Consider the following 57,671-nt stretch of genomic DNA (forward strand, 5'->3'; position numbering starts at 1 on the left):
CTACATCGATTTCACGCTCGACGCCAACGGCAAGTCGGTCCTCGTTACCGACCCGGCCAAAACACGCAAGATGACCGATGTCGCATCCTGCAATGGCTGCCACGAAAAACTGGCGCTGCACGGCGGCGGCCGCGTCGATACCCAGTTCTGTGTCATGTGCCACAACCCCGGCACCACCGACGCCAACAGCGGCAATGTGCTCAACCTCGCCACCATGGTGCACAAGATTCACGCAGGCAAGCTGCTTTACAGCAAGCTCGCGGCCGGCGGTGAGGACTACACGATCTGGGGCTATCAAAACAGCAAGCACAGCTACGCCGACGTCGGCTTCCCGCAAGACCTGCGCAACTGCACCAAGTGCCACTCGGGCGCCAACCCGAATACGCCACAGGGCGATAACTGGAAGACCAAGCCGTCCAAGGAGGCTTGCCTGACCTGCCACGCCAGCAACACCGGGTCCGCCTGGGAGATCCTGCACAAAGTCGTGGCCGGTGAATTTGTCGCGGCCGGAGCACCCGCCTCGGCCTTGTCGAACCAGGAATGCGCCCGCTGCCATGGCGCCGGCTCCGTCCTGTCGGCCGAGTCGGTGCACTGGAATCAGGTCGAGGCCAACGCCGCCAAGTACAAGATGAACATCGAGAGCGTCGCCTTCAACGACACCGCCGACCACAAGGGCCGCAGCGTGTCGGTCAAGTACTTCCTGTCCGATCCGACCAATGGCAATGCGGCCTACAACCTGGTCACGCCCGACTGCACCTATACAGGAACCGCAGGGGCCTGCGTACCACCCACCACCACACCCGCCACGCCCAATAACACCAAGTTTGGCAACCTGCGCTTCTACCTTGCCTATCAGAATGTGGTTGGCCAGTTCGATGCAGTGACCGAATTCTCGGCTTACAACAACGGTGGCAACGGCGCCAACGCCTACGCCCACACCGGCACCAACGACGGCAGCAACCACTACACGGTGAATATTCCAGTGCCCGATGACAGCACCACGGCCGTTGCCAAGGGCACTGCCCGTGTCGTCAGCATCGGCCAGATCAAGGAGCCCAAACTGGCGGTCGCGTCCGGGAGCAATCCGCGGCCCCAGGTTGTGCCCACGGTCTATGTGAATACCGGCGTGCAGCACGCCTACACGGAGCTTGCACTCAGCGGCACCTTGCAGGCGCGCCGCAGCATCGTCGCCAACGAGAAATGCAACGTCTGCCACAGCGCCTTGGGTGCCGCTTCCGGCTCCAATACGCTGGCCAACGCCTTCCACGGCGGCGCCCGCACCACGGTCGAGGCCTGTGTCGTTTGCCACGATGCCAACCGGGTATCCACCACCGTCATGACCAATGGATTGGCACTCAACGAGTCCTACCAGTTCAAGCGCATGATTCACGGCATCCACGGCAACTCCAAACGCACCTATCCGTTCACCAACGGCAACAAGGTGGTCGGCGCTTTCTGCAACCCCGCCAACACCAGCGACATAGCCAAAGCCGCCTGCAATGGCACCCTGGTCTTTGCTGCGGGTGTCGAAAACTTTGCCGCCGAAGTGGCCTGGCCAGGCGTCGGTATCAACTGCAATGTCTGCCACGTCAACAACTCGTACAAGGTGGACCAGAGTCCGCTCGGCGCTGTCGTCAAGAAGGACAGCGGTGTCACCGACCCGAACCTCTGGAAAGTGATCTCGCCCAAGGCCGCCAGTTGCACGGCGTGCCATGACTCAAGCAAAGCGGTCGATCACGTGGCCAGTTTTGGCGGGGCCTCTTTTGGCGACAAGACCCAGGCGCAAATCGCCGGCCTGCCGCGCGAGACCTGCGACGATTGCCACGCCAGCGGCGGCTCCAAGAGCGTGGACATCGTCCACGGTCAGAAGTGACCGCGACAATTTTGAAGGGATCTGGGATGCGAATCAATCGTTTAATCGCCGTCGTCGGCCTCTGCCTGTTCGGCCTGCTGGGTCCCGCTTGGGGCGCCGGTGAAACCGGGGCGAAACTCTGCGTGACCTGCCATGACGAAGAAGACCTGCCGGACATGAGCCGGTCGGCGCACGGGTTTTCAGCCGACAAGCGGGTGCCGGACTGCATCACCTGCCACGGCCCCAGTCCGACCCATGCGAAGAAGCCGGCCAACGTCAAGGAACGGCCTCACCCCGACCGCTTGTTCATCCGCCAATTCGCGCTGCCCGCCAACGAACGCAGCGCGGTTTGCCTGAGCTGCCACAACAAGGACCCGAAGCGCGCGCTGTGGAGCGGCAGCCAGCATGAAGGTGCCGATGTGGCCTGCAATACATGCCACAAGATCCACGGCAATCGTGACAAGGTGCTGAGCAAATCGACCCAGACCGAAGTCTGCTACAGCTGCCATAAGGAGCAGCGCTCGCAAATGAACCGGGCCTCGCACCACCCGGTTCCGGAAGGCAAGATGAGTTGCTCCGATTGCCACAACGTGCACGGCTCGGCCGGCCCCAAGCTGGTCAAGCGCGACAGCACCAATGCCACCTGTTACACCTGCCACGCCGAAAAACGCGGCCCCTTTGTGCATCAGCATGAACCGGTGGCCGAGGACTGCGCCAACTGCCACAACGTGCACGGCAGCACTGTGGCCGCCATGCTCAAGGCGCGCCCACCGCTGCTCTGCCAGCAATGTCATACGCCGCACGTGGCAGGCGGCGTCGGTGCCGTCGGTGGCCAAGCCGGTGTTTACGGCGCTGCCGCACCCGGTCAAACCGCGCCGCTGATCAGCGCCACTTCCAGCGGCAAGAACGTCGTCAACCTGTGGCAGGGCCGTAGCTGCCTGAACTGCCATACGCAGGTTCATGGTTCCAATAATCCGTCGACCAGCAACCCGACACCCCAGCTCATGCTGCGCTGAAGTACCGAGAGCAATCATGATCAAGTCCGATTCTTCTTTTCGCTTTCACCACAGCCTGCTCGCCCTGGCGCTGTCTGCCGCCTTCGTTTCCCTGTCGGCGCAAGCCGAAGGCGACGAGGCCAGCGCGCTAACCAGCATCAGCTTCGGTCTCGGCGCCCTCAGCGGCGACAGTGCCGATCACGCCTTGTTCGGCCAGTACAACGGTTTGCGTCCGGACCGCAGTGTCTTTGGCACGCTGGGCATCGACTACAGCCGACGCGACCTCGAGAACGGCCGGTGGGTCGAGTTCCAGGCTTCCAACCTACTGGGTGACACACGTGAACTGGGTCTGGTCTGGAAAAACCCGGGCAACTGGAAGTTCAGCGCCAATTACGGTGAGTTGGTCCGCTACGACCCGAGCACCGTCAACACAGGCCTGCTGGGCGCCGGTTCGACGACGCCGCAAGTAGTCGCGCTAAGCGCCGGCCCTGGCACCGGAGCAGACCTCGAATTGAAAACCAAGCGGACCGGCCTGGGTATCGGCTTCGCCAAAACAATCAGCCCGGCCTTGCAGTTCGAGCTTGACCTGAAGAGCGAGAACAAGGAGGGCTCGCGCCTGTTTGGCGTTGGCATCAACTGCCCCTCCGTGATTGCACCGGGTTGCCTGGGTACCACCGCCAGCAACACCGGTTGGGCCACACTGCTGCTGCCGGAACCGATCAATGCCAACCACAGCCAGATTGAAGCCCGACTCAGCTACGCAGCGGAAAAGTTGCGCTTCAACCTCGGTTACTACGGCTCGTTCTATCGCAACAACAACAGCACCCTGAACCCGGTCGTCCCGGGCAGCTTGTACAACCCGCTGGGCACCCTGCTGCCCCTCAATACCGGCTTGCAGGGCATCCTGAGCCAACCGCTGGCCCTGGCGCCAGACAATCAGGCGCACCAGTTCGACCTGAGCGGGAGTTACGACTTCACCGGCACAACGCGAGGCACCTTCAAGCTCGGGCGTACCATGGCCACGCAGACCTCCGACTTTGCCGGCGCCGGATTGACTGGCGCACCCACCGGTGTCACCAATCTCGGCGGCGAAGTGAAAACAACACTGGGCAAGCTCAGTCTGAGCTCGCGCCCGGTTCGACAACTGTCCTTGCTGGCCGATCTGCGCTACGAGAAGAGAGACGACCAGACCCCGATTGCCCTCTACAACACCGAGGGCACGGCAACCTTCACCAACCGCGATCTTTCCAACCGCAAAATCAATAGCAAGCTGCAGGCCAGTTGGCAGTTCAATAGCGACTACCGCGGCACATTGGGTGCCGACCGTGAAAGCATTGACCGCGGCGTCTTCACCGCCAGCAGCGCCATCTCCGGTATCAGTGCCCTGCGCCAGAAAACCGACGAAACCAGCGTCCGCGCCGAATTGCGCCGCCGCATGTCGGAGAACTTCAGTGGTGCCGTCAGCGTCGCCAGCAGTCGGCGCGACGGATCGAACTGGCTGAAGGACAACAGTGGGCTGGGCGTTACCGAGGTCAGCAACCCGGCCGACCCGGTTACCGGCTTTTCGCCAACCGCCGTCTTCATGCCGACGCTGGCCGATCGCAAGCGCAACAAGGTCAAACTGTTTGCCGACTGGCAACCGAGCGAGAGCGTGACCTTGCAGGCCAGCGCCGAGCGCGGTACGGATCGCTTCGACACGCCCAGCAGCTATGGCCTGCGCGATACCGGCATGAACCAATTCAGTCTCGATTGGGGCTATACCTTGTCCGACAACTGGGGTTTGAACGGCACTTTGTCGCGCAGCCTGCAAAGCCTGAACCAGGCACGTGCGGCCGGCTACCTGATGGCGTTTGACAACACCAATGTGGGTGCCAGTGTAGGCGTCAATGGCAAGGCCAGCGGCAAACTCAACGTTGGTGGCAGCCTGTCCTACGTTGGCGACAAGAGCGTCTACGCCCAGACCCTGGACAGTTTTGCCGGTAGCGACTCGGTCGCCCTGCTGGCCGCCACCGGCGGCTTGCCCGATATCGTGTACAGCCAGACCGCATTGAAACTGTTTGGTAAATACGCGCTTGAAAAAGGCTCCTCGGTACGCGTCGATTTTGTGCACCAGCGCAACATCGTCAACGATTGGTCATGGAGCCTCAACGGCGTTCCGTTCACCTATTCCGACGGCAGCACCGTGTCGCAAAAGCAGACGCAAAGGGTCAGCCTGATCGGCGTCACTTACGTCTACCAGTTGCCCTAATTCAGCGCTGCAAAGGGTCCCTCTTCTCTAGAGGGGCAAGCGCTTTTTCAGACTGCCCTGCCCGCGCTGCCCCGGGTACTAACTATCGGGTGGTGTCCTCAGGCTTCGGCCTGAGCCTTTCGGTTCTTCCCGACCCGGCACGCGACTCCGTGCCTGGCGTCACCGTCATGAGTGAAAACCGACGGTCCAGGAAGTCCAACCCAACGATCTCAAGCTGGCCACGGCCCTTCCGAAATGGAGGCTGGCGCATTCCATTTCCTCATCCTTGTACCTTGCTGGGAATTGGCCGCCCAATGCACGCCGAGGTTGATCTAGAACAAACCCTTAGGACTTCCTTACGAACAGAATCCGACTCTGTCAAGCGTCTGTAAAGTGAAATTGGTGTATTTAACTTAAGTGTTAAGGAGTCTGCAGTGAAGTATTTTGATCAGTCAACGAATAGGCGGCCATCGCCGCATTGGACCAAGTTGGCGGCAGCGAGCTTGCTCGCCGTCGCCGCTCTGGCCGGTTGCGGTGGTGGCAGTGACGGCGCCACCGGTGCCACCGGTGCCACCGGCCCCGCTGGCCCCACCGGCTCCAGTGGCCCCGCCGGTAGCAATGCTGTCGCCACGGTCAATGCCGGCAGCAATGCCACGCCTGCCACTGCCGCCGCCGCCGCTGCCTGGAAAACACTGGCACCGCAAGTCACCGTGCAAAGCGTCACCATCAACAGCGCTCCGGTCGTCAAATTCACGGTCAAGGACGCCGCCGGTAACCCGGTGGTGGGCCTCGCCAATTATTCCCAGAGCTCAACCGCCACTGTCAAGGGCCTGACCAACATCGGCTTCACGCTGGCCAAACTGGTGCCCGGATCGACTTACACAGTGACCTCCAACGGCGTCACCACCACTTACAACTCCAGTCCCAGCAAGTGGGTTAGCTATAACGTGATGAAGCCGGTCACCGTGGCACAAGCCGCCGGCACCATTGGCGCCGCCGACTCGTGCAACAAGACCGCCGCCGCCGCTGCCACCTGGTGCGGCACCTTCCCCACCACCGACGCCCAGGGTACCCTGGTCGATAACGGCGATGGCAGTTACCAGTACACCTTCTACCGCGATCCGAAACAGGCCGCCGCCATTGTGGCCAGCCTGACCGACTCGGCCGATGGTCTGGCCAAGAAAGCCGATCTGGGCGACTTGACCTATGACGCCTCCCTAACCCACCGTCTGGGCATCCAACTTGGTGGTGCCGCTCCTGGTACCGGCTCCAATACGCCCAATGCCGTGACCAACGCGGCCTATCCTGGTGTCAACATGGTCAACACCGCCAACGTGGTGTATGACTTCAGGCCCGATGGCGCCGCTGTCACCAGCACGCGTGACATCGTCAAGATCGATTCCTGCGCTGGTTGTCATGATGGGAAAGTGCTGGCTCACGGTAGCCGCAAGGATCCCAAGTACTGCATGACCTGCCACACCGATCAAGTCAAATACTCCTTTAGCATGGAGGCACCAAGCACCAATGGTGGCCTGATCTTGACCGGTGGAGTTTCTGGAACCACGACCCAAAAACGGGCTGAAACAGCCATCGTGGATGGTCGAGCCATCGGCAACTTCCCCAACTTCATGCACAAGCTGCACATGGGCAATGGCTTGGTCAAGCAAGGCTATAACTACAATGCCAATGGCGGTGCAATGCTGTTCAATGATGTTGCCTTCCCGCAGAACCCGGCCAATTGCGCCAAGTGCCACGATGGTTCCGCCAGTGCAGTCAACAAGACCGCCAATGGTGATAACTGGAAGAACAATCCCAGCGTGCTGGCTTGCGGTTCTTGCCATGACGGTATCAACTTCACGACCGGCACTGGCGTCACCCTGGCTGACAAGGCCAAGGACGTGGCAGCCAAAGTTGCCATCGGCACCACCAAGAGCGGCCACGCTGCCGGACAGGACGCGACCAACCCGCAGTGCGCCTTGTGCCACACCGCGGACAAGATCGCTGTCTATCACGCGGCACAAAACGCATCGCCGAACAACCCGACCGTGCAAGCTGGGCTGAAGAATTTCAAATATGAAATCAAGTCCGCTGCCGCAACTGCTACCAGCGTCACGGTTGTTTTCAAAATCACCGTGGATGGAGTTGCCGCGTCCTTCGTGGCCCCGGCCGCTGGTGTGACCAATCCTTTGGCGGGCTTCACCGGCGCACCAGGCTTCCTGCTGGCCTACGCCAAGTCCCAGGATGGCGTCACAACGCCGGTTGACTACAACAACCTCGGCAATGGCGTGGCGAATGCGCAACCGGTCAGCGTGTCGATCGCCAACTTGCTCGACACCAACAAGGCCCTCACCTCCGGTACCTTGGCCGGTCCCGATGCCAGCGGTTATTACACTGCAACCATCGTAGGCTCCAATGTCTTCCCGGCCGGAGCGGCCCTGCGCACAGTGGCACTGCAAGGCTACTTTACCCAGATATCACCCGCGGCTGCGCGCCATGCCCTGTCGGTCGTCAAGACCGTCACGGGTGACGCAGTACGCCGTTCCGTGGTTGACCCGGCCAAGTGCGGCAACTGCCACGAATGGTTTGAAGGGCATGGCGGCAACCGCAATATCGGCTTGGGATCTGACGGCATCGTCGTCTGCGTGGTCTGCCACAACCCGGGCCTGGTCACCAGCGGACGCGGGATCTCGGATGCCGCCATCTCGGCTTATCCGTTCACCGCCGCGGACAACGCGATCCTGGCGCTGTGGAACTTCAATAAGACCTTGACCAACGCCGCCTTGGCGCTGCCGCAGACTTCCAACAACTTCAAGGACATGATTCACGGGATTCACGCCGGTAAAGACCGTACCAATCCGATCCAGATTGCACGCGACCGGACTCCCAGTGCGATCAATCTGATCGACGGCAGCGAGATTGGCTTCCCGGGCAACCTGAACAACTGTGACACCTGCCACAAAGCGGGCGCTTACAGCGGCGTGCCGGCCAACACCCTGGTTTCGAGCCATGAAGCAGACAACGGGGTGTTCCTGAACGGCGTGAGCCGGACCCCGGCGGATGCCAAGGCCGCTCTCAAGCAGCCTAATGCGCTGGACAAGGTGACGACTCCGTTCACCGCAGCCTGCGTCAGCTGCCATGACAAAGCCACGGCCAAGGCCCACATGGGCACCAATGGTGGTCAGATCCTGGTAGCACGCAGCGCACAAAACACGGCTGGCGAGTCGTGCGGTGTCTGCCATGGCCTGGGCAAGGAATTTGACCCGGCCGTGGTTCACAAGTAAAGCAGCCAGGTGGGGAGGTCTTTCTCCCCACCTGTTCATCCCAGTTAACCTGGATACGGCAACGTGTCCGGGTTAACTTTTGGGCAAAACAAATCGCGATAACTTTGTCGAGTTTGCTCCAGATCAAACTGGCCTCCCCCGTGCGCAAGCAGAATCTGGCCCTGTAAAGCGTATGTAAAGTGAAACTGGTGTCTTTAACGTTAACGCCCAAGGAGGCAATAGTGAAGTGTTTTGATCAGTCAAACAAGAATCGACCATCCCCCCGCTGGACCAAGTTGGCGGCAGCGAGCTTGCTCGCCGTCGCCGCTCTGGCCGGTTGCGGTGGCGGCAGTGACGGCGCCCCTGGCGCTACCGGTGCCACCGGCCCCGCTGGCCCCACCGGCCCCAGTGGCCCCGCCGGCAGCAATGCTGTCGCCACGGTCAATGCTGGCAGCAATGCCACGCCTGCAACTCCTGCCGCCGCCGCCGCTTGGCAAGCATTGGCACCCCAGGTCACGGTACAAAGCGTCACCATCAACAGCGCTCCGGTCGTCAAATTCACGGTCAAGGACGCAGCCGGTAACCCGGTCGTCGGTCTGGCCAATTATTCCCAAGGTTCAACCGCCACCGTCAAGGGCTTGACCAACGTCGCCTTCACCCTGGCCAAACTGGTGCCTGCCTCCACCTACACGGTGACCTCTGGCGGCGTCACCACCACCTACAACTCCGAGCCCAGCAAGTGGGTCAGTTACAACGTCTACAAAACGCCCACTGTGGCACAAAAGGCTGCTGCACCAACGGTACCTTGGTATGGCACATGGCCATCCACCGATGCGCAAGGCACACTGGTTGACAACGGTGACGGTAGCTACCAGTACACTTTCATGCGTGATCCGAAACAAGCCGCTGCGATTGTTGCGGCTTTACCGGACACGCTGCCCCTCTCCGACAAGAAAGATCTGGGTGACGTCAGCTATGACCCAACCCTGACCCATCGTTTAGGGATTCAAATCGGCGGCGCAGCCCCAGGTACCGGCTCCAACACGCCCAATGCCGTCACCTCAACTCCCGGCGTCAACATGGTTAACACCGCCAACATCGTGTATGACTTCAGGCCCGATGGCGCGCCGGTCACCAACACGCGCGATGTCGTCAGTATCGATACCTGCGGTTCGTGCCATGACAAAAAAGTGCTGGCCCACGGCAGTCGCAAGGATCCACGGTATTGCGTGACCTGCCACACGGATCAAGTCAAATACAGCATCAATGCGGAAGCAACACCGGTTGGCTCTTATTACTTGACCGGAACCAAGACCACCAACACCTCGGTCGTGAATGGCAAATCATTGGCCGACTTCCCCAACATGATCCACAAGGTTCACATGGGCAATCGACTGGTCAAGCAAGGTTATAACTTCATCCCCAATTCCACCAGCGGAATCGGCGTCCAGTTCAACACCTTGGCGATACCGCAAGACATTCGCAATTGCACCACTTGCCACGATGGCGCGGCCGCTGTTGCAGCCAAGAAAACCACCAATGGCGACAATTGGAAAAACAACCCCAGCGTGCTGGCTTGCGGCTCTTGCCATGACGGCATTAACTTTGCCACCGGCGCCGGTTCCACCATCGCGGACAAACTGAAGGATGTTGCAGCCAAAGTTGCAGTTGGCACCACACAAACCGGCCACGCTGCCGGACAGGATGCGACCAATCCGCAGTGCGCCCTGTGCCATACCGCGGAAAAAATTGCGGTCTATCACACTGGCAAGTTGCCAACCAACTCTGATGCGACCAAGCGCACCATGAGTGCGGCCATCAGCAAGGCCACTGTGGCAGCCGACGGTAGCGTGACGGTTAACTTCACCCTCTCTGACAACGGCGTTGCAGTGACTGACCCGGCGGCCATCTCCGGCCTGGCATTCAGCCTTGCCAAGTTGAACCCGGCTGTCAACGGTGCTTCCACCCACTGGCAGAGCTACACCGGCAAAGCCCGGACCACGGTTGCGGCTAACCCGCCAGTCGTTCAGGGTTATAACGAAACTGCATTGGCCGCGAACCTGACTGTGGATGCCACCACCAAGGTCTGGACTTACAAGTTCCAACTGTTGAATGCAGCCACACCTGGCGACATCAGGACCATAGATCACGTTCATAATTTGTCAACGGCTACTGGCTCAAGCGCCATTACGGGACAATATTCAGCTGCAAGCATGCCGACACTGCCGTACGTAGTCAGCTACGATCCGACGTTGACCCATCGCATTGGCATCGAATTCAACAAGGCTGCAACCACGACACCGGTCGCTGCTGCTGTTGCGAACAAATTCAATGCCATCTATGACTGGGTGCCAGACGGCAACAAGACGGCCCAAACCCGCAATATTGTGTCGATGGATTCTTGCGCCACCTGCCATGCCGGTAGCAAGATTCACAAGGGCTTTACGACTGAGTACTGTGTGACCTGCCACAACCAGAACACCTACGACCCGTCCTCCGGTACCGGCAATGGCGTGGGCAGCAAACTGGTTGACCTGCAAGTGATCGTCCACAAGCTGCACATGGGTAATCAACTGCCAAGCGTTAAGGCAGGTGTGCCATACACCATCAATGGTGCCGCGCATGATTACAGCAACGTGGCTTACCCGGGTGTCATCAAGAACTGCGCGGTTTGCCACAAGGCCACGGCCACCAAAGCTGACGGCAAGACCTTGCTTGAGAATCGTGCTGCCTGGTACACAACCCCGACCAAGCGCGCTTGCTCCACCTGCCACGACAGCGTGATAGCGGTGGCCCATATCGACAGCAATGTCTCGGGGGGAGTTGAAACCTGCGTAACCTGCCACGCTCCAGGCAAGGTTTCCGACATACAAGCTGCCCATGGCAACTAAGTAAGTAGAGCGCAGGACAGGTGCAATGCCTGTTCTGTCCAACCAAGCCAACCCGGATGCGGTAACGCCTCCGGGTTTTTTTGTTTTCGCGCAACACTTGGCGCACCGACCGGTGCGCTTGCCTTCACCAAGCCGAATCAGAAGTGTCTTGGAGACCCAGCAGTGAATTCATCTGATTTGATCTGGAGCAAACTAGCGAGCACTGATTACACTGAGAATCTCTTCCTGTAAAGTGCGTGTAAAGTGAAATTGGTGTAGTTAACTTAAGACTTAAGGAGTCTGCTGTGAAGTATTTTGATCAGTCAACTAAAAGGCGGCCATCGCCGCATTGGACCAAGTTGGCGGCAGCGAGCTTGCTCGCCGTCGCCGCTCTGGCCGGTTGCGGTGGTGGCAGTGACGGCGCCACCGGCGCCACCGGTGCCACCGGTGCTACCGGTCCCACGGGCCCCACCGGCCCCGCCGGCAGCAATGCTGTCGCCACAGTCAATGCCGGCAGCAATGCCACGCCTGCAACTCCTGCCGCTGCTGCCGCTTGGCAAGCATTGGCACCCCAGGTCACGGTACAAAGCGTCACCATCAACAGCGCTCCGGTCGTCAAATTCACGGTCAAGGACGCCGCTGGTAACCCGGTCGTCGGCCTGGGCAACAAGTCCCAGAGCGCTAGCGCTACCGTCGCCGGCCTGACCAACATCGCCTTCACCCTGGCCAAACTAGTGCCGGCATCGACCTATACGGTAACCTCCAATGGCGTGACTTCCACCTACAACGCCGAGCCCAGCAAATGGGTCAGCTATCTGGTGACCAAACCGGTCACCGTGGCGCAAGCCGCCGGTACCATTGGCGCCGCCGACTCGTGCAACAAGACCGCCGCCGCCGCTGCCACCTGGTGCGGCACCTTCCCCACCACCGACGCCCAGGGTACCCTGGTCGATAACGGCGATGGCAGTTACCAGTACACCTTCTACCGCGATCCGAAACAGGCCGCCGCCATTGTGGCCAGCCTGACCGACTCGGCCGATGGTCTGGCCAAGAAAGCCGATCTGGGCGACTTGACCTATGACGCCTCCCTAACCCACCGTCTGGGCATCCAACTTGGTGGTGCCGCTCCTGGTACCGGCTCCAATACGCCCAATGCCGTGACCAACGCGGCCTATCCTGGTGTCAACATGGTCAACACCGCCAACGTGGTGTATGACTTCAGGCCCGATGGCGCCGCTGTCACCAGCACGCGTGACATCGTCAAGATCGACTCCTGCTCTGGTTGTCACGACGGCAAAGTGCTGGCTCACGGTAGCCGCAAGGATCCCAAGTACTGCATGACCTGCCACACCGACCAGATCAAGTACACCTTCAGCCAGGAAGCCTCCAGCACCAACGGTGGTCTGGTCCTGACCGGCACCACACGTCCGACGACTGCTATCGTTGACGGCCGTGCCTTGGGCAACTTCCCCAACATGATCCACAAGACCCACATGGGCAAGGAACTGGTCAAGCAAGGCTATTTCTTCAATGCCGCAGGTGAAGGGAAGTACAACGATGTGACCTATCCGCAACCGATCACCAACTGCGCCAAGTGCCACGATGGTTCAGCCACGGCCGTCAACAAGACCGCCAACGGCGACAACTGGAAGAGCAACCCCAGCGTGCTGGCTTGCGGTTCCTGCCATGACGGCATCAACTTCACCACCGGCGCCGGCGTCACCCTGGCCGACAAGGCCGCTGACCTGGCAGCCGGAAAAGCCATCGGCACCACCAAGACTGGCCACGCTGCCGGACAGGACGCAACCAACCCGCAGTGCGCTTTGTGCCACACCGCAGCCAAAATCGCCACCTACCACGTGACAGTGGATCCGGTTGGCGCGAATGGCCGTGGCGGTTACCCACTGAACACCGCGCTGAACGTGCCGACAGTAGGCTTCCCGTCCGGACAGGGTCCGTCGATCCCGTTGGCCTCGCAGTTGAGTCTGCCTGCCGGCGTTTACAAGATTGATTTCGAACTCAAGCAAGCCAGCGTTGCCGGTGCCGCGGGTGCCAAGAAAGCCACCGTGGTCTATCGGATTCTGAAAGACGGGCTGCCGGTTACCCTGAACGCCACCGGCAAACTGATCGACAACGTTGACGGTACACCTGACATCTATGTGGCTTACGCGATCCCACAGGATGGTTTGGCTGCGTCCAGCGACTGGAACGCTTCTGTCAGCGCCCACGTGATTGACATCCGTGACGGCAAGGCAGGAAGTTCTCAGACCGGCCCTGACGCCAGCGGCTATTACACCGCCACCTTGGGCACCACCATCCCGGATGCCGCCACCATGGCCACGGCCGGACTTGGCATCAACTACAACGGCTTCGTGCAGTTGAACCATGCCGCCTATCCGAAGGGCATCCGGCTGCGCGAGCCCCAGTTTGCTATCAAGACGGTTACCGGTTACACGGCGCGTCGCGCCATCGTCAGCAACGCCAAGTGCAATAGCTGCCACGGCCAATTGGGTGTCAGCCCATCGTTCCACAGCGGCGCCCGTAACAACGGCGAAGGCTGCGCGATGTGCCATCAACCCAACACCGCCACGGGTCACACCGGAGCAGCCAATAATTTTGGCGGTGGCTGGTCGGTCAGCATCAAGAACCTGGTGCACTCGATCCACTCGTCGGCCAAACGCGAACAAGCCTTCACCTATGAAGCTACCGCTGAGAATCCGAACGGCTTCCAGGAAGTGACTTATCCGGGTGTGCTGAAGGATTGCCAGCAATGCCACGTTGCCGGCGCCTACGACTTCAGTGCCACGGCCAACGCTGCCGCGATGCCGAATCTGCTCTGGACCACGGATGCCAAGTCCGACATGAGCAATCCCACCAGCGCTCCTTCCATCGGTCTTTCACCCTGGATCACGTCCTTGGGCAAGGGGCAGATCAACTACACGGCCGACAACCTGGTGACTTCACCGATCTCGTCGTCCTGCTTTGGTTGCCACGACACCAAGATCGCGGTCGCGCATATGCAGTTGAACGGCGGCACCATCTACGGGTTGGCTTCCACCGTCACCGCTGCCGGCACGCGCGCCAGCGGTTTCACCAAGGTCGAGGCCTGCATGGTTTGCCATGGTCCTGGCAAGGTCGCCAGCATCGCGTCGGTCCATCAGTGATCCACGCCTCCTGACCCCGGCCAGGCCGGGGCACCACAGAGTGTGCCCCGCTGGCCTGACCTAAAATTGACCCGGCTACGGCAACGTATCCGGGTTATCTTTTTGACAAAAGGAATTTATGAATTACCGATCCATTTCCGTGGCGCTGGCCAGCGCTGTTTTGCTGCTGAGCGCCAACTTTTCAATCGCCGCTGATACCAAGGCGGCGGCGCCCCAGCAAGCTGCCAGCAAAGCCTTGGCAAGCAAGAGCAAGGTCGCGGCCAAACCCAAGGCAGCCGCCAAAACCAAACTGGTCGACATCAACACAGCCAAGAGCGAAGAGCTGAAGACTCTGCCCGGCATCACTGACGCTGAAGCGGCCAAGATCATCGCCGGGCGTCCCTACTCCAGCAAGGCCGATCTGGTGGTGCGCAAGCTCATTGACGACGGTGCCTATGAAAACCTGAAAAAACTGATCATCGCCAAGCAACCCAACAAGGACGCAGCGAAGAATGCCGCGCTCTACAGCAAAAAGAAGTAGCGCAAGGGCAGCCCTCCAGTTCAGTCGCCGAGTTTGCTTTAGATCAAGTTTTGGAGTATTTAGCGATTCAGTGGTTGGAGATCGCAAATAGCACTGATAAGATGCCACGCTAGATTTACGCGATCGTCCGCCGTGTCGGATGGGGTGTGAAGCTGACACGGTGGCGCCCAGCCACACATTATTTTTCTTTGAAGGATTACCAGAATGAAGATGCTTTCCACCCTGCTAGTGGCCTGCGGCCTGATGACTGCCTCGTTTGCCTACGCGGCAGTGGACGCCGATGCGGCACAAGCGCTGCTGAAAAAGAGCGATTGCATGAAATGCCACGCCGTGGACAAGAAGAAGGACGGTCCAGCGTACAAGGAAGTCGCCAAGAAATACAAGGGCAAGGCCGATGCTGAAGACAAGCTGATCAAGCACGTTACCCTGAGCCCCATGATCGAGATCGACGGCAAGAAGGAAGAGCACAAGGCGATCAAGAGCAAGGACGCGGCCGAGATCAAGAACGCGGTTCAGTGGATTCTGGCGCTGTAATAGTTTGACGATTTGACACGCATTGCTGCGCCACTGCTTGGGCTGGTTGGCGCCTTGATGCGTGTTTTTTATTGAGGAGCGGCAAATGCCTAAAAGAGTAATCACAACGGTGCGAAGGTTGGTCACTGGCAACTCGGCCATCAAAGTGTTGCTTGCGGGGTTTGCCATTGGCATCGTCGGCATGAGCCTGTTCGGTACGAGCATGATTTACACCGGCACCGAGCAATTTTGCGCCAACAATTGCCATGAGATGGCCAATAACAACACGCGTGAATATCGCGACACGATTCACGACAAAAACCGCACTGGCGTGCGTGCCACTTGCGCCGACTGCCACGTTCCTCACGCACCGGTTCCGCTCTACATTGCCAAGATGGGCGCACTGAACGACTTATGGAGCCACCACGTCACGCACTCGGTCGATACGCCTGAAAAATTTGATGCCCAGCGCCCGATGATGGCGACCCGGGTCTGGACCTACATGAAAGGCAATGACTCGCGCGAATGCCGCTATTGCCATGACGAAACGAAGATGGATCCCGAAAAACAGTCTGAAATGGCCAAAGCACGCCACATCAAGGCCAAGAAAGAACATATGACCTGCATTGACTGTCATTACGGCATCGCTCACAAGGTACCAGAAGGCCCTGGACCGCAAGAGCTTGAAGTCGACAAAGCCTTCATATCCAGAAGCTCGATTTTCTAAAGCACGCATTATTGCGACAGTTTCCCCGCGCAACCGCCGTGTTGCGCGCACCAGAGGAGTAGGTTCAGATGAAAGTTATTGAAAAGATTCGGGCCCTGGGTTCGCGCCCCGGCAACCTTGGCGTGCTGATTTTGGGCTTGGTTATTGGTCTGACCCTGTTTTTCTCGGCCGGGTCGTTCATGGTCTATGCCAATTCCGAAAAGTTCTGTGCCACTTCATGCCATGAAATGGGACCCTTGGCGAAAGAGCACAAGGACACTATCCATGACAAGAACCGCACTGGCGTGCGTGCCACCTGCAACGACTGCCACGTGCCGCATGGCTACATTACAAATTATCTGGCCAAGCTCAACCTGTTCAACGACTACTGGGGCCACTTTGTAACGAAGTCGATTGACACCAAGGAGAAGTTCGAGGCCAAGCGCTACGAACTGGCGGCCAAGGTCTGGGTTTACATGAAGCAAAATGACTCCCGCGAGTGTCGTCATTGCCACACCACGGCCAAGATGGACGCGGAAAAACAGACCGACAAAGCCAAGGCACGGCATGAAAAACTACGTACCGAGGGCATGACCTGTATTGATTGCCACTTTGCGATTGCCCACACCGAGCCGAGCGGCCCGGGGCCGCAGGAATTGTTTGCTGCCGGTCCGGCCAAAAAATAGCGCCTTGGCCAGTTGATCGAAACGAAAGGAAATCATCATGCTCATCGATTGCTACGAATGCAAAGCCAAGGTCAGCGACACGGCGGCGAGTTGCCCCCACTGCGGTGCCCTGCCGGTTGATTCAGAGCGCTCTCTGTCGGTCTCGGTCAGCGACCTGGACATGAGGTTCATGACCATTTTCTGGTTTTTGATCAAGGCCTCGGTGGCGGCGGTCCCCGCCATGGTGGTGCTCTACACCGCGGCGACCGTGATTGGCGGCATTGTGACGCCGTTGCTGAACCGGTAAAACTGTCCCCGTCCCGCATGGCCAGTGTTGCCCGATTGCCTGATCGGCAACCACTTTAGGGGCTGTGCGCAAAATGACATGAGTCGGTCGTTTGATCTATGTCATAGCTCCCTCACTCTCCGTCAGGTTCCCGATGGCTGAAGTTACACTCGCTTCACTTATCTCCGGAGGTTCTTTACATGCGACTTGAGCGCTCGGTCCTGTGGGCCATTTTTGTTTCCTTGGCGAGTGTCTTTCTGGCCCTGCCGGCCAGCGCCGCCACGACCCCCACCCCTACGCCCCCCCCTTCACTTGACAACGCCACTTGCCTGACTTGCCATGACGGCAAGAAGGGCAAACTGGAGGTCCCCGGAGCCGACGGCAAAGCACGAGCACTGCGCAGTGTGGCAGCCGATAAGTTTGGCCAGAGCGTGCACGCCAATATGCAATGCGTGGCCTGCCACACCGACATTGCGGACAATGCCGAAAAAGCCAATGCCCATGCCAAGGACCCGGCACAGGCGTTGAAGAAGGTGGATTGCGCCGGCTGCCATCTGGAACTCTGGGAACAGACACAGAAATATGGCAAGGCCAACGAAAGGCCGCGTCTGGGGGTGGTGGCGCAGAACATTGAAGCGTACAAGAAGTCGTTTCACGCACGCCCCAATTCAGATGACAAAACCAAGCCGAACGCGGCCTGCGACAACTGCCACGACACGCACAGCTTCAGTGTTCCGCCCAAGAACAGCCCGCAACGCACACAGTGGCGTTTGACCATCCCAACGGTTTGCGGTGGCGCCTGCCACACCGAGCAGTTGGAAGCCTATCTGGGCTCGGTGCATGGTCAGGAAAACAGCAAGAAACTGCTCGCTCAAGCCGCCGTCTGCTCCGACTGCCACACGGCACACTCCATCACCAACACCTCGGGTGACGCCTTCAAGTTGACCGTTTCCTCCAATTGCGGCAATTGCCATGTGGAAAAGCTGGACTCCTACAAAGACACCTTCCACGGCCAGATCAGCACACTGGGCTACGCCTACACGGCCAAGTGCTACAACTGCCACGGTAGCCACCAGATACTGAAGGTCAACGATCCCAAGTCCATGGTCCATCCGAACAATCGGATGAAGACTTGCCAAAGTTGTCACAACGCCAAGAAAGGCCTGCCCGAGGTGCCGGCCGGCTTTGCCAGCTTCCAGCCGCACGGCAATGCTCACGATTTTGGTCGCTATCCCCAAATCTGGATTGCGTGGCAAATCATGGTCCAGTTGCTGGTGGGTACTTTCAGCTTCTTCTGGCTGCATACCGCACTCTGGTTCTACCGTGAATACAAGGAGCGCAAAGAACGCGCTGGCCAGCCCCACATCAAGCCCGACTCGGTGCCGGCGCACATGAAGGGCAAACACGTTCAACGCTTCACCCCGATCTGGCGCATTGCCCACTTGACGTTCGCCCTGAGCCTGATGGTGCTGACACTGACCGGAATGCCGCTGTTCTACTCGGACGTGGCCTGGGCGCCGGCTCTCATGCGGGCACTGGGGGGCCCGCACTCCGCCGGTATCATCCACCGCGTCGCGGCCGTCGTTTTTGCCGGTGTCTTCTTCTGGCATCTGCTCTATATGGGCTGGAACATTGCGCGCAACCGCAAGACCTTCAAGGTCTTTGGCCCGAACTCGATGGTTCCCAACCTGCAGGACGGCAAAGACATGCTGGCCATGTTCAAGTGGTTCTTTGGTCAGGGTCCGCGACCGGTATTTGACCGCTGGACCTATTGGGAAAAATTCGACTACTGGGCACCGTTCTGGGGCGTCACCATCATCGGGGTCAGTGGCCTCGTGATGTGGCTGCCAGGCTTCTTCGGTGCCTTCCTGCCAGGCTGGATTTTCAACGTGGCGGCCATCTTCCACGGTGAAGAGGCGTTCCTGGCGGTGGTGTTCCTGTTCACCGTGCACTTCTTCAACAATCACTTCCGTCCGGACAAGTTCCCGCTCGAGGTGGTGATGTTTACCGGCACGTTCTCGCTGGAAGAGTTCAAGCACGATCACGGCGTGGAATACCAGCGTCTGTTGGACAGCGGTGAGCTGGAGAAGTATCTGGTGGATGCTCCGTCGCCGGGTAAATTGGCGGCCTCCAAAGTTCTTGGCTTTACCCTGATTACGATCGGCCTGACCTTGCTGACGCTGGTTGCGATCGGGTTCTTTAAGGGCGGCTAAACTCCAATGCGACAATATTTCGTCGATTGGATTGCAATCACTGCGGTGATGGAAAGGAAAAAATGGAAATAGTCAATACCGATGTCGCCATCATTGGCGCCGGGGGTGCCGGTCTGCGCGCAGCCATTGCGCTGGCCCAGACCGACCCGAAACTGCGCATTGCGCTGATCTCCAAGGTCTATCCAATGCGCAGCCACACCTGTGCCGCCGAAGGCGGCGCGGCTGGCGTCATCAAGAAAGATGACAGCTATGACCTGCACTTTGACGATACCGTAGGCGGTGGCGATTGGCTGTCGGACCAGGATTGCGTCGAATATTTCGTCAAGGAAGCACCCAAGGAGTTGATGCAACTCGAACATTGGGGTTGCCCCTGGAACCGTGAAGCCGATGGCTCGGTGGCGGTGCGACCGTTTGGCGGCATGAAGAAGCAGCGCACCTGGTTTGCCGCCGACAAGTCGGGCTTTCACATTCTGCATACGCTGTTTCAAACCACCTTGCAGTTCCCCTCGATTACGCGCTTTGACGAGTACTACGCGCTTGATCTGCTGGTGGAAGACGGCCGCTGCCAGGGCGTCACGGCCATGGAAATGCGCAGTGGCATGATCAAGCAGTTCCACGCCAAGTCGGTCATCATCGCCGGCGGCGGTGCCGGGCGCATGTTCCCGTTCAGCACCAACGGTGCCATCAAAACCGGTGACGGCATGGCCCTGGCCTACCGCGCCGGCGTACCGCTCAAGGACATGGAGTTTGTCCAGTACCACCCGACCGGCCTGCCCAATACCGGCAGTCTGCTGACAGAAGCATGTCGCGGCGAAGGTGGTGTGTTGCTCAACAAGAATGGTCGCCGCTACCTGCAAGACTACGGCATGGGCCCGGAGACGCCACTGGGCAAGCCGCAACTCAAAACCATGGAGTTGGGTCCGCGTGATCGCGTCAGCCAGGCCTATTGGCACGAACTGCAAAAAGGCAATACCGTCAGCACCCCCTGGGGCGAGTGCGTGTTGCTGGACATGCGCCATCTGGGTGAGAAATACATCGACGAGCGCTTGCCGCTGGTGCGCGAACTGGGCATTGCCTACCTGGGCGTGGACATCGCCAAGGAAGCTATTCCGATCCGCCCGGTGGTGCATTACATGATGGGTGGCATCTCCACCAATACCAAAGCCGCCACGCAGTTGCCGGGGCTATTTGCAGCCGGTGAATGCGCTTGCGTCAGCTTGAACGGTGCCAACCGTCTGGGCTCCAACTCGCTGGTCGAACTGCTGGTATTCGGCAAGAGCGCCGCCATGTCGGCGATCGAGCACATGAAGGGTCTGCCGCAACCCAACACAGCCGCTCTGGAGGCGCGTGCGAAGGAGTCCCAGGCGCGCATTCGTGAACTGTTCTCGCGCACCGATGGCACCGAGTCGATGTCCGGCCTGCGCAAGGAGATGATGGACACGATGGAGAAGAACGCCGGTATTTACCGGGAGGAAGTCGGCTTGCAGGAAGCCGTCAACAAGATCGCCGAGCTGCGCCAGCGTTACCAGAAAGTTGTGCTCAACGACAAGAGCAATGTGTTCAACACCGACTTGTTCCAGGTGCTGGAACTCGGCTCGATGCTCGATTGTGCCGAGGCACTGACGGTGGGCGCGCTGGCACGTAAGGAATCACGCGGTGCGCACCAGCGGCTTGACTATGTACAGCGCGATGACCAGCAGTACATGCGTCACAGCATGGTCTATTACCAGGGTCTGAAAGCCCCGCGTCTGGATTACCTGGACGTGGTGATTACCAAGTCGCCCCCAGGCGTGCGTGACTACTCGGGAGATCACAAATGACAACACAGTTGAAGAAGCGCATGGTTCAGCTGGAAGTGCTGCGCTACAACCCGGAAAAGGACAGTGAGCCCCACTTTCAGAAGTACGAGGTGGAGTGCAACGAGGAGTGGGTGGTGCTGGACGCGCTCAACGCCGTCAAGGAACGCATAGACCCTACCCTGAACTTCCGCTGGTCCTGCCACATGGCTGTATGCGGCAGTTGCGGCATGATGGTCAACGGCGAGCCCAAGCTGTCGTGCCACGCTTTTTTACGTTCCTATGAGGGCGTGATTCGGGTCGAGCCGCTGGCCAATTTCCCGATTGAACGCGACCTGGTGACGGTGGCCGATGACTTCATTGACAAGCTCAAGCGCGTCAAGCCTTATTTGATCCCCAAGGAAAAGAAGACCATTGAACAAGGCGAGTACAAGCAGACGCCGGCGCAATTGATGAAGTACCGGCAGTTCTCGATGTGCATCAACTGCATGTTGTGCTACGCCGCCTGTCCCGAATACTCCTTGCAACCCAAGTTCATCGGCCCGGCTGCCATCACACTGGCACACCGCTATAACCAGGATTCGCGTGATGGCGGGCGCGCTGAGCGCCAGGAAGTCATCGCCACCAATGAAGGCGTGTGGGAGTGTTCATTTGTCGGTGCCTGCTCCGAAGTGTGTCCCAAGGCCGTTGACCCGGCGAGCGCGCTGCAGCAGGTGAAGGTTGCCAGCACCATCGACTGGTTTAAGGAACATCTGTTACCGGGAGGCACAAAATGAGCCGCAAACCCTTTGTTCGGCAGGTCTCCAAGACCGGCTGGTATTTGAAGCACCCGCGCTACATGCGATACATGTCACGTGAGGTCACCTGCATTCCGATTGCCGCCTTTGCGCTGCTGATGCTGTGCACCCTGGAGCGATTGTCCAGGGGACCTGAGGCCTATGAGTCCTTTCTGGCGGCCCTCAAAGGACCATGGGGGTTTCTCGGGCTGGCGGTGATCCTGTTTTTTGCCGTGTACAACGCCACCAACTGGTTTAACGTAACTCCCAAGGCCATGCCGGTTCAGGTCGGCGAGGAATTCCTGGACGGCAAATACATTGTTGGCGCTCACTACGCGGTGTGGGCAATAGCCTCACTGGTGGTCTTGTTTTTTGCGGGAGTCCTGTAACCATGGCCAAATCCAATAAACCCATTTTCTGGAGCCTGTTTGCGGCTGGGGGCACGCTGGCCGCTTTTCTGGCACCGGTGCTGGTACTGCTGTTTTTGCTGGCCTCCCTGGGCCACGCGCCCGATCTGCTCAGCTATGCGAAGCTGCACGCATTTGCCGCACACTGGTTTGGCAAGCTGTTCCTGCTGGTGGTCATCACACTGTTTCTGTGGCACGCCGCGCACCGGCTACGGGTCACGGTGTACGACTTCGGTCTGCGCCAGGATTCGATTGCCGCCTTCGTGTTTTACATCGTGGCTGGCGCCGGAACCATTTTGTCAGCCGTGTACTTGCTGAGAATCTAACAAGCTCTGTCCCCAACACTGCTAGCTTGCGGGACAGACCGCAGTCTCTTAAAACGCCCGCAAGTTCCCCCTCAACTGGGCGGAACTTGCGGGCGTTGTATCATGGCATCCATCCTTTAGCGGGGTGAGTGTCACCCCGCGGTTTTTGAGGTTTTTTCTTGAGTCCCAAACAATCTGCGGCCCTCGCTAGCCCCGAGTCATCGTTTCGACCGGTTCCCATTCCAGAGTATTTGCAAAAGACCTATTGGTGGGCTTATGTCCATCCCAATGCGGTTCGGGTGTTCGAGCGACAGTGGCTGGTGAATCTCATTTTGTGGGGCAACTTTGCCCGCCTACGCGACGCGGCCCTGCAGGAATTGGGCGACGTCATCGACGGCAAGGTACTGCAAGTGGCTTGTGTCTACGGCAACTTCACCGAGCATCTGGTGAACCGCCTGGGGCCTCAGGGTAGCCTGGATGTGATTGATGTGGCGCCAGTCCAAATCAAGAATCTGCATAGCAAGCTGAAAGACACCAGCCAGGTGACGGTGCTGCGACAAGATTCCACCGACATGCAATTTGACGATGCAAGCCGCGATGCGGTGGTGGTATTTTTTCTGCTGCATGAGCAGCCGGTGGAGGCACGACGCAAAACGATTGCCGAAGCCTTGCGCATCACCAAACCCGGCGGCAAGTTGATCTTCGTCGACTACCACCGGCCGGTGGCGTCAAACCCGTTTCGCTACCTCATGGTGCCGATCCTGACCACGCTGGAGCCGTTTGCAATGGACTTGTGGCGCGGCGAAATTTCCAGCTGGCTGCCAACAGAAATTGAAGTCGGCACGATTGACAAGCAAACCTATTTTGGCGGGCTGTACCAAAAAGTTGTCATCACGCGCCAAGAACTTGTCCGTCAATAATAGGGGGCCTCTATTATTGACGGACAAGTTCTAAGTCAGGCGATTCGCTCCAGAATCAGCACTGCAAAAAAGCCAAATCCGGCAAGCAAAACCCATTTCAGCGTCAGCAGACCGTAGCGCCTGAAGCGGGGTTGGCCGGTGGCCATATAGAAGACGAACGATACAACGGCTGCCAGCAGCAGCAAAAGAATGAGCCAGCGAAAAAGCAGCATGATGCAGGGTTTCGGAGTTAGCTGATGCGCCGGGCTACCCTGAGACGGTTCGGCCTCTTTGACGGGTACTGAGGGCACGAGGTTCGGAGCGTGTAAGCCATATTCGTCAGGCCCTACCAGGCTCTGGCCAGTTGCGCAAATCCCTTGGGGGCCAGTTTTTCATCCTCAAAGCTCACCAGTTCCCAGGCGTCGGTGCGTGACAACAACTCGCGCAGCAGTTTGTTGTTGAGCGCGTGGCCCGAGCGAAAGGCGCTGTAGGCGGCCAGCAGTGGCTTGCCCACCAGATAGAGGTCGCCCATGGCATCGAGTATTTTGTGTTTTACGAACTCGTCGTCGTAGCGCAGCCCGTCAGAATTCAAGACCTTGTAATCGTCCATCACAATCGCGTTGTCCAAACCGCCGCCCAAAGCCAGGCCGTTGGCGCGCATCATCTCGACGTCTTTGGTAAAACCAAAAGTACGGGCGCGAGCAATGTCCTTGGAATAGGAGCCGCTGCTCATGTCAAACAGCACGCGCTGGCCGCTGGCATCCACCGCCGGGTGGTCAAAGTCGATCTCGAAACTGAGCTTGTAGCCGTGGTAGGGGTCCAGGCGCGCCCACTTCTCCATGGCGCCCTGCCCCTCTCGCACTTCGATCGGTTTGGTCAGACGGATGAAGCGCCGCGGCGCGTTTTGCAGTTCGATGCCGGCACTTTGCAGCAAGAACACAAAGGAGGCCGCCGAACCGTCCAGAATGGGCACTTCTTCGGCGCTGATATCGACATACAGATTGTCCACGCCAAGCCCGGCGCAGGCCGACATCAGATGCTCCACCGTGGCCACCTTGGCACCATGGGCGGAGATGGTGGAGGCCAGACGCGTATCGGTCACCGCCAGCGCCGAGATCGCAATGTCCACCGGTTCCGGCAGGTCGACGCGCCGGAACACGATACCGGTGTCGGGTTGCGCCGGCCGCAACGTCAGTTCCACCCGCTGGCCACTGTGCAGCCCGACACCGACAGCGTGGGTCAGGGATTTGAGAGTACGTTGCTTTAGCACAGGTCGATTTTACTTTTACCGGCAATTGCCTGCCAATTGGCAGTGGCTTCGCAGACCGTCTGCCAAAGTTGGCAATCCTTTTGTCATTGCCGGCTCAGGTCCGCAATCCATGGACCCCGGATCTGGTCCGGGATGACACGAATCGAAGTCCGGATGGCGACAAGAAATCAGTCCGCCTGCTTTCTCAGAAAAGCCGGAATCTCGAAGTCGTCCATGCCGCCACTGGCCAGCGCATCGACTTTAGCCGCCGCCTGGGTCCGGTCGCGCGTGCGCCAGACGCTGGGTGTTGCCATCGACTGGTAATCCGGCTGAACCTGGCCAGTTGGAGCCATGGCAGACGACGGTGCGCCGCTGAGCGCGGCGTTCAGAGTCGGAACGTGAAAAGGAATGTTGTCGGTACCGGTCCGCAACCCAACACTTGGTACGACCGAAATGGCGGGCTTGCCCCGGCCCTGGCGCGACAGGCCCGTGGCCACCACGGTGACGCGGATCTGGTCGCCCAGGTTGTCGTCATAGGCGGTGCCGTAGATCACATGCGCATCAGGCGACGCGTAGGCTCGGATCGTGTTCATGGCCAACTTCGACTCGCTGAGCTTCAGTGACCCCTTGGCAGCGGTTATCAGCACCAGCACGCCCTTGGCACCGGAGAGATCGATACCTTCCAGCAAGGGGCAGGCAACCGCCTGCTCGGCCGCGATGCGAGCCCGATCCGGGCCGGCTGCAATGGCGGTACCCATCATGGCTTTGCCGGGCTCACCCATGACGGTGCGCACGTCTTCAAAGTCGACATTCACATGACCGGGCACATTGATGATTTCGGCAATGCCGCCAACGGCATTTTTGAGCACGTCGTTGGCATGCGCAAAGGCCTCGTCCTGTGTTACATCGTCGCCCAGCACTTCAAGCAACTTTTCGTTGAGCACCACAATCAGCGAGTCCACATTGGCCTCCAGTTCGGTCAGACCACTGTCGGCATTGCTCATGCGCCGGCCGCCTTCAAAATCAAACGGCTTGGTGACCACCCCGACCGTCAGGATGCCCATCTCGCGCGCGACCCGGGCAATCACCGGCGCGGCGCCGGTACCGGTGCCGCCGCCCATGCCGGCGGTAATGAAAAGCATGTGGGCGCCGTCGATGGCGGCGCGGATATCGTCCAACGCCAGTTCGGCGGCCTCGCGGCCCTTGTCGGGCATGCTGCCGGCGCCCAAGCCACTGCTGCCGAGTTGGATGCTCTTATGCGCTTCGCTGCGACTGAGTGCCTGCGCGTCGGTATTGGCGCAGATGAATTCCACGCCCTGCACGTCGCAGCCAATCATGTGCGCCACGGCGTTGCCGCCACCGCCACCGACGCCGATGACCTTGATCTGGGTGCCTTGGTTAAACGCTACTTCTTCAATCATTTCGATGGGCATTTTTTTCTCCTGAAGTTTCAAATAGTTGACAGTTGCCGAAATTGGTTCAAATTGTTTTTTGGTAATGCATTAGGACGGAGGATCGGTACATCGCCATCGCCAATGGGGACTGCCGCGCGCCAGCCAAAGGTTTGGTTCACACAAGCACCGGCCGCCGCGCCGGGCCGCCCCAAGCAAGGCCAGCCCCCTCGGGGCTGAGCCCTTCGGCTCCCGATGTGCCTGCGCACATCGGGACAGGGCGAAGAGACTCTGCCTCTGGCAGTGGCATGTCCAGCGTAGTACACGCAGTGACAAGCGTGGGGGTTTCATACTTTAAAAATTCCCCACAAACCAGTCCTTGACCTGGCTGAAAGCGGTTTTCATGGAGCCGTTTTTCTGTGCCACCTTGAAGCCGCGCAGGCGCGCCAATCGTGCGTCTTCGAGCAGACCCATGACGGTGGCGGCGCGCGGCTGGGCCACCATGTCGGACAAGGCTCCAGAATATTTGGGAATGCCACGTCGCACCGGCTTGAGGAAGATGTCTTCACCCAGTTCCACCATGCCGGGCATGATGCAGCTGCCACCGGTCAGCACAATGCCGCTGGAGAGCATTTCTTCAAAGCCGGATTCACGCATGACCTGGTGCACCAGGGAGAAGATTTCTTCCACGCGCGGCTCGATCACGCCGGCCAGGGCCTGGCGGCTGAGCATGCGCGGGCCACGGTCACCGAGGCCCGGAACTTCGACCTGGGAGTCCGGGTCGGCCAGCAATTGCTTGGCATAGCCGCTCTCGACCTTGATGTCTTCGGCATCCTTGGTCGGGGTGCGCAGCGCCATCGCAATATCGCTGGTGATCAGGTCGCCGGCGATCGGAATCACCGAGGTGTGGCGGATGGCACCGTTGGTGAAGATGGCCACATCCGTGGTGCCAGCGCCAATGTCCACCAAGGCCACGCCCAACTCACGCTCGTCTTCGGTCAGCACCGACAGGCTGGAGGCCAGCGGGTTGAGCATCAATTGCTCGACCTCCAAGCCGCAGCGCCGCACGCATTTGATGATGTTCTCGGCCGCACTTTGGGCGCCGGTGACGATGTGCACCTTGGCCTCCAGACGGATGCCGCTCATGCCGATCGGCTCTTTCACATCCTGCCCATCGATGATGAACTCCTGCGGCTCCACCAGCAGCAAACGCTGGTCGGTGGAGATATTGATGGCTTTGGCGGTTTCCACCACCCGCGCCACGTCGGCGGCGCTGACCTCGCGGTCCTTGATGGCCACCATGCCGCTTGAATTGATGCCCCGGATGTGGCTGCCGGTGATCCCGGTATGGACGCGGGTAATCTTGCAGTCGGCCATTAGTTCAGCCTCCTTCAGAGCCTGCTGAATGCTTTGCACGGTGGCATCGATGTTCACCACCACGCCGCTCTTGAGGCCGTTGCTGGGGGCAATACCCAGACCGGCCAGCTTGAGCTCGCCGCCGGGCAGCACCTCGGCCACCACCACCATCACCTTGGCCGTGCCGATGTCCAGCGCTATCACCAGATCCTTGTATTCTTTTGCCATATGTTCACCTGTTGCTTGTGTTGTCGCTACTTTTTCGGTCCAGTCTGGGCCCATGTGGTTACGCCCCGCAAGCGGATGGCATAACCGTCTTCATGTCGCAAATCCGCGGTCTCCAGGGCGTCCGGTGCGCGTCCGTAATGCGAACTCACCTGGGTCAGCGTTTTGAGAAATCGCTGCGTGCGCGCCAGCACCTCGGCCATGGAGCCGGCGCCCAGTTCCAGCAGGGCGCCGCTATCGAGCCGGGCCCGCCAGCCGCCGCGTCCGGTCAACTCGACCTGCTCAAGTGTCATGTCCATGACTTCAAACACCGGCTGCAGCGCCTGGTACATCGCCAGTACCTGGGCTCCCTGGCCATCGGGGCCAATCAGACGCGGCACGCCTTCTTGCTCGACTTCGCCCTCATTGGCCTCAAACACTTCACCAAAATTGTTGACCAGTCTGGATTCACCCTCCTGCCCCCAATACGCCACCGCCTTGTGTTCCTGCAGCAGCACCTTCAGGCGATTCGGAAACTCGCGCCGCACCACCGCTTTGCGCACCCAGGGCAAGGCCTCGAAGGCCAGCCGTGCGCGATCCAGATCCAAGGTGAAAAAAGTACCCTTGAGCTGCGGCGCCACATTGGCGCGCAGGGTCACCGCGTTGTTGTGCGTCACATCGCCGGTCACCGCGATCGCGCGCACGGCAAACAGCGGCTGCTGCGCCGCCCACCCCAGCAACACGCTCAGCGCCAGGAAGGCAAACACCAGGAACAGGACGGACGCCGTCAGGTTCATGAGCTTCACATCCAGCGGCGTGGCCAGGGTCTGCGTCATGGCGCCCCCTTGACCCGGCCGCCGGCGCCGGTCTGCGGATAGTCCAGCGTGGCATAGCGCAACACCGCAACGCACAGCGCCGGATAACTGATGCCTGCCGCCCGCGCCGACATCGGCACCAGCGAGTGACTGGTCATGCCAGGCGAAGTGTTCATCTCCAGCAGGAAGGGCTTGCGATCCTTGGCCCGAATCATCAAATCGGCGCGCGCCCAGCCGCGGCAACCGAGCGCCCGGTAGGCTGCCAGCACGATGCTGGAGAGCTCGCGCTCCTCGTCGGCAGGCAAGCCGCTGGGGCACTGGTAGGAGACAGCGTCGGTGAAGTATTTGTTCTGGTAGTCGTAAGCCCCTTCCGGTGCATTGATGCGCACCACCGGCAGCGTGTGCGCGCCGGCCCCGATGCCCAGCACCGGGCAGGTGACCTCTTCGCCTTCGATGAACTCCTCGCACAGTACTTCCGGGTCGTAGCGCGCCGACAGGCGCACGGCGTCCTGCATTTGCGAATAGCCCCTGACCTTGCTGACGCCGATGGAGGAACCTTCGCGCGGCGGCTTGACGATCAGCGGCAAGCCCAGTTCGTCCGGCACCGCCACGATCTGCTCGCGCTGCTGCTGCTCGGTGTTCAGCACCACATAGCGGGGTGTCGGCAGACCGGCCGCCGACCAGATGCGCTTGGTCATGACTTTGTCCATGGCGATACTCGAAGCCATGACACCGGATCCGGTGTACGGGATGCGCAACAACTCCAGTGCGCCCTGCACCGTGCCGTCCTCGCCAAAACGGCCGTGCAAGGCGATGAAGCAACGCGCAAAGCCGTCGCGCTTGAGTTCCGCCAGATCACGCTCGGCCGGGTCAAAGGGATGGGCATCGACGCCTTGCGAACGCAAAGCCTCCAGCACGCCATGCCCCGACATCAGGGAGATTTCGCGCTCGGCGGAGGCCCCTCCCATGAGCACGGCGACTTTTCCAAGACTTGGCTCCGAATGACTCATAGTCCCTGTGTCTCCTTTGTAGGCAGCCCTGAAACGGATAGCAATTCAAGTACTTTGCCGGGCACTGCGCCAATCGAGCCGGCGCCCATGCACAGCACCACGTCGGCGCGGCGCGCCAGGTCGATAATGGCCTGCGGCAGCGCGCCAATGTCTGCCACGAAAACCGGCTCGACGCGGCCGGCCAAACGCACAGCGGCCGCCAGGCTGCGACCGTCGGCTGCCTCAATCGGCTGTTCACCGGCCGCGTAGACCTCGGTCAGCACAAGCACATCAACCTGGCCCAGGACCTTGACGAAATCTTCAAAACAGTCGCGGGTACGCGTGTAGCGATGCGGCTGGAACACCAGCACCAGGCGACGCCCCGGAAAGGCGCCACGTGCCGCGGCCAGCGTCGCCGCCATTTCAACCGGGTGATGGCCATAGTCGTCAATCAAAGTGAAAGCGCCACCGCCGCGCGCCATCAGCTCGCCGTAGCGCTGAAAGCGCCGGCCCACGCCTTTGAAGCCGGCAAGTGCTCTTTGCACCACGCTGTCGCCGATGCCGAGTTCTCCCGCCACGGTGATCGCCGCCAGGGCATTGAGCACGTTGTGACGGCCGGCCAGATTCAGCACCAGCGCCAGGTCCGGCAACACCACGCCGTTGCGGCGTCGCAGCGTGAAGTGCATTTGCCCTGCCACGGCCTGCACGTCGACCGCCCGCACCTGGGCATCCTCGTTGAAACCATAGCTGGTGATGGGGCGGCTGACCTGCGCCACGATCTCCCGCACAGCGGCGTCGTCGGTGCACAAAATGGCCGACCCGTAAAAAGGCATGCGGTGCAGAAAATCGACGAACGCCTGCTTCAGACGCGCGAAATCGTGGCCGTAGGTCGCCATGTGGTCGGTGTCGATATTGGTGACCACCGCCAGCACCGGCAACAGGTTCAGGAATGAGGCGTCCGACTCGTCGGCTTCGACCACGATGTGCTCGCCCTGCCCGAGCCGGGCATTCGCCCCGGCGCTGTTGAGACGGCCTCCAATCACAAAAGTGGGGTCCAGTCCGGCCTCGGCCAACACGGCGGCAACCAGGCTGGTGGTGGTGGTCTTGCCGTGGGTCCCGGCGATGGCGATGCCCTGCTTGAGTCGCATCAGCTCGGCCAGCATCAGCGCGCGCTGCACCACCGGAATTCGCTTCTCGCGCGCCATGCGCACTTCCGGGTTGTCGGCCGGCACGGCGCTGGAAACCACCACCACGTCAGCACCAACGATGTTGTCGGCGGCGTGGCCGCGGTAGGTCTGGATGCCCAGTCCGGCGAGGTGATTCAGGGTGGCGCTGTCGCTCAGGTCCGAGCCGCTGACGCGATAGCCCAGATTGAACAGCACCTCGGCAATGCCCGACATGCCAACACCGCCGATGCCTACGAAGTGGATGTGACGGATGGCGTGTTTCATGCGATCAGTTCCTCGCAGGCCGCCACGATCTTCACGGTGGCATCGACTTTTTCAAGTTTCTTGGCCGCCACGGCGCAGGCCAATAGCGCAGCACGCTCCATCTTTTGCAGCAGGTCCGCCAACCGCTGTGGACTCAGTTCGGACTGGGGCAGCAACCAGCCGGCGCCCTGGTCGACCAGAAAGCGGGCGTTGGCGGTCTGGTGATCGTCCACGGCAAACGGAAAAGGCACAAACAAGGCAGCCGCCCCGACCGCTGCAATTTCAGTGACCGTGCTGGCACCGGCTCGGCAAAGCACCAGATCGGCATCGGCAAAGGCTTGCGCGGTGTCTTCTATGAAGGGCGTCAGTTCGGCCTGCACCCCGGCCCGCGCGTAATTGGCGCGCAGTTCCTCGATCTGGCTGGTGCCGCTCTGGTGCATGACCAGCGGACGCTGCTGGCGAGGAATCAGCGCCAGTGCCTGCGGCACGATGTCGTTCAAAGCGCGGGCGCCCAGACTGCCACCCAGTACCAGCAAGCGCAAAGGGCCGCTGCGGTTGGCAAAACGGGTGGCCGGCTCGGGGCCGCCGATGAATGCCGGACGCAAGGGGTTGCCAACCCAACTCCCTTGTTTGAGGACCCCCGGAAAAGCGGTAAAGACGCGATCCGCCAGGGCTGAGAGCAGCTTGTTGACCATCCCGGCGACCGAATTTTGCTCATGCAGCAAGAGTGGTTTGCCCAGGACTTTGCTCATCAGAGCGGCCGGGAAAGTGATGTAGCCGCCCAGCCCCAGCACGACATCGGGCTTGACGCGGCGCAGCACAACCAGACTTTGCCAGCAGGCGCGCAGCAAGCGCCACGGCAAGCCGACCAGCGTCAGCCACCCCTTGCCACGCACACCCGTGAAATCGATCGCCTCGAAGCAGAAGCCCTGCGGCGGCACCAAGCGGCTTTCCATGCTGGGCTGCGTCGCCGTCCCCACACCGCCCAGCCAGTGCACACGCCAGCCGCGTTCACGCAAGGCCTGCGCCACCGCCAGACCCGGAAAGATATGGCCCCCCGTTCCGCCGGCCATGACCAAGGCCGTCTTGCGAACCTCCCTGCTTGTAGCTTCGCCGGCGGCGAGGTTCATGTTCATACGCGACCTCCGCGCATCAGCAAGCGGTTCTCGAAGTCAATCCGCAGCACCACCGCGAACGCCACCAGGTTGACCAGAATGGCCGAGCCACCGTAGCTCATCAACGGCAGGGTCAGACCTTTGGTGGGCAGGGCACCCAGATTCACGCCCATGTTGATGAAGGCCTGAAAGCCCATCCAGATGCCGACGCCTTGCGCCACCAGCCCGGCGAAGACCCGGTCCAGCGCAATCGCCTGACGCCCGATTTGCATCATGCGCCGCGTCAACCAGAGAAACAGGCCGATCACACAGACCACCCCCACCAGTCCAAACTCTTCGCCGATCACAGCCAGCAGAAAATCGGTGTGGGCCTCGGGCAGCCAGTGGAGTTTTTCGACGCTGCCGCCGAGCCCGACACCCAGGATTTCACCGCGCCCGATGGCAATCAGGGAATGCGTGAGTTGATAACCCTTGGCCAGGGCATTCTTCTCGCTCCAGGGGTCAAGGTAAGCAAAAATGCGCTCGCGCCGCCACTCGCTCATCGCAATCATCAGCCCGAACGCCACCAGCAACACGCTGGCGATCAGCAGGAACATGCGGGCATTGACGCCGCCCAAAAACAAAATCCCCATGGCAATCACGGCAATCACCATGAAGGCACCCATATCGGGCTCGGCCAGCAACAGCATGCCGACCACCGCCACCGCCACCCCCATGGGCGCCACCGCGCGGAAGAAGCGTTCCTTGACCTCCATCTTGCGCACCATGTAGTCGGCCGCATAAAGCAGAACGGCGAATTTGGCCAGCTCGGATGGCTGGAAACTGAAGGGCCCCAGGGAAATCCAGCGGCGCGCGCCGTAAACCACCTTGCCGACATGCGGAATCAATACCGCTATCAGCAACACCAGAGACGCCACGAACAGCCATGGCGCCGCCTTCTCCCAGGTCGCCACCGGCACCTGAAACGCCAGCAGCGCCGCCACCAGGGACATCGCCAGCCACAGTACATGGCGTGTCAGGAAATAGGTATGGGTGTAGTTGGCGAACCTCGGGTTCTCCGGCATCGCGATCGAGGCCGAATAAACCATCACCAGCCCCCAGGCCAGTAGCGCCAGGGTGACCCAGAGCAACGGCTGGTCAAAGCCAACGACGCGCGTTGGCGTGCTGCCGGTGACGCCCAAACGCGTACTCACGGGGCGCCCTCCATCACGGCACCGGCCAGCTCGCCGACCGCCTGGGCAAACATCCGGGCCCGGTGCTGGTAGTTATCAAACATGTCAAAGCTGGCGCAGGCCGGTGACATCAACACCGCGTCACCCGCCCGGGCCTGCGCCCGGGCCTGCGCCACTGCCTGCGCCATCGAGGCCGCCTCCAGCATCGGCACACCGGTATCCTGCAAGGCGGCCCGGATCAGTGGCGCGTCCTGCCCGATCAACACCACGGCGCGCGCCCAGCGGGAGACCACCGGCGCCAGCGGCGAAAAGTCTTGCCCCTTGCCGACGCCGCCCAGAATCACGACCAGCTTGCGCTCGGGCCCCAAGCCCGACAGGGCGGCCACGGTGGCGCCGACGTTGGTTCCCTTGCTATCGTCAAAAAACTCGACGTCATCGAAAACGCCCACCGATTCCAGCCGGTGCGGCTCGCCCCGGTATTCGCGCAGCCCATACAGCATGGCACCCAGCGCACAGTCTGCCGCCAGGCACAGCGCCAGCGCCGCCAGCGCGTTGAGCGCGTTGTGGCGCCCGCGAATGCGCAAGGCGTCGGCTGGCATCAGGCGTTGAATGTGCAGTTCAGGCTCATCGCCCTTGCGCTTTTTCAAGGTCTCATCGGCTTCCAGGGCCCGCACCAGCCACAGCATGCCGTTGACCTGTTCCAGGCCAAAGTCGCCGGGACGGGTCGGCCGGTCGGCGCCAAACGTGACGTAGGACCTGGATTGCGGCCGCTGTGGTTTTGCCCGCACTGAGTCAGAACGCTTGGCCTCCTGGACTGGTCCGGCGGCGCTCAGCAAACCCATCACCAGAGGATCGTCGCGATTGAGCACCAGCAGGCCCTGCCGGCCGAAAATCCTTGCCTTGGCGCTGCCATAAGCTGCCATCGCTGCCCCCACGCTTGCCACTTTGTGTGCGGCGCTGCCCCCCGAGGGGGCGTTCTCGCCTTGGGGCGGCCCGGCGGCGAGCAGGGAACCATGCCAGTCCAGGTGATCCTGCGTGATATTGAGCACCGCTGCGGCGCTCGGCTCGAAGTTGTGTTCGGTGTCAAGCTGAAAACTCGACAACTCGATCACCCAGACCTCGGGCAAGGCATCGGCATCGAGTTGCGCCGCCAGGGTGTCCAGCAGGGTCGGTCCGATATTGCCCGCCAGTGCCACGCTTTTACCGCTGCGGCCGACCAAATGAGCGGCCAGGGAAGTGACCGTGGTCTTGCCATTGGTGCCGGTCACGGCCAGCACCTTGGGCTGGTAGCCGCGTGTCGCCTGGAGCTCGGCCAAGGCCTCGGAAAACAACCCCAATTCGCCGCCCATCCTGATCCCTTTGGCACGCGCGGCGTCGGTAACAGCGGCGACTTCCAGGGGCGTCAGTCCCGGGCTCTTGAACACGGCTTGCAGGTCAGTCCCCTCCACCAGCGCCGCATCGAAGGCACCGGTCACAAAGCGGGCAGCCGGCAACTCCTGCTCAAGCGCGGCCAGCTGCGGTGGCGCGGCGCGGCTGTCCGCCACCGTCACCCGGGCGCCGGCGCGGGCACACCAGCGCGCCATCGCCAGACCGGAGGCACCCAGGCCCAGGATCAGAACCTCTTGCCCACTGAGCCTGGAGGTCGTGCCAGCAGCGGACTGCCCTCGGCCCGGCACCAACCCTTCGGCTGGCAGCGCGGCGAATGCAGTGGCAGGCGCGGGAGTCGTCATTCCTACCTCAGCTTCAAGGTGGACAGGCCGACCAGGCACAGCAGCATCGTGATGATCCAGAAGCGAACCACCACCTGCGTCTCCTGCCAGCCACTTTTCTCGAAATGGTGGTGCAGCGGCGCCATCTTCAGGATACGCCGGCCTGCGCCATATTTCTTCTTGGTGAATTTGAACCAGCTCACCTGCAACATGACCGACAAGGCCTCCACGACAAAAATACCACCCATGATGGCCAGCACAATTTCCTGGCGCACGATCACGGCAATGGTGCCCAAGGCCGCGCCCAGTGCCAGCGCGCCGACATCGCCCATGAACACCTGTGCCGGGTGCGTGTTGAACCACAAAAAGGCCAAGCCGGCGCCGGCCATCGCCGAGCAGAAGATCAGCAACTCGCCGGAACCCGGGATGTGCGGGAAGAACAGATATTTGGAATACACCGCGCTGCCCGTGACGTAGGCAAAAATCCCGAGGCTGGAGCCGACCATCACGACCGGCATGATGGCCAGGCCATCCAGACCATCGGTCAGGTTCACGGCATTGCTGGAACCGACGATCACCAAGTAGGTCAGGATGACAAAGCCCAGTACGCCCAGCGGGTAGCTGACTTCCTTGAAGAACGGCAACAGCAGGCCGGCCTTGGGCGGCAGGTTCAAATCGAAGCCCGACTGCACCCATTTGAAGAAGAGTTCCAGCACGCGCAAATTGGAGTTCTCGGAGATACTGAAAACCAGGTACAGCGCAGCCACCAGGCCAATCACGGATTGCCACAGGTATTTTTCACGCGAGGCCATGCCTTCGGGGTTCTTGTCCACCACCTTGCGCCAGTCGTCGGTCCAGCCAATCGCGCCAAAGCCCAGCGTGACCAGCAACACGATCCAGACGAAGCGGTTGCTGAGATCAGCCCACAGCAGCGTGGAGACAGCGATGCACAACAGAATCAGGACGCCGCCCATGGTGGGGGTCCCGCTCTTGCTCAAATGCGATGCCATGCCATAGCCGCGAATCGGCTGCCCAATCTTGAGTTCGGCCAGGCGGCGAATGACAAAAGGCCCGGCCCCCAGGCCGATCAGCAGGGCCGTCAAAGCGGCCATCACGGCACGCAAGGTCAGGTACTGAAAGACCCGGAAAAATCCGAATTCAGGCGACAGCGACTGCAACCACTGAGCCAGGCTCAAAAGCATTGCGAACTCCTGAAATTGACGTTAACCGGCATGGTTTTCTCTTTTCCATTTTTCATTTGAGGCCTCGGTTGTGATGGCATCGACCAAGCGTTCCATCTTCATGAAGCGGGACCCTTTGACCAGCACACTGTCAGTCTGCGCAAGTTCAGCCAGCAGCGCCGTCCGGAGCGAATCCATATCGCCAAAATGGCGGCCGGCTCCGAAGCTGGTCGAGGCGGCCACAGACAGATCGCCGAAAGTAAACAAGCGATCGACACCCAGGCTGCGAGCCAAGGCACCGACTTCGGCGTGGAACTGCGGGCCTTGATCGCCCACTTCACCCATGTCGCCCAGCACCAGCAGACGCCGGCCCGGCAGCGCTGCCAGCACTTCGATGGCGGCACGGACCGAGTCCGGGTTCGCGTTGTAACTGTCGTCTACCAGGGTGATGGGATGCGCGCCCCACTGAAGCACCAGTGCACGGGAGCGCCCCTTGACCGGTTCAAACGCGGCCAGGCCCTGGGCGATCGCCGCCAACGGCACGCCGGCAGCCAGCGCGCAGGCAATTGCGGCGGTTGAATTCTTGACGTTGTGCAGACCGGCAATATGCAAGGCATAGTGCAGCGGGCCATGCGTTGTCTCGACCGTCACTTGCCAGGCATCGCCCAACCAGATCGCCTCGCGGCAACGGACTTCGACGCCGCTTCCCGGCTCGTCGTCCGAAATACAGAATCGCTGCACCGCACGTTGCCCGGCGCGGGTCGCCCAGGCAGCGCTGTAGCGGTCGTCGCTCGGGAACACCGCCACGCCGCTGTCGGGCAGTGCATCGATGACGGCACCATTTTCCTGTGCCACCGCCGCCACCGTTGCCATGAATTCCAGATGCTCGCGCTGCGCGTTATTCACCAAAGCCACGGTCGGCTGCGCAATCGCTGCCAAAACCGAGATTTCACCCGGGTGGTTCATGCCCAACTCAATCACCGCCAGCTCGTGATGACGGCGCAAACGCAGCACCGTCAGGGGCACGCCAATGTCATTGTTCAGATTGCCCTGGGTGGCCAGGAAGGCCTCTGGCTTGAAGGCACTCAGGATCGCCGCAATCATCTGCGTCACCGTGGTTTTTCCGTTGCTGCCGGTCACCGCAATCAGCGGCAGCTTGAATTGCGCGCGCCACTTGGTGGCCAGCGCCGCCAGGGCCAGCTTGGCATCCGCCACCACCAGTCCCGGCAGGCCGGCGGCGCGCAAGCGCGCGTCGGCGTCGCCCTGGCACAGGGCCGCCACCGCACCTTTGGCCTTGGCCTCAAGCAGAAAATCATTGGCGTCAAAACGCTCGCCGCGCAGCGCCACAAACAAATCGCCCGGCTCGACGGTACGCGTATCGCTGTGCACGCGCCGGAAAGAGACCTCGCCGCGGCCCACCAGGCGCGCAGTGCCCAGCCACTGCCGGGCCTGCTCCAAGGTCAGCATGCCGTGTTCACGGAGCGTCCCCGGTGGGATGGCGGGTGCCAGCCAGGCGTGCAAGGCACGGCGCACGTGCTCCTGATCGGAAAACGCCAGCCGCCGGCCCGCTACCTCTTGGTAGTCTTCATGCCCTTTGCCGGCGATCAACAACACATCGCTGGCGGCTGCCTGGGCCAGCGTCTGGGCAATCGCCAGCGCGCGGTCGGGCGCCACCGTGACGGCGCCATGACCGGTCAGACCGAGCAGGATCTGGCTGATGATGGCCTCCGGTTTTTCGCTGCGTGGGTTGTCGCTGGTCACCACCACATGGTCCGCGTGGCGGGCGGCGATGGCACCCATCAAGGGTCGCTTCGTCGCATCGCGGTCGCCACCACAGCCAAACACGCACCAAAGCTGGCCGCCGCGTTGCCGGGCTACCGGCTGCAAGGCCAGCAAGGCCTTGTCCAGGGCATCCGGCGTATGGGCGTAGTCGACCACGGCCAGTGGCTGCTGCGGCAGCTGGTGCGTTGACCCAACGCCGGTCGCATCCTGAGACAGCCCAGCGCCGCTCACCACTTCCATGCGCCCCGGTACCGGCGTCAAGCCGGCGCAGGCGTCGACCACGGCCGCCAGCGGCACGCCGATCGAGCGCATGGCCGCCATTACACCCAGCAGGTTCGAAACGTTGTATAGCCCAATCAGCCGGGTCTGCAGTCGATAACTCTCGCCACCCATGGCGCCGGCCGCGGACTCCTGCACCGTGAATTGCAGACCCTGCGCGTCGTGGCAAACGTCGCAGGCCTGCAGTCTGGCCGCACCGATGCACGAAACCGTCCAGACATCGAGTGCGCCAGCAGCCAGCGTGCCCGCCAGCGCCGCGCCCTGAGGGTCGTCGATATTGATGACCGCCGATTTCAGGCCCGGCCACGCAAATAACTGTGCCTTGCTGTGCCAGTAAGCCGCCATCGAACCGTGATAGTCCAGATGGTCTTGTGTCAAATTGGTAAAAATGGCAGTCCGGACACGGGTGCCGGCCAAGCGCTGCTCTTCAATCCCGATCGAAGAGACTTCCATCGCACAGGCCTTGACTCCCTCCTCGGCAAAGCGCCTGAACGCTTGTTGCAGCAACACCGGGTCCGGCGTGGTCAGACCGGTGGCCACGATGGCGGGCGGTCGTCCTATGCCCAAAGTACCCACCATGGCGCATGGAATGGGCGCAACCAGCTTCAACTTCGACAAGGCCTGGGCCAACCACCAAACGGTGGAAGTCTTGCCGTTGGTGCCGGTCACCGCCAGCACATCGAGCTGCTCGGACGGGTGTTCGAAATAGGCCGCGGCGATCAGGCCGCTGGCCGCTTTCAGGCCAGCGTAAGCGGCAACCCTTTGATCCCTGAAGGCGTAGCGCTCGACGCCCAACTGCTCCACCAGGCACGCTTGTGCGCCGTGGCCCAGAGCGCCGGTCACGTACTTGCGAGCGTCATTGGCCGCGCCCGGCCAGGCGATGAAGCCATCCCCCGGGCGCAGCTTGCGGCTGTCGCTGTGAAGGGTGCCACTGGCGCGACTTCGCAACCACTTGGCGGCATCTATGGGCGTATGAAATTCAAGCATCAAAAGCTTTCTTCCACCGCTTGCGCCACGATTTGCGGCTTGACCGCCACATCCGGCGCCACTCCCATCATGCGCAGCGTCTGTTGCACCACTTCGCTGAACACCGGAGCCGCCACCGCGCCGCCGTAATACTGGCCGGCGCTGGGTTCATCGATCATCACCGCCACAATGACACGCGGCTTCTCGATCGGTGCCAGGCCGACGAACCAGCCCCGGTATTTGCGGTTCCCGGCGCTGCCGTAGCTCTTGCCCACCTGTTTGTAGGCGGTACCGGATTTGCCCCCCACCGAGTAGCCTATGGTCTGCGCTTTCTGCCCGGTGCCACCTGGCCCGGCCGCCATCTGCAGCATCTTGCGCACCTGACCGGCGGTGCGTGCCGACAGCACCTGAACGCCAAGCGCCGGCTCGCTGCTCTTGAGCATGGTGAGCGGAATGATCTGGCCGTCGTTTGAAAACACGGTGTAGGACCTGGCCATCTGAAACAGCGAGGCCGACAGACCGTAGCCATACGACATGGTGGCCTGCTCAATCGGTCGCCAGGTCTTGTAGGGACGCAACTTGCCCGACACGGCACCGGGAAAACTGATCTGCGGTTTTTGCCCAAAACCCGCTTGTGAGAACAGCTCCCACATTTCGCGCGGTTGCATTTGCATCGCAATCTTGGCAGCGCCAATATTGCTGGACTTCTGAATCACGCCCTCCACCGTCAACACACCGTTGGGGTGCGAATCGGAAATGGTGGAGCCGGTGATGGTGAACTTGCCGGCACCGGTGTCAATCAGGGTCTGCGGCGTCACGCGACCGGTCTCCAGACCGAGCCCGATGGTGAATGGCTTCATGACCGAGCCGGGCTCAAAGGTATCCGTCAGCGCCCGGTTGCGCAACTGCGCGCCGCTCAGGTTCTGCCGCCGCATGGGCGAGTAGCTGGGGTAATTGGCCAGCGCCAGGACTTCACCGGTGACGACGTCCAGCACCACCACACTGCCGGCCTTGGCCTGGTATAGCTGCACCGCATCGCGCAACTTCTGATAGGCAAAGAATTGCACCTTGCTGTCGACGCTGAGTTGCAAATCCGGTCCGTCGACCGGCGCAATCTGCTCGCCCACATCCTCCACCACCCGCCCCATGCGGTCCTTGATGACGCGGCGCGACCCATTGTGGCCCGCGAGTTCCTTGTTGAACGCGAGCTCAATACCCTCCTGACCAATGTCCTCCACATTGGTGAAGCCCACCACGTGGGCAGCGGCTTCGCCTTCCGGGTATTGACGCCGGTACTCCTTGCGCTGATAGACGCCCTTGATCTTCAAGGCCATGATCTCTTGCGCCACCGAATCGTCGACTTGCCGTTTCAGCCAGACAAAGGTCTTGTCCTCGTTTTCCAGGCGTTTGCTGAGTTCCGCCAGCGGCATATCAAGCAACTTGGCAAGTTGCTGCAACTGGGCCGGGTCGCGCTCGATGTCTTCGGGAATGGCCCAGATACTGGGCGCCGGCACGCTGGACGCAAGGATCAAACCATTGCGGTCCAGAATGCGGCCGCGATTGGCCGGCAATTCAAGCGTTCGCACAAAACGCACTTCACCCTGTTTTTGAAAAAAGTCATTGGCAATCACCTGGATGTAGGCAGCGCGCGCAGCCAGCGCGCCAAAGCCAAGGGCAATGGCGGCCACAATGAACTTGCTGCGCCAGACCGGCGTCCTGCTGGCCAGCAAGGGACTGGAGGTGTAGGCGATGCTGCGACTCATTGGATACGCCCGGTTGCAGCAGAGCCGCGTGGCTCTGAGGCGGTGGCGGCGGAAGGCACGGCAGACGACGCGGCGCCGTAAGTCACGTAGTAGGTCACGGCCGGCGTTGTCGAGCGCATCTGCAATTGCTCCTTGGCCAGTTTCTCGACCCGCAGCGGCGTCGCCTGCGCGCGCTTTTCCACCTGCAGGCGCTCTTTGTCGGCTTCGAGTTGACGCGCCTGCGACCGCGCTTTGTCGAGATCCGAGTAGAGCTGGCGCGACTGGTATTGCACGTTCACCAGATACAGGGCACTGGCCAGCAGCGCCAGCAGCAGCAGCAGATTGAATCTGGTCATGATTGCGCCCCCACGCTTGTCACTGCGTGTACTACGCTGCCCCCCAAGGGGTCCTTCGCGCCTTGGGACGGCCCGGCGCCGCTCATGCCTCGGTCCTCAGCGCCACGCGCATCACCGCGCTGCGCGCGCGCGGATTGGCTGCCACCTCGGCGGCGCCGGGTTTGATGCGCGCCAGGGCTTTCAAACGCATCACCTTGGGCGGCGCAAAAGGGGCGCGCCGGTCGTATTCATCACGCGAGTGCTGCGCGATGAACTGCTTGACGATACGGTCCTCCAGCGAGTGAAAACTGATCACCACCAGGCGACCACCGGGTGCCAGAACGTGAAGACTGGCGGCTAACGCCTGTTGCAACTCTTCAAGCTCGGCGTTGATGAAAATCCGAAAAGCCTGAAATGTGCGCGTTGCAGGGTTCTGGCCCGGCTCGCGGGTTTTGACCGCGTCAGCCACGAGTTGGGCCAATTCAGTGGTGCTTGAAATTGGGCCCCGTTCCTGTCGGCGAGCAACAATCGCCTTTGCAATGGAGCCAGCAAACCGTTCTTCACCGTAGTCACGTATCACCTCCGCAATTTTGTCAATCTCGGCAGTCTCCAGCCACTGCGCCAGGCTCTGTCCGCGCGTGGTGTCCATGCGCATGTCCAGTGGACCCTCGAACCTGAAGCTGAAACCCCGCGCCGGGTTGTCGATTTGCGGCGAACTGATGCCCAGATCAAGCAGCACACCTGCCACGCTCGCCGGCGGCAGCTCACCCAGATGCGAGAAGCCCTGGTGCCGAATCGAAAAGCGGGAGTCCTCGATGCTCGCGGCTTCGGCCAGGGCTTCCGGGTCCTTGTCGAAAGCGATCAAATGCCCTTGCGGCGCCAGCCTGGAGAGAATCAGGCGGGTGTGACCACCGCGGCCGAAAGTGGCATCCACATAGGTCTGTGCCGGCGCCGCCGGATCGTCGGGGCGGGCAGCCGGATTGTCGAGAAGAGCATCAACTGCTTCGTTCAACAAAACGGTGCTGTGTTTCCATGAGGTTTCCACCGTCAACCTTCAGAAGGAGAAATCCTTGACGACGTCGGGCATGTTGCTGGCCATCGCTTCGGCTTCCTGGGTTTCGTAAGTCGCCTTGTCCCACAACTCAAAATGATTGCCCATGCCCAGCAGCATGGTGTCTTTCGCGATGCCTGCGGCCTGGCGCAACTCGGGAGACACCAGCACACGGCCGGTACCATCTATTTCGACATCCATGGCATTGCCCAGAAAAATCCGCTTCCACCACTGGGCCGACATCGGCAGCGCCGCAATCCGCTCACGAAACTTTTCCCACTCGGGGCGCGGGAAAAGCATCAAGCAGCCATGGGGATGCTTGGTGATGGTGAGTTGGCCATTGGCCGTGGCACTCAAGACGTCACGGTACCGGGTCGGCACGGAAAGCCGACCCTTGGCATCCAGACTTAACGATGAGGCCCCTTGAAACACGACAGTGCACCTTTGTTGGTAGAAATACAAAAAAATGAAAGTACAAAGGCACTTTTCACCACTTAATTGCACTTTTTTGCACTGTACCAGCAAAAACAGTCGCTGCAAATGGCCATGCAACAAATTATTTCAATGAAATCAAGGACTTAGGACCGACTTCTGAGAAATTCGAAACGAAAAATCGTTCTAAATTAAGAACTTAGCGCTGGTTGTCAAAGTGATGCTTGAACATATCCCGAAACCCCCATCGATTCGGGAAAGAGTTGGTGAACGTCCAACATCTGACAATCAGTTGGGGACAGAGCAAAATTGCTATGCACTTCTTGGTCTGTCCCGCAAGGTTACAGGATGTACCTTGAAAGATCTTCGTTCCGGCTCAACTCGCCCAGCCGGGCGTCGACATAGGCGGCATCCACCGTGACGGTCTGGCCGGCCAGTTTGGCGGCATCAAAACTGACCTCGTCAAGCAGCCGCTCCATCACCGTGGAGAGGCGCCGTGCGCCAATATTTTCGGTCCGCTCATTGACGTCGAACGCAATGTGCGCCAGCCGAGTAATGCCCTCATCGAGAAACTCCACGTGCACATTTTCAGTCGCCAGCAAGGCCTGGTATTGCTTGACCAGCGAAGCATGCGTTTGCGTCAGAATCGCAACAAAGTCCAACACCGACAAAGACTGCAACTCGACGCGAATCGGAAAGCGCCCCTGCAATTCGGGGATCAGGTCGCTTGGCTTGCTCAGGTGAAAAGCACCCGAAGCGATGAACAGGATATGGTCCGTCTTGACCATGCCGTATTTGGTGGATACCGTCGTGCCCTCCACCAGCGGCAGCAAATCGCGCTGCACACCCTGGCGCGACACCTCGGCACCACTGCCCTCGGCGCGTGAAGTAACCTTGTCGATCTCGTCGATGAACACGATGCCGCTCTGCTCCAGCAGGTGCAAGGCCTGCGTCCTGATTTCTTCCTCGTTGACCAGCTTTGCCGCCTCCTCTTCGATCAGCAGCTTGGAGGCTTCGCTGATTCTCAGTTTGCGCAACTGGCGCTTTTGTTGCCCCAACTGGCCAAACATGCCGCGCAACTGCTCGGTCATCTCTTCCATGCCGGCGGGGCCCATGATTTCGAGTTGCGGCGCCGACTGCGCCAGATCGATTTCAATTTCCCGCTCCGCCAGCTGCCCTTCGCGCAGTTTTTTCCGAAAAGTCTGGCGCGCGCTGCCCTTTGTCTCGGCGCTTTGCGGGCCGCCGAAATCGCCACGCGGCGGTGGGATCAGGATGTCCAGCAACCGGTCTTCGGCAGCGTCCTGGGCGCGTGCGCGTACTTTTTTCATCTCGACGACGCGGGTTTGCTTGACCGCAATATCAGCCAAGTCCCGGATGATGGCATCCACATCCTTGCCGACGTAGCCAACCTCGGTAAATTTGGTGGCCTCGACCTTGATGAAAGGGGCATCCGCCAGCCGCGCCAGGCGCCGCGCAATCTCTGTTTTTCCAACGCCCGTCGGGCCTATCATCAGAATATTCTTGGGCGTGATCTCCGCGCGCAAACCCGGCTCCACCTGCTGGCGCCGCCAGCGATTGCGCAAGGCAATGGCAACCGCACGCTTGGCCTGCTGTTGGCCAACAATGTGCTTGTCGAGTTCAGCAACAATTTCTTGGGGTGTCATGACTTAATCAGTTGGGGACAGGGCTTGCTCACTGCGTGTAGCTTCGGACTGTCCCGCAAGAGTTCATAAGGTTTCTATGGTGTGGTTCATGTTGGTGTAGATGCAGATGTCGGCGGCAATTTCCAGCGACTTCTTGACGATATCGGTCGCCGACATGTCCGTGTGGTTCAGCAAGGCGATGGCCGCGGCCTGTGCGTAAGCGCCACCCGAGCCAATCGTCACAATTCCGTTCTCGGGCTCCAGTACGTCGCCGTTGCCGGTGATGATGAGCGATGCTTCGCTGTCGGCCACCGCCAGCATGGCCTCCAGGCGCCGCAATACCCGGTCGGTGCGCCAATCTTTGGTGAGTTCAATGGCGGAGCGCACCAGATGCCCCTGGTGTTTTTCCAATTTGGCTTCAAAGCGCTCGAACAGGGTAAAAGCATCGGCCGTGGCACCGGCGAACCCGGCCAGCACCTTGCCGTGATAGAGCTTGCGCACTTTGCGGGCCGTGCCCTTGACAACGATATTGCCCAAGGTAACTTGCCCGTCACCGCCGATCGCCACTGAGTAGCCATCGGGCGTCTTGCGCCGCACGCTGATGATGGTGGTACCGTGAAATTGTTCCATGCTAGCCGCCGTAAAAATCAACTGGTGCGCAATATGACCCGCGCATGCTCGTTGATGCCGATCACGTTGAAAAATGCCGCCACCAAGCGCGGCACATCGCGAAACTGGACATGACAGCCTTCGGCCTCGCGCGCGGCAACCCAGTTAAGAATGCTTCCGGCGGCGGAAAAATCGACCCGTATCAGCCGGTCGCAGGAAATTATCAGGCGCTTGGCGCCTTTGAGCCCGTCCTGAAGTTTGTCCAGCGCCTCCGCCGCGTCACCCAGCACCTCGCCGGCCAGTTCGATGACGGCCGATTGCGCGTCAAATTCCATCAGCTCGGTGCCCTCTTCACCCGGTTGAAGATGGAAGTCGGAGACCGCCACGCCATGCATCAGTTCGTCGCCATCCTCGACCCGACTGGCTGGATTCATCCGCTCGGAAACATACTGGCATTGCGCGTTCTGCCAGGGCGGCGGTGAAACTTCATAGTTGACACAATAGTCCAGCGCCGCCAATTCGAACTCGTCCTGCAAGCGCATGATGCGCAGCGCATCCAGGCGCAGTCGCCACCAGAACAGGGGAACCCCCTTGTCGCCCGAGGGGGTCAACGACCTGATGATTTTCTCAAGCACATCGGCGCCGTCAAAATGCAAAATCACCGGTTGCACACACCACTGGCTGAACAAGTCGGCCAGGGCTTCGCCCGCATCGGGCGTGATGGTCTTGAGCCGACTCCAGTTCAGATGCCAGGGCTCAGGCGAGCGCGACAAGCTTGCACGCATGGCTTGCAAGGCCTGAAAATCAAGCTCGGCCGGGCACTCCCATACGACCTGCGTCACTTGCGCCGACTGCGCAAGCTGCTCCAGTGGCGCCGCGGCAGTTTTGCGCCCCAATAAGTCGGGCGTGGAAAACCACGCCGGCGCCGAGTGCCCGAAGCGTTGTGCGTACTCGATGGCGACGCGATCGAAACTGTCCTGCTGTCCGGTCGCGCGGTACAGGTCAAACAAGGCTGCGGCCCAGCCGTTGGCCGACTCCGGACGAATATTGTCCGACTTCAGGGCCGCCAGCAAACCGGCCTCGGCGCCCACATCATCACCATTGGCGAAACGGATCGCCGCCTCTTCCATGTCCGTATCGGCCAGACTGTCGCCCATCTCGATGGAGAACAACTTGGAGGGTGTAAAGCCACTGATGCTGGACTCGGGACTCTTGCTGGCCGAACTTTTGAACACCATCATCTCGGGCATCAATTCGGTACTGACGACCCCAGCCGGCTCCGTCATGCCCATCTGCGTGGCTTCAAAGTCGGTATTTCGTCCCCCATCGCCAGCGTCGCCGGCCGCCGACGCCGACCCATCGGCAAAAGCGTTGGCGCCACCGCCCGGTGCGGCGGTCATCGGCGTACCGACACTCGCCGGCAATGGCAGGTTGCCGGAAATCGGGAAATTGGTACCGTTGACAGTGGTCTCGTCCTGCTTGCCCTTCCACCACTGCTTGGACATCTGGGCTTCAATTTCATCAATCTTCTTGATCGTCTCGGCCCGCTCGTCCAGATTGGAGGTGGTGGTGGTGCCCTGAAAGAAAGAAGGGCGACCCGCCAGATCGGTCCGGATCACCGGACCGTTGCGACGCAATTTGCGCAATTCATCAAATTCCCGCCGACGGACAAAATCATTTTGCCGTTTGCGCTCGATCATCTCCTTGAGCGACTGCTTGCTATAGCCTCTCTCCGGTTCCGGCTCGGACTCGGACTCGATCTTGTCCAGCTCTGACCAGTCCTTCGTCGGGTGACGAACGAACTTGGCCACCTTGGACAACAAACCAGCGGTAGTACCTTTAGTCGCCATGGGGCTGCACAGTAGGTTGAAAAACCACTAACAACAGGCCATCAATCTCCAAACATCTTCTGTTTGAGTTCACGCCGTTGCTGCGCCTCAAGCGACAGATTGGCGGTCGGGCGCGCCAACAGACGCCCGACGCCAATGGGCTCACCGGTCTCATCACAATAGCCGTAATCGCCAGCGTCTATGCGCGCTATCGACTGTTCAATCTTCTTCAACAGCTTGCGCTCCCGGTCCCGCGTACGCAGTTCAAGCGCATGTTCTTCCTCGATGGTGGCCCGATCCGCGGGGTCAGGCACCACCACGGTGTCCTCCCGCAAATGCTCGGTGGTCTCGCCGGCGTTGCTCAAAATGTCTCTCTTGAGCTTGATCAGGCGCAGACGAAAAAACGCCATCTGCGTTTCGTTCATGTACTCATCGTCGGGCATGGCGATCACCTCGGCGTCGCTCAGTTGCTCAACCGCCTTGGCTTTCCAGTTGTTGGCAAGTTTGGGATCTTTCTTGATGGACGACGCCAGCGGCGGAACAATCAGAGGGGACACCACACTTTGGGTAAAACTGGCCTTGGCGGCGGTTGAGGCGACCGACTGTGCCATCGAGGGCACGGTCAATTGCGCCAGCCGGGAAGAGGGTCGGCCAGCCCTGGCCGGTACAGCAGAACTGGTTACCGGGCCTGGTGTTGGCAACACCGTCTTGACGGCCGACACCGGGGGCACGGCGCTGGGCTTGGGTGCCACCAGCTGGGGCTTTGCTGCTTTCGCGATCATCGTTCTCACAGAATCCTTCTCTTTGACTTTATCTTTGACTTTTGCTTTGGCTTTGACCGCCTTGACCGCAGCCGACTTGACCCCCTTGGCGGGCACCACTTTGGCGGCCGGCTTGCGCTCCTTGGCCCCCGCGGCGGCCTTCGCTGGGACTTTCACCGGCGACGCTTTCTTGACGGGCGGCTTGGCTTTCGCCACCGGTTTTGCAGGGGGCTTGGCCGCAGCTTTCACCGCAGGCTTGGCCTTGGCCACCGCCTTGACCACTTTAGCCACCACTTTGACTTTCCCGGCTTGAGCTTTCACTTCTCGTCTCCTCGCAGCATCTGGCTGCGCATGTACATCGCTGATGGACCTTCGCTTTGCGTTGGCCGCGGAGTCCAACACCTTACTTTTGGGGCTTGGCTCGTCAATACAAGCCTTTGAATGCTTGTTTTGCTGAACTTGGCTGGCGCGCGAGTTTACCGGTTTACCCGGGGTGAAACCCATAAGTTGCAAAATCGAGACAAACATCTTGCTTCCGACCTCACGACTTAGAACTTGTTCTTAAAGCCGCATCAGACAAGACATTGCGCCATGCCCTGCAAGAAAATGTCCTTCGGCAGGTCAATGCCGATGAACACCATTTTGCTGGAACGTTTTTCATCCTTGGCCCAGGCCGGCCCCAGATCACTGCCCATCAATTGGTGAACGCCCTGGAAAATCACCTTGCGGTCAGTCCCTTTCATGTGCAGCACGCCTTTGTAACGCAGCATGCGCGGACCATAGATATTGACGATGGCGCCCAGAAAATCCTCCAGTTTGGCAGGGTCAAAGGCGCGCTCCGACTTGAAAACAAAACTCTTCACGTCGTCGTCATGGGCGTGGTGATGTCCGCCATGCTGGTGCGACGGATGGTCGCAGTGCTCGCCCGGCGCATGATCGTGTCCCTCATGCTCATCCTCCTTGAGGAAATCCGGATCAATATCAAGCTTGGCATTCAGATTGAAACCGCGCAGATCAAACACCTCGGCCAGAGGTACCTCGCCAAAATGCACCGCTTTTTGCGGCGCGCGCGGGTTCATGTGCTTCAAGCGGTGCATCAGCGCAGCCACCTCATCACCGGATACCAGATCGGTCTTGCTGATAAAGATCTGATCCGCAAACCCGACCTGACGGCGGGCCTCCTGGCGCTCGTCAAGCTGCACTTGCGCGTGTTTCGCGTCGACCAGCGTCAGGATCGAGTCCAGCAGGTAACTCTCGGCTATCTCATCGTCCATGAAGAAGGTTTGCGCTACCGGGCCGGGGTCCGCCAAACCAGTGGTCTCGATCACTACGCGGTCAAAATCGAGCAGCCCTTTGCGCTTCTTGGCCGCCAGCAGTTGCAGCGCCTCGCGCAAATCCTCGCGGATGGTGCAGCAAATACACCCATTGCTCATCTGGATGATCTGCTCCTTGGTATCGGATACCAGGATGTCGTTGTCTATGTTTTCTTCGCCGAATTCGTTTTCAATGACGGCAATTTTCTGCCCGTGCGCCTCTTCCAGAACCCGTTTGAGAAGCGTGGTTTTGCCCGAGCCGAGAAAGCCCGTCAGTATGGTTGCAGGGATGAGACTCATCGTTTCTGTCAATCGATTGGGACGGTCGTGAAGGAGGGGAGTGTAGCGGGCAATTGACTTTGGCTCATTTGCGCATCACCACCAGCCCCTTGAGGTACTCGCCTTCCGGGAAATTGATGGTCATCGGGTGATCCGGCGCGCCGCCCAGGCGCTCGACGATATAACCGTCGACGCCGGCGTCAATGCCGGCCGAAGCGACGATTTTATGAAACAGGTCGGCGCTGATGCCGCCCGAGCAGGAGTAGGTGAACAGAACACCACCGGGCGCCAGAATCTTGAACGCCAGCCGGTTGATGTCCTTGTAGGCACGCGCCGCGCGCTCGGCATGCGCCAGCGTCGGCGCAAACTTGGGCGGATCAAGAACGATCGCGTCAAAAGTCTTGCCATCAGCGCCAAACTGGCGCAAGGCGGCGTTCACATCGGCATCCATGAAACTGGCCCGACTGGCCGCAAAACCGTTCAGGGCCACATTGGCGGCGGCCTTCTCAATGGCGGGGCCGGAGGAGTCTATGGAGGTGACATGGGCCGCGCCCCCGGTCAACGCCGCCACCGTGAAGCCGCCGGTGTAGCAATAGCAGTTGAGCACGCGCTCAAAGCTCAGGCGCCGGGCGGTGTCAGCAAACTTCTTGCGGCTGTCGCGCTGGTCCAGGTAAAAGCCGGTCTTGTGTCCGCCGGCAATATCGACCGCCAACTGCCAGCCGTGCTCGCGCAACAGCAGATCGGTCGCGCCACTGCCGCGCAACCAGCCGGTGCGTAGCGGCAGACCCTCGCGCTCGCGGCCGCTGGCATCGGAGCGTTCATACAGCTTGGAGAGTCCGGTCGCCGCCAGCAAGGCCTGCGTCAACACCTCTTTCCAGCGCTCGGCGCCGCTGGAGAGAAATTGCGCCACCAGAGTGGCGCCATAGCGGTCCACGATCAGACCCGGCAAACCATCGGACTCGCCATGAACCAGCCGCAGGCCATCGCTCTGGATGTCGAAGCGGGCTCTAGCGTCGACAGAACGGGCACAGGCGGCGGTAAAAAAAGAAGCATCGATGCGCTGCGCCTCGTCAAAACTCCAGGCCCGGGCGCGGATTTTCGACGCCGGGCTGAAGGCGGCCCAGGCCAGAAATTGGCCTTCGTGCGACTCCACCCGCACCGTCTCGCCAGGGTCGGCGGCGCCCTTGGCGATGGCGGACTCAAAAATCCACGGATGGCGGCGCAGCAGCGAGCGCTCCTTGCCGGCTCTCAAACGAATAGTTTTCATAGGCCAATTGTCGGGCCAGACGCCGATGCACCAGCGCCAAACCTTTTTCTCGCGCAGCCCCGACAGGGCGGGGCAAAAGGTCAGTAAGTGATCGCCATCGCCGGGACGTCGACCCGGATCATGGGTTTCCGCAACGCCCCATGAACCGCCTTGACGTATTCGGATGACCATTTCGGGTTCTCGAACCAGGCTGCGCCGGCGGCCTCGGACACCCGCAGCACCTTGTCGGCCGTCAACACCTTGCCGCTGGCACGCAGCGGTTCGCACTCCAGTGCCGTGAACTGGGCATCCAGCCAGGCCCGCGCCACATCGTGTGCCATCGGTGGGCCTTCCTCGACGTGAAAATGGAATTCAAGCCCCTTGTCCAGCAAAACCATTATTTGACTGCGCATAAAGTACCTTTCCGTGTATGAGCTGGAGTGTCGCCGAAATGACGGCGAAAAATTAGAAAAACGGCGCCGCCATTACTTGATCTTGGCGCGTGGATGAGCCGCATCATAGGCTTTGGCCAGGTGCTGAAAATCGAGCCGGGTGTAGACCTGTGTGGTGGTGATGCTGGCGTGGCCCAGCAACTCCTGCACCCCGCGCAAATCGCTGCTGGACTGCAACAGGTGGCTGGCGAACGAATGGCGCAGCATGTGCGGGTGCACCGGCGTCGCCAGCCCGGCCTGCAAGCCACGCCGACGCAGGCGCTGCCAGATCGATTGGGCACTCAGGCGGGTGCCGTTGCGGCCGATAAAAAGCGCCCTCTGTTCCGCCTGGCCGACCGTCGGGTCGCGCAGCGCCAGCCAGTGCTGCAAGGCCGCCAGCGCCTTGGCACCCACCGGCACCGTGCGCCGCTTGGCTCCCTTGCCCAATACATGGGCCTCGGCGGCCTGCAAATCGATCCAGCCGCGCGCGCCGGCACCGGCCAGCACATCCAGCCCCGTCAACTCGCCGACGCGCAGGCCGGCGCCGTAAAGCAGCTCGACGATGGCGGCGTCGCGCGCCTCCAGCCAGGGGTCCAGGCTGTCGCTCTGAAAACTGGCCAGTTGCACCGCCTGATCCACACTCAAGGCTTTCGGCAGGGGCTTGCCGGCCTTGGGTGCGCGCACGTCCTGCACCGGATTGCTGGCCACCAGACCCTGGCGCCCCAGCCAGGTATAGAACCCGCGCCAGCCCGACAGAATCAGGGCAATGCCACGGCCGCTACGACCAGCGCCATGCATTTGCGCCACCCAGCGCCGGATGTGGCTGTTTTGCACCGCCAGCAGGTCGACCTTCGCCTGTGCCGCATAGTCCGTCAGCTTCTGAAGGTCCAGCGAGTACAGCTCCACGGTACGCGCCGCCAGACGCTTTTCGACCCGCACGTGCTCCAGATAAGCCTCGGTCAAGTGAGCCCCCACGCTTGCCACTTCGTGTGCTGCGCTGGACATGCCACTGCCAGAGGCAGAATCTCTTCGCCCTGTCCCGATGTGCGCAGGCACATCGGGAGCCGCAGGGCTCAGCCCCGAGGGGGCCGTGCCTTGCTTGGGGCGGCCCGGCGCTGCGGCTGACGTATTTGGGGTCAGAGTCCGATTTCGTTCGGGATGGCTGTACTGCGGGCACATGGTGGTCCTGAATCCGGATCTGACCCCAACAACTTATCTCAATCTTGACAGCGCGGCGCTGGCCAGCTCGGCGATGCGGGCCAGAAAGTCGGTGCCCATGGTGCTGTTGAAACGCTGCGCGTCCGGCGACGCCAGCACCAGCAGACCAAACGCCGCTGCCGCGCCGCCCAGCGGCTCGCTGCGCAAGGGCAGGATCGCGAGCGAGGTGGCAGACAGCGGATCGGCCAACCAGCCGACCACCTCAAAACCGGTGTTGACACCGCAAAACGGCTCCGTCAACGAGGAGGCGAACAGTTTCACGTCATCACTCACGCCACCGGCAAAGTCGGCCTGGGCAAACTGCGGCGCCACATCCCAGACCTTGATGGCAACCTGGGGCACCGAGAACTGCTGGGCTATCTGGCGCGCAATCTGGTCCGGCAGGGTCATCGCATCGGTCGTCTGAAACAGCTTGCCGGCCCAGCGCAGCAGCTTGTCGGACAGGATCAGGTTCTCGTTGCCGTTGCGAACCATGTCCATGATGCGATGTTCCAGCCCCTTGATTTTTTCGCGCAACATGCTGGCCTGACGCTCCTGCAGGCTGACGGCGCGCGTGCTGTGCGGGCTGCTGAGTTCCACGGCAGCCAGCAGCTCGGCGTGGCGCTCAAAAAAGTCGGGCGAATTGGCCAGGTAGTTGGCAATATCGTCTTCGGTCAGGGGATGGGTCAATGGAGTGTTCATAAGTTCTCGCTCAAATCAATTTCGCCATGAAAAACTGTGGTCGCCGGCCCGGTCATCAGCACGTTGGCGCCGCCGCCGGCCCAAGCGATGGTCAAGAGGCCGCCGCGCGCCTGCACCTCCACCGTATCGTCCAGCAGTCCCAGCCGGATGCCAGCCACCACCGCCGCGCAAGCCCCCGAGCCGCAGGCCAGGGTTTCACCCACGCCGCGCTCGAACACCCGCAGGCGGATGTGCCCCCGGTCCACAATCTGCATGAAGCCGGCATTCACCCGTCTTGGAAAGCTCGGGTGGTGCTCAATCAAGGACCCCTGCGCCTGCACCGGCGCGCTGTCGACATCGTCCACCAGTTGCACCGCATGCGGATTACCCATGGACACCAGTGCCACCAGGACGGTGCTGGCCTGAGCCCCTTCGCCCAGGCGCAGCGGCCATTGTTGCCAGGCGCCAGCGGCCTGCGCTTGCAGGATGCCGGCCTCGAACGGAATCTCGGCCAGTTCGAAAACTGGCCGCCCCATGTTGACCCGCACCCGCCCATCGGGCATCAGTTGCGGCTCGATCACGCCGCCCAGCGTCTGCACCCGGATCGTGTCCCTGTCGCACAGGCCCCGATCGCGCACAAAACGGGCGAAGCAGCGCGCGCCGTTGCCGCACTGCTCGACCTCGGCGCCATCGGCGTTGTGGATGACGTATTCAAAATCGATGCCCGGGGCCGGGGACGGGCGCACCGTCAAGATCTGGTCCGCGCCGACACCAAAATGCCGATCGGCCAGAAAACGGTAATGAGCAGGGGTCAAGCCGAGCCGGCCCCGGGTCTCGTCCAGGACCACGAAGTCGTTGCCTGCGCCCTGCATTTTGGTGAATGAAATTCGCATGGGGGAATTATCCCTTTATCCTCGACACTCTTCTGAAAGAAAACCATGCGCATCCCTGACTGGAGCAGCACCCTCAAACCTCAGCCCCAGGAACTGGTCCAGGCCATCCTGGCACGCCGCGGCGGCAGCCTGCTCAACCTCGACAAAGCCCTGCTCTGGAGCGAGCCATTGGCGCGCGGCTGGAACGTCTTCCTGAAAGCCGTGCGCAGCGAGCTGTCCACCGACCGCCGCCTGCGCGAGCTGGGTATCTGCACCGTTGCCCTGCTCACCGGCGCGCATTACGAATACCATCACCACGCACCCGACTTTCTGGCTGCCGGCGGCACGCAGGCTCAGCTTGACGCCCTCAATGTCTTCGTCAAGACCGACCCGCTGGGCGTTCCCGCGGACGCTTTGCTGGGTGAACTGGAAACGCTGGTGGTCCGGTACGCCGCACAGATGACGCTGAACGTGGCTGTGGACGACCTGCTATTCGCCGCGCTGCGCGAGCACTTTGACACGACGCAGATTGTCGAGCTGACCAGTGCCATTGCCACTTACAACATGGTGGCGCGGTTTCTGATGGCGCTGGGCGTGACGCCGGAGAAGGAAAATTTTCCGCCGGGCCGCCCCAAGGAAAATTAGCCCCCGGGGGGGGCAGCGCAGCACACGCAGTGGCAAGCGTGGGGGCTACATTCATTCCGCCTTGATCCCGTTGTCCTTCACCACCTTGCTCCAGACATCCATCTGCTTCTCAATAAACACCCGGGCGGCATCGGATGACCCGCCGACCACATCGATACCCTGGGAGTCAAGCCGTTTGGCGACGTCGGGCAGCCGCAAGGCCTTGTTGATTTCCTCGTTCATGCGCTTGACGATCTCGGGGGGCGTCCTGGCCGGCGCCAGCACGGCCCACCAGGCGGGAGCATCAAAACCTGCAAAACCACTCTCGGCCAGCGTCGGAACGTCGGGCAAATTGGCTGAACGCTTGCTGGTGGTCACGGCCAGTGCTCGCAGGCGCTTGCCGTCGATATGGGGCTTGACCAGAAACACCGAACCGATCGCCAGGGGAACATGCCCGGCCAGGGCATCGTTCATCAAGGGGCCGCCGCCCTTGTACGGAATGTGCTGAAACTCCAAGCCACCGCTCTTGCCCAGCAAGGCCATGGCAAGATGACCCAAACTGCCCGAACCAATGGAGCCGTAGTTCACGCCACTCTTTAACTTGGCAGCGGCCACCACATCCGCAAAGGTCTTGAAATTCGACTCAGCCTGGGTCGCCAGCACCATGGCCCCAGTGCCAATCAGCACAATCGGAGTCAGGTCCTTTTTCGAATCAAACGGCAGACCCGGAATCAAACTGGGATTGACGCCATGCGTGTCAAACACCACGGCAAAGGTGTAGCCATCGGCCGGTGCCGCCGCGACCGCGGCGGCACCAATCGAGCCGGAGGCGCCACCCTTGTTATCGACAATAACGCTTTGCCCGAGCTGCTGGGAAAGGGGTTGAGCCAGTAACCTGGCCACCTGATCGACCGAGCCGCCCGGCGGGAACACCGCCACCAGCTTGATCGGCTGTTTGCTTGGCCAGACCTGGGCCTGTACGCTGAGCGGCGTTGTCACGCAGATTGCGATGGCGATGGCCACAAGCCGGCCCCATGTTTGACATTTCATTGTTGGTCTCCGTTCAATAATCGACTGTCGGTCGCAGAGCATACGCTGGCGATTCACAAATTCAGCATGGGGTTTACGCAAACATCACCGTCGCGACACCCGGCGCACTGATTTTGGTTGCAAAATTCACTTCATGGCACGCCCCAACCAACTCCTGCACCCCCAGCGCGAACCCGTTGCTACCCGTCCCGCCGCCACCGTGCTGCTGTTGCGCGACAGCGCCCGCGGCATTGAAGTGCTGATGACGCGCCGCTCCATGACGGCCAGCTTTGCGCCGGGCGCCTATGTCTTTCCCGGTGGCGGCGTGGACGCGCTGGATGCCGCCAGCCACGCCCAGGCAAAGCGGCGCGCGACGCAGAGCGATCTGCACCTGACGCAAGCCATCGCCGCCATCCGCGAGAGCTTCGAGGAACTGGGCGTGCTGCTGGCGCGCCGCAACGACGGCAGCCTGGCCGAGCACAGCGACATTGCCGCGCTGGACCGCGCCAGGCCTTTTGCCGCCCAATGCCAGCGCCGTGGTCTGACGCTGGCCGCGGACGAGGTCTTTGTGTTGGCCCACTGGATCACCGACCGCGACCTGGCGCGCCGTTTTGACGTGCCGTTTCTGGTGGCGCGCATGCCCGAGGGGCAAACACCGGTGGCCGACGAGTCGGAACAATTCGAGCCGGTCTGGGTGCGCCCGCAGGACGCACTGACACGGCACCAGGAAGGCCAGTTTTTCATCATCTTCCCGACCATACGCACGCTGGAACGGCTGCTGACCTACGAGACGGTGGACGCCGTCTTGCGGGCCTGTGCCGCCACCGAGCAACCGCTATGGACCAGTTGCCCGCGCGCCGGTCTGCTGGCCGGCCGCGAGGCGCGCTACATGGAGCACGACCTGCCCTACGGCGAGCTGGCGCTGGTCTGCCCCGACGGCCAAATCGTGCATGCGCTGGACTGGCAGTCGGAAACACCGGTGGCGCTGCTGAAAAACGTGCTGCGCCTGACCGCCCCGAATCCCGGCGCCATGACCGGCCCCGGCACCAACAGCTATCTGGTGGGCGACCCCGGCACCGGCTATATCGCCATCGACCCCGGCCCGGCCGACCCCGAGCACCTGGAAAAACTGTGGCGCGCCGCCGCCGGCGACATCCGCATGATCGTCTGCACCCATTCGCACCCGGACCATTCACCCGGCGCCGCGCCCTTGCAAACCATGTGTGCGCCGCCACCGCCGATCCTGGGTCTGCCCTCGGCTGCCAGCGCGCGCCAGCACAGCCAATTCACACCCGATCGCGCGCTACAACACGAGGAACTGCTGACACTCTCGGGCTGGGCTCAGGACGCTGCCGTCACGCACACCCTGAAGGTATTGCACACCCCCGGCCACGCCGCCAACCATCTATGCCTGCTGTTGCTGGAAGACCGTTTGCTGTTCAGCGGCGACCATGTCCTGAGTGGCAGCACCACGGTGATCGATCCGCCAGACGGCGACATGACGCGCTACATCGATTCGCTGGACCTGCTGAGCGCCGCCTGTGCCCAGCACGCCGTCGAATTCATACTGCCGGCGCACGGCCACGTCATCGGCGGCTATGCCGGTGAAGCGGCTGACGCCATCGCCCGCCTCAAGGCCCATCGCCTGCAGCGTGAGGCCAGGATTTTGCAGGTCATGCAAACCCACCCCAGCGGCACACCCGACGAGTGGGTGGCGCACGCCTACGACGATGTCCCGCAACAGATGTGGCCGGTCGCCAAGCGCTCGCTGCTGGCGCATGTAGCGCGCATCGAGGCAACGCAGTCTTGACGCGTTAAATCGGCGCCGAACACCCGACTCTTGAAAGAGCAGGCTTCGTTCCCAGCTACAGGCCTGTAACTTTTCACCCGGGGGACAGACTTTGCCAGCACTCATTGTTTCCTGCCTGGCCCTGGTATTTGTCCTGTGGCTGCTGGGCCAGCCCTACCTGACCGAGCGCAAACGCCAGCGGATTCGCGAGCGTCCCTTCCCCGCCGCCTGGCGCGAGATACTCAAGCAGCGCGTGCCCTACGTGCGCAGCCTGCCGGTCGACTTGCAGTTGCAACTCAAACGCCACATCCAGGTCTTTCTGGCCGAGAAGAACTTCATCGGCTGCGATGGTCTGACGGTTACCGACGAGATGCGGGTGACGATTGCCGCGCAGGCCTGCCTGCTGATCCTTAACCGATCGCGCGGCTACTACCCGAAACTGCGCGAGATCCTGGTCTACCCCGGCAGCTTCGTGGTCGAGCGCGAGCACACCGACGGCATCGGCGTCGCCCACCATGCGCGCCAGGTGTTGGCGGGCGAATCCTGGGAGCGCGGGCAGGTGGTCCTGTCCTGGCACGACACGCTGGTCGGCGCCGCCACGCCGGACGACGGTCAAAACGTGGTGATCCACGAATTTGCCCATCAACTGGACCAGGAAACCGGCGCCGCCAATGGCGCACCGGTGCTGCCGCGGCGCGACCAGTACGCGCGCTGGT

47 protein-coding genes (1 of these 47 running past the window's edge) are annotated in these 57,671 nt (G+C 61.0%); 20 read left to right on the forward strand and 27 right to left on the reverse strand.

Annotated elements, in window-relative coordinates; translation table 11 throughout:
• From PHS32_RS14820 to rquA, 17 genes are all read left to right on the forward strand, one after another.
• Positions 1 to 1,873 (forward strand): OmcA/MtrC family decaheme c-type cytochrome (locus tag PHS32_RS14820; RefSeq protein WP_301079802.1); only part of this gene is annotated, 1,873 nt, incomplete at its 5' end.
• A 26-nt stretch (positions 1,874 to 1,899) separates the two neighbouring features.
• On the forward strand, positions 1,900 to 2,868 hold the full coding sequence (locus PHS32_RS14825) for a DmsE family decaheme c-type cytochrome (protein ID WP_301079803.1): 969 nt from the start codon (positions 1,900 to 1,902) through the stop codon (positions 2,866 to 2,868).
• Positions 2,869 to 2,884: 16 nt separating this feature from the next.
• Positions 2,885 to 5,095: an MtrB/PioB family decaheme-associated outer membrane protein gene (locus PHS32_RS14830; protein ID WP_301079804.1), complete on the forward strand. Its 2,211-nt coding sequence runs from the start codon at positions 2,885 to 2,887 to the stop codon at positions 5,093 to 5,095.
• A 413-nt stretch (positions 5,096 to 5,508) separates the two neighbouring features.
• Positions 5,509 to 8,355: an OmcA/MtrC family decaheme c-type cytochrome gene (locus PHS32_RS14835; RefSeq protein WP_301079805.1), complete on the forward strand. Its 2,847-nt coding sequence runs from the start codon at positions 5,509 to 5,511 to the stop codon at positions 8,353 to 8,355.
• A gap of 290 nt (positions 8,356 to 8,645) precedes the next feature.
• Positions 8,646 to 11,225, forward strand: coding sequence for an OmcA/MtrC family decaheme c-type cytochrome (locus PHS32_RS14840; protein WP_301079806.1), 2,580 nt, complete (start codon positions 8,646 to 8,648; stop codon positions 11,223 to 11,225).
• 353 nt (positions 11,226 to 11,578) lie between these two features.
• Positions 11,579 to 14,368: an OmcA/MtrC family decaheme c-type cytochrome gene (locus tag PHS32_RS14845; protein ID WP_301079807.1), complete on the forward strand. Its 2,790-nt coding sequence runs from the start codon at positions 11,579 to 11,581 to the stop codon at positions 14,366 to 14,368.
• A 118-nt stretch (positions 14,369 to 14,486) separates the two neighbouring features.
• Complete coding sequence (locus PHS32_RS14850; RefSeq protein ID WP_301079808.1) at positions 14,487 to 14,888, forward strand: helix-hairpin-helix domain-containing protein; 402 nt, start codon at positions 14,487 to 14,489, stop codon at positions 14,886 to 14,888.
• 204 nt (positions 14,889 to 15,092) lie between these two features.
• Positions 15,093 to 15,422, forward strand: coding sequence for a c-type cytochrome (locus PHS32_RS14855; RefSeq protein ID WP_301079809.1), 330 nt, complete (start codon positions 15,093 to 15,095; stop codon positions 15,420 to 15,422).
• A 61-nt stretch (positions 15,423 to 15,483) separates the two neighbouring features.
• Entirely contained in the window at positions 15,484 to 16,128 is a 645-nt protein-coding gene (locus PHS32_RS14860) for a NapC/NirT family cytochrome c (protein ID WP_301079810.1), read from the forward strand.
• 68 nt (positions 16,129 to 16,196) lie between these two features.
• The gene (locus tag PHS32_RS14865; protein ID WP_301079811.1) at positions 16,197 to 16,793 is read left to right on the forward strand and encodes a NapC/NirT family cytochrome c; all 597 of its coding nucleotides are present in this window, start codon (positions 16,197 to 16,199) and stop codon (positions 16,791 to 16,793) included.
• A 37-nt stretch (positions 16,794 to 16,830) separates the two neighbouring features.
• Positions 16,831 to 17,079: a hypothetical protein gene (locus tag PHS32_RS14870; RefSeq protein WP_301079812.1), complete on the forward strand. Its 249-nt coding sequence runs from the start codon at positions 16,831 to 16,833 to the stop codon at positions 17,077 to 17,079.
• Positions 17,080 to 17,258: 179 nt separating this feature from the next.
• Positions 17,259 to 19,271, forward strand: a complete 2,013-nt coding sequence (locus PHS32_RS14875) for a cytochrome C (protein ID WP_301079813.1) — start codon at positions 17,259 to 17,261, stop codon at positions 19,269 to 19,271.
• A gap of 62 nt (positions 19,272 to 19,333) precedes the next feature.
• Positions 19,334 to 21,091 carry a fumarate reductase (quinol) flavoprotein subunit gene (frdA, locus tag PHS32_RS14880; RefSeq protein WP_301079814.1) on the forward strand — a complete coding sequence of 586 codons (1,758 nt, stop codon included), beginning with the start codon at positions 19,334 to 19,336 and terminating at the stop codon, positions 21,089 to 21,091.
• Entirely contained in the window at positions 21,088 to 21,843 is a 756-nt protein-coding gene (locus PHS32_RS14885; RefSeq protein WP_301079815.1) for a succinate dehydrogenase/fumarate reductase iron-sulfur subunit, read from the forward strand. Before frdA ends, PHS32_RS14885 begins: the two co-directional genes overlap by 4 nt.
• A complete protein-coding gene (locus PHS32_RS14890; protein ID WP_301079816.1) occupies positions 21,840 to 22,232 on the forward strand; it encodes a hypothetical protein in 393 nt (130 codons plus the stop codon). Before PHS32_RS14885 ends, PHS32_RS14890 begins: the two co-directional genes overlap by 4 nt.
• A 2-nt stretch (positions 22,233 to 22,234) precedes the next feature.
• Positions 22,235 to 22,576, forward strand: coding sequence for a fumarate reductase subunit FrdD (gene frdD, locus PHS32_RS14895; protein ID WP_301079817.1), 342 nt, complete (start codon positions 22,235 to 22,237; stop codon positions 22,574 to 22,576).
• 230 nt (positions 22,577 to 22,806) lie between these two features.
• A complete protein-coding gene (rquA, locus tag PHS32_RS14900) occupies positions 22,807 to 23,475 on the forward strand; it encodes a rhodoquinone biosynthesis methyltransferase RquA (protein ID WP_301079818.1) in 669 nt (222 codons plus the stop codon).
• A 35-nt stretch (positions 23,476 to 23,510) separates the two neighbouring features.
• Here rquA and PHS32_RS14905 read toward each other — a convergent pair whose 3' ends face one another.
• The 26 genes from PHS32_RS14905 to dapF form a co-directional block, all read right to left on the reverse strand.
• Complete coding sequence (locus PHS32_RS14905; RefSeq protein WP_301079819.1) at positions 23,511 to 23,687, reverse strand: hypothetical protein; 177 nt, start codon at positions 23,685 to 23,687, stop codon at positions 23,511 to 23,513.
• 113 nt (positions 23,688 to 23,800) lie between these two features.
• Positions 23,801 to 24,724: a UDP-3-O-acyl-N-acetylglucosamine deacetylase gene (gene lpxC, locus PHS32_RS14910; RefSeq protein WP_301079820.1), complete on the reverse strand. Its 924-nt coding sequence runs from the start codon at positions 24,722 to 24,724 to the stop codon at positions 23,801 to 23,803.
• A gap of 167 nt (positions 24,725 to 24,891) precedes the next feature.
• Complete coding sequence (ftsZ, locus tag PHS32_RS14915; RefSeq protein WP_301079821.1) at positions 24,892 to 26,136, reverse strand: cell division protein FtsZ; 1,245 nt, start codon at positions 26,134 to 26,136, stop codon at positions 24,892 to 24,894.
• 312 nt (positions 26,137 to 26,448) lie between these two features.
• Entirely contained in the window at positions 26,449 to 27,678 is a 1,230-nt protein-coding gene (ftsA, locus tag PHS32_RS14920) for a cell division protein FtsA (RefSeq protein WP_301079822.1), read from the reverse strand.
• 26 nt (positions 27,679 to 27,704) lie between these two features.
• Entirely contained in the window at positions 27,705 to 28,490 is a 786-nt protein-coding gene (locus PHS32_RS14925) for a cell division protein FtsQ/DivIB (RefSeq protein ID WP_301079823.1), read from the reverse strand.
• Complete coding sequence (locus PHS32_RS14930) at positions 28,487 to 29,479, reverse strand: D-alanine--D-alanine ligase (RefSeq protein ID WP_301079824.1); 993 nt, start codon at positions 29,477 to 29,479, stop codon at positions 28,487 to 28,489. The genes PHS32_RS14925 and PHS32_RS14930 overlap by 4 nt, the downstream gene beginning before the upstream one ends.
• The gene (gene murC / locus PHS32_RS14935; protein ID WP_301079825.1) at positions 29,476 to 30,909 is read right to left on the reverse strand and encodes a UDP-N-acetylmuramate--L-alanine ligase; all 1,434 of its coding nucleotides are present in this window, start codon (positions 30,907 to 30,909) and stop codon (positions 29,476 to 29,478) included. The genes PHS32_RS14930 and murC overlap by 4 nt, the downstream gene beginning before the upstream one ends.
• Positions 30,906 to 32,024: an undecaprenyldiphospho-muramoylpentapeptide beta-N-acetylglucosaminyltransferase gene (gene murG / locus PHS32_RS14940; protein WP_301079826.1), complete on the reverse strand. Its 1,119-nt coding sequence runs from the start codon at positions 32,022 to 32,024 to the stop codon at positions 30,906 to 30,908. Before murG ends, murC begins: the two co-directional genes overlap by 4 nt.
• Positions 32,021 to 33,196 (reverse strand): putative lipid II flippase FtsW, encoded by a 1,176-nt coding sequence (gene ftsW / locus PHS32_RS14945; RefSeq protein ID WP_301079827.1) that lies wholly within the window; start codon positions 33,194 to 33,196, stop codon positions 32,021 to 32,023. The genes murG and ftsW overlap by 4 nt, the downstream gene beginning before the upstream one ends.
• Positions 33,193 to 34,905, reverse strand: coding sequence for a UDP-N-acetylmuramoyl-L-alanine--D-glutamate ligase (gene murD, locus PHS32_RS14950; protein ID WP_366143489.1), 1,713 nt, complete (start codon positions 34,903 to 34,905; stop codon positions 33,193 to 33,195). The genes ftsW and murD overlap by 4 nt, the downstream gene beginning before the upstream one ends.
• A gap of 2 nt (positions 34,906 to 34,907) precedes the next feature.
• A complete protein-coding gene (gene mraY / locus PHS32_RS14955; protein ID WP_301079828.1) occupies positions 34,908 to 36,086 on the reverse strand; it encodes a phospho-N-acetylmuramoyl-pentapeptide-transferase in 1,179 nt (392 codons plus the stop codon).
• Positions 36,087 to 36,107: 21 nt separating this feature from the next.
• Positions 36,108 to 39,113 (reverse strand): bifunctional UDP-N-acetylmuramoyl-L-alanyl-D-glutamate--2,6-diaminopimelate ligase MurE/UDP-N-acetylmuramoyl-tripeptide--D-alanyl-D-alanine ligase MurF, encoded by a 3,006-nt coding sequence (gene murF / locus PHS32_RS14960; protein ID WP_301079829.1) that lies wholly within the window; start codon positions 39,111 to 39,113, stop codon positions 36,108 to 36,110.
• The gene (locus tag PHS32_RS14965; RefSeq protein WP_301079830.1) at positions 39,113 to 40,855 is read right to left on the reverse strand and encodes a penicillin-binding protein 2; all 1,743 of its coding nucleotides are present in this window, start codon (positions 40,853 to 40,855) and stop codon (positions 39,113 to 39,115) included. The genes murF and PHS32_RS14965 overlap by 1 nt, the downstream gene beginning before the upstream one ends.
• Positions 40,852 to 41,190: a cell division protein FtsL gene (gene ftsL, locus PHS32_RS14970; RefSeq protein ID WP_301079831.1), complete on the reverse strand. Its 339-nt coding sequence runs from the start codon at positions 41,188 to 41,190 to the stop codon at positions 40,852 to 40,854. Before ftsL ends, PHS32_RS14965 begins: the two co-directional genes overlap by 4 nt.
• A gap of 82 nt (positions 41,191 to 41,272) precedes the next feature.
• On the reverse strand, positions 41,273 to 42,214 hold the full coding sequence (rsmH, locus tag PHS32_RS14975; protein ID WP_301079832.1) for a 16S rRNA (cytosine(1402)-N(4))-methyltransferase RsmH: 942 nt from the start codon (positions 42,212 to 42,214) through the stop codon (positions 41,273 to 41,275).
• Positions 42,215 to 42,223: 9 nt separating this feature from the next.
• A complete protein-coding gene (mraZ, locus tag PHS32_RS14980; protein WP_301079833.1) occupies positions 42,224 to 42,652 on the reverse strand; it encodes a division/cell wall cluster transcriptional repressor MraZ in 429 nt (142 codons plus the stop codon).
• Between the two features lie 341 nt (positions 42,653 to 42,993).
• Positions 42,994 to 44,316 carry an ATP-dependent protease ATPase subunit HslU gene (gene hslU / locus PHS32_RS14985; RefSeq protein ID WP_301079834.1) on the reverse strand — a complete coding sequence of 441 codons (1,323 nt, stop codon included), beginning with the start codon at positions 44,314 to 44,316 and terminating at the stop codon, positions 42,994 to 42,996.
• A 63-nt stretch (positions 44,317 to 44,379) separates the two neighbouring features.
• Positions 44,380 to 44,925: an ATP-dependent protease subunit HslV gene (hslV, locus tag PHS32_RS14990; RefSeq protein ID WP_301079835.1), complete on the reverse strand. Its 546-nt coding sequence runs from the start codon at positions 44,923 to 44,925 to the stop codon at positions 44,380 to 44,382.
• Between the two features lie 17 nt (positions 44,926 to 44,942).
• Complete coding sequence (locus PHS32_RS14995; RefSeq protein WP_301079836.1) at positions 44,943 to 46,754, reverse strand: STAS domain-containing protein; 1,812 nt, start codon at positions 46,752 to 46,754, stop codon at positions 44,943 to 44,945.
• A 41-nt stretch (positions 46,755 to 46,795) separates the two neighbouring features.
• Positions 46,796 to 48,022, reverse strand: coding sequence for an RNA polymerase-binding protein DksA (dksA, locus tag PHS32_RS15000; RefSeq protein WP_301079837.1), 1,227 nt, complete (start codon positions 48,020 to 48,022; stop codon positions 46,796 to 46,798).
• Between the two features lie 44 nt (positions 48,023 to 48,066).
• On the reverse strand, positions 48,067 to 49,107 hold the full coding sequence (locus PHS32_RS15005) for a GTP-binding protein (RefSeq protein WP_301079838.1): 1,041 nt from the start codon (positions 49,105 to 49,107) through the stop codon (positions 48,067 to 48,069).
• Positions 49,108 to 49,171: 64 nt separating this feature from the next.
• A complete protein-coding gene (locus PHS32_RS15010) occupies positions 49,172 to 50,353 on the reverse strand; it encodes a class I SAM-dependent methyltransferase (RefSeq protein ID WP_301079839.1) in 1,182 nt (393 codons plus the stop codon).
• Between the two features lie 80 nt (positions 50,354 to 50,433).
• Positions 50,434 to 50,745 carry a hypothetical protein gene (locus PHS32_RS15015; RefSeq protein ID WP_301079840.1) on the reverse strand — a complete coding sequence of 104 codons (312 nt, stop codon included), beginning with the start codon at positions 50,743 to 50,745 and terminating at the stop codon, positions 50,434 to 50,436.
• A 72-nt stretch (positions 50,746 to 50,817) separates the two neighbouring features.
• Positions 50,818 to 51,768: a tyrosine recombinase XerC gene (locus PHS32_RS15020; protein ID WP_301079841.1), complete on the reverse strand. Its 951-nt coding sequence runs from the start codon at positions 51,766 to 51,768 to the stop codon at positions 50,818 to 50,820.
• 207 nt (positions 51,769 to 51,975) lie between these two features.
• The gene (locus tag PHS32_RS15025) at positions 51,976 to 52,662 is read right to left on the reverse strand and encodes a DUF484 family protein (RefSeq protein WP_301079842.1); all 687 of its coding nucleotides are present in this window, start codon (positions 52,660 to 52,662) and stop codon (positions 51,976 to 51,978) included.
• Entirely contained in the window at positions 52,659 to 53,534 is an 876-nt protein-coding gene (gene dapF / locus PHS32_RS15030; protein WP_301079843.1) for a diaminopimelate epimerase, read from the reverse strand. The genes PHS32_RS15025 and dapF overlap by 4 nt, the downstream gene beginning before the upstream one ends.
• Positions 53,535 to 53,579: 45 nt before the next feature.
• Here dapF and PHS32_RS15035 point away from each other — a divergent pair, with 45 nt between their 5' ends.
• A complete protein-coding gene (locus PHS32_RS15035; RefSeq protein WP_301079844.1) occupies positions 53,580 to 54,158 on the forward strand; it encodes a carboxymuconolactone decarboxylase family protein in 579 nt (192 codons plus the stop codon).
• 51 nt (positions 54,159 to 54,209) lie between these two features.
• On the opposite strand, the gene PHS32_RS15040 is transcribed toward PHS32_RS15035, so the two are convergent.
• Complete coding sequence (locus PHS32_RS15040; RefSeq protein WP_301079845.1) at positions 54,210 to 55,187, reverse strand: tripartite tricarboxylate transporter substrate binding protein; 978 nt, start codon at positions 55,185 to 55,187, stop codon at positions 54,210 to 54,212.
• 133 nt (positions 55,188 to 55,320) lie between these two features.
• Between PHS32_RS15040 and PHS32_RS15045 the strand changes: the two genes are divergently transcribed.
• Positions 55,321 to 56,976: an MBL fold metallo-hydrolase gene (locus tag PHS32_RS15045; protein ID WP_301079846.1), complete on the forward strand. Its 1,656-nt coding sequence runs from the start codon at positions 55,321 to 55,323 to the stop codon at positions 56,974 to 56,976.
• A 91-nt stretch (positions 56,977 to 57,067) separates the two neighbouring features.
• On the forward strand, positions 57,068 to 57,671 hold the 5' portion of the coding sequence (locus tag PHS32_RS15050; RefSeq protein ID WP_301079847.1) for a M90 family metallopeptidase. Its footprint extends 215 nt past the window's final position; 604 of the gene's 819 nt are visible here — the first part of the coding sequence; its start codon is at positions 57,068 to 57,070; its stop codon lies off the right edge, out of view.

Source organism: Rhodoferax sp. (genome assembly GCF_028714215.1).
Classification (GTDB): Bacteria; Pseudomonadota; Gammaproteobacteria; order Burkholderiales; family Burkholderiaceae_C; genus Rhodoferax.

Excerpts from the sequence above, each read along its gene's own strand:
- PHS32_RS14825 (WP_301079803.1), top strand. The coding sequence starts at position 1,900 with ATGCGAATCAATCGTTTAATCGCCGTCGTCGGCCTCTGCCTGTTCGGC.
- PHS32_RS14830 (WP_301079804.1), top strand. The coding sequence starts at position 2,885 with ATGATCAAGTCCGATTCTTCTTTTCGCTTTCACCACAGCCTGCTCGCC.
- PHS32_RS14850 (WP_301079808.1), top strand. The coding sequence starts at position 14,487 with ATGAATTACCGATCCATTTCCGTGGCGCTGGCCAGCGCTGTTTTGCTG.
- PHS32_RS14855 (WP_301079809.1), top strand. The coding sequence starts at position 15,093 with ATGAAGATGCTTTCCACCCTGCTAGTGGCCTGCGGCCTGATGACTGCC.
- PHS32_RS14865 (WP_301079811.1), top strand. The coding sequence starts at position 16,197 with ATGAAAGTTATTGAAAAGATTCGGGCCCTGGGTTCGCGCCCCGGCAAC.
- PHS32_RS14870 (WP_301079812.1), top strand. The coding sequence starts at position 16,831 with ATGCTCATCGATTGCTACGAATGCAAAGCCAAGGTCAGCGACACGGCG.
- PHS32_RS14875 (WP_301079813.1), top strand. The coding sequence starts at position 17,259 with ATGCGACTTGAGCGCTCGGTCCTGTGGGCCATTTTTGTTTCCTTGGCG.
- frdA (WP_301079814.1), top strand. The coding sequence starts at position 19,334 with ATGGAAATAGTCAATACCGATGTCGCCATCATTGGCGCCGGGGGTGCC.
- PHS32_RS14885 (WP_301079815.1), top strand. The coding sequence starts at position 21,088 with ATGACAACACAGTTGAAGAAGCGCATGGTTCAGCTGGAAGTGCTGCGC.
- PHS32_RS14890 (WP_301079816.1), top strand. The coding sequence starts at position 21,840 with ATGAGCCGCAAACCCTTTGTTCGGCAGGTCTCCAAGACCGGCTGGTAT.
- frdD (WP_301079817.1), top strand. The coding sequence starts at position 22,235 with ATGGCCAAATCCAATAAACCCATTTTCTGGAGCCTGTTTGCGGCTGGG.
- PHS32_RS14905 (WP_301079819.1), bottom strand. The coding sequence starts at position 23,687 with ATGCTGCTTTTTCGCTGGCTCATTCTTTTGCTGCTGCTGGCAGCCGTT.
- ftsZ (WP_301079821.1), bottom strand. The coding sequence starts at position 26,136 with ATGCCCATCGAAATGATTGAAGAAGTAGCGTTTAACCAAGGCACCCAG.
- ftsA (WP_301079822.1), bottom strand. The coding sequence starts at position 27,678 with ATGGCAAAAGAATACAAGGATCTGGTGATAGCGCTGGACATCGGCACG.
- PHS32_RS14925 (WP_301079823.1), bottom strand. The coding sequence starts at position 28,490 with ATGACGCAGACCCTGGCCACGCCGCTGGATGTGAAGCTCATGAACCTG.
- PHS32_RS14930 (WP_301079824.1), bottom strand. The coding sequence starts at position 29,479 with ATGAGTCATTCGGAGCCAAGTCTTGGAAAAGTCGCCGTGCTCATGGGA.
- murC (WP_301079825.1), bottom strand. The coding sequence starts at position 30,909 with ATGAAACACGCCATCCGTCACATCCACTTCGTAGGCATCGGCGGTGTT.
- murG (WP_301079826.1), bottom strand. The coding sequence starts at position 32,024 with ATGAACATGAACCTCGCCGCCGGCGAAGCTACAAGCAGGGAGGTTCGC.
- murD (WP_366143489.1), bottom strand. The coding sequence starts at position 34,905 with ATGACGACTCCCGCGCCTGCCACTGCATTCGCCGCGCTGCCAGCCGAA.
- mraY (WP_301079828.1), bottom strand. The coding sequence starts at position 36,086 with ATGCTTTTGAGCCTGGCTCAGTGGTTGCAGTCGCTGTCGCCTGAATTC.
- murF (WP_301079829.1), bottom strand. The coding sequence starts at position 39,113 with ATGCTTGAATTTCATACGCCCATAGATGCCGCCAAGTGGTTGCGAAGT.
- PHS32_RS14965 (WP_301079830.1), bottom strand. The coding sequence starts at position 40,855 with ATGAGTCGCAGCATCGCCTACACCTCCAGTCCCTTGCTGGCCAGCAGG.
- ftsL (WP_301079831.1), bottom strand. The coding sequence starts at position 41,190 with ATGACCAGATTCAATCTGCTGCTGCTGCTGGCGCTGCTGGCCAGTGCC.
- hslU (WP_301079834.1), bottom strand. The coding sequence starts at position 44,316 with ATGACACCCCAAGAAATTGTTGCTGAACTCGACAAGCACATTGTTGGC.
- hslV (WP_301079835.1), bottom strand. The coding sequence starts at position 44,925 with ATGGAACAATTTCACGGTACCACCATCATCAGCGTGCGGCGCAAGACG.
- PHS32_RS14995 (WP_301079836.1), bottom strand. The coding sequence starts at position 46,754 with ATGGCGACTAAAGGTACTACCGCTGGTTTGTTGTCCAAGGTGGCCAAG.
- dksA (WP_301079837.1), bottom strand. The coding sequence starts at position 48,022 with ATGTTTGTCTCGATTTTGCAACTTATGGGTTTCACCCCGGGTAAACCG.
- PHS32_RS15005 (WP_301079838.1), bottom strand. The coding sequence starts at position 49,107 with ATGAGTCTCATCCCTGCAACCATACTGACGGGCTTTCTCGGCTCGGGC.
- PHS32_RS15010 (WP_301079839.1), bottom strand. The coding sequence starts at position 50,353 with ATGAAAACTATTCGTTTGAGAGCCGGCAAGGAGCGCTCGCTGCTGCGC.
- PHS32_RS15015 (WP_301079840.1), bottom strand. The coding sequence starts at position 50,745 with ATGCGCAGTCAAATAATGGTTTTGCTGGACAAGGGGCTTGAATTCCAT.
- PHS32_RS15020 (WP_301079841.1), bottom strand. The coding sequence starts at position 51,768 with ATGTCCAGCGCAGCACACGAAGTGGCAAGCGTGGGGGCTCACTTGACC.
- PHS32_RS15025 (WP_301079842.1), bottom strand. The coding sequence starts at position 52,662 with ATGAACACTCCATTGACCCATCCCCTGACCGAAGACGATATTGCCAAC.
- dapF (WP_301079843.1), bottom strand. The coding sequence starts at position 53,534 with ATGCGAATTTCATTCACCAAAATGCAGGGCGCAGGCAACGACTTCGTG.
- PHS32_RS15035 (WP_301079844.1), top strand. The coding sequence starts at position 53,580 with ATGCGCATCCCTGACTGGAGCAGCACCCTCAAACCTCAGCCCCAGGAA.
- PHS32_RS15040 (WP_301079845.1), bottom strand. The coding sequence starts at position 55,187 with ATGAAATGTCAAACATGGGGCCGGCTTGTGGCCATCGCCATCGCAATC.
- PHS32_RS15045 (WP_301079846.1), top strand. The coding sequence starts at position 55,321 with ATGGCACGCCCCAACCAACTCCTGCACCCCCAGCGCGAACCCGTTGCT.